The following is a 41,578-nucleotide window of genomic DNA, read 5'->3' as shown; positions in this document are numbered from 1 at the left end:
CACCCACCCGGCGCAGGCCCTGCAATCCCACCCGCAGACCCGCGCGCCGCACTGCTGCAGGACCCCAACTTCCGCTGGATGATTGGCGGCTCTGCCCTGTCCATGCTGGGCGACCAGTTCACGCTGATCGCACTGCCCTGGCTGGTGCTGCAGATGACCGGCGACACGCTGGTGCTGGGCACCGTGCTGGCCCTCATCAGCGTGCCGCGCGCCTTGTTCATCCTGATCGGCGGCGCGCTGGTAGACCGCCATTCGCCCAAACAGGTGCTGATGATCACCAAATACGTCAACCTGGTCCTGCTGGCCGCGCTGGCGGGGCTGGTGTTTGCGGGCACGCTGTCGTTGTGGATGGTGTACGCGCTGTCGCTGGGCATAGGGCTCGCCACGGCCTTCAGCATTCCGGCGGGCACGGCCATGATGCCGTCGGTGGTGGCACGCCCCCAGCTGCAGGCCGCCAACGGCATCAGCCTGGGCCTGCGGCAGCTGACGATGTTCCTGGGGCCCTTGCTCGCGGGGCTGTTGATTGCCCTGTTTGGCGCCGGTGGCGCGGGCCACACCGCTGCGGATGCGCCAGCACACGCCAACGCCACAGGCATCGGCATCGCCTTCGCGCTGGATGCGCTGAGCTTCGCCGTGTCGGCCTGGACGCTGTCCAAGGTGCAGACGCGTGCGGGCCTTGCGGATCTTTCCGCCCCGACGGCCGCGCCACAGGCGGTGCTCGCTTCGGTGGCGCAGGGCTTGGGTCATTTCTGGCGTGACAGCGAGTTGCGCACCTGCTTTTTGTACTGGAGCGCCATTGCCCTGTTCATCATGGGACCCATCCACATCGCCATTCCGGTGCTGGCCAGCAGCAGCCCGCAGCTCGGTGCCGCCGCCTTCGGCATCATCGTGGGCGCCCACGGCGCGGGCACGCTGCTGGGCATGGTGGTGTCGGGCATGGTGCCACGGCTGCGGTTCGGCAGCCTGGGCATGACCATTCTTGCGTTCGACGCCATCATTGGCGCGTTGTTCATGCCGCTGGGCCTGATCACCGCCGTGTGGCAAGGCGCAGTGCTGATGCTGGTCATCGGACTGCTCGGCGGCTTCATGCAGGTGAGCGTGTTCACATGGATCCAGCACCGGGTCCCCCCCGCCCTGCTGGGCCGCGCGATGAGCCTGTTCATGTTCATCTTCATGGGCCTTGCGCCAATCTCTGCCGCCGTGACGGGCTGGGTGATGAAGAGCATCACGCTCACCCAGCTGTTTGCCGCCAGCGGCGGAACGCTGGTGGTGCTGGCGGCACTGGCTTTTGTGCTCACACCCATGCGCCGCGTGACGGATGCAGCGCCCGCCGCGCGCTGAAGCTCCCCACGCAAAAAAGGCTGGACCACTGTCCAGCCTTTTTTGTGCCTGAGGAGGAGATCCTCAGACTTCGGTCACGAACTGCTCGCGGGGGCGACGCACCTTCTTCAGGTTCACCAGCCAGTCGCCTTCGTCGGCGCGGTAGCCCAGCGGCAAGATGGCGACGCTGCGCAGGCCGCGCGCACGCAGGCCCAGGATTTCATCCAGCGCGTTGGGGTCGAAGCCTTCCATGGGTGTCGAGTCCACTTCTTCAAAGGCCGCAGCGATCAGGGCTGCGCTCATGCCGATGTAGGCCTGGCGGGCTGCGTGCTGGAAGTTCACTTCGGCATCGCGCTGGGGGTAGCTGCTGAGCAGCATCTGGCGGTAGTTTTCCCAGCCTTCGTTCTTGAAGCCACGCTGGTCATTGGTCAGGTCGAACATCATGTTGATGCGGTCGGCCGTGTAGTTGTCCCATGCCGCAAACACCAGCAGGTGCGAGCCGTCGGTGATCTGGGCCTGGTTCCAGGCGATGGGCTGGATCTTGGCGCGCACAGCGGGGTCGGTCACCACGATGATCTCGAACGGCTGCAGGCCGCTGGAGGTGGGCGCCAGGCGGGCGGCTTCCAAAATGCGCTCCACCTTCTCTTGCGGCACCTTCTTGGCGGGGTTCATCTTCTTGGCGGCGTAGCGCCATTGCAGCTTGTTCAGCAGGGGTTGAGCGAGAGTGGTGTCTGTGGTCATGGCAGCGTCCTGAAAGAAGTTGTGGATCAAGGGATGTATCGATGGTGGAACTGTAGGCATGCCACGGTGGTTCGGTAAGCCCTGCCAAAGAAACGGATTGTTCGCAATTCATCAACAATCGACACACAAGCGCTTTGCAACCGCGCTCTGTTGGTGCATCCGCCATCGCGTGATGCCGGATGGGCGGGCGTACACTTGAGAAAGCCTGGGCGAGCGCCCGGGCACGCACCCGGCTGACCGCGCCCCTTCATGAGTGAACCCGACCTGTCTTTTCTGGACCCTGCAGGCCGCCAGCCCGCAGCCGCAGAGCACATGCCTCGCCCGCCTGTCCCCCACTCCCGCACGCCCGGCGCTTCGGCAGAGGGCCTGGTGGCCGAGCTGCGCGCCTACCAGGCCGAGCTGGAAAACCAGAACAAGGTGCTGCGCTACAGCCAGGCCGTGGCCGAGAGCGCGTACGAACGCTTTGAGACCCTGTTTGCCAGCGTGCCACTGGCCCTCATGGTGGTGGACGACCACGATATGGTGGTGCAGGCCAACTCCATGGCGCACCGCTCTTTCCAGCCCACCGAGCGCGACCGGCCACTGACCGCGCTGATGCCTTTTGTGTGCCCGCAAGACGCCGCGCGCGTGCGCGAAGCCTTTGCCCAGGCGCAGGACCTGGGGCACAGCGAGGTCAAGGAGGTGGTTTTCACCATCAGCAATGCCACGCGCATCACCGGCGACCTGCACATTGCCCACATCGATGCACCGCAGACCAGCGGCCCGCCGCTGTCGCAGTTTTTGTGCGCGGTGATCGACCAGGGCCCGCTGCTGGCCGAGCGCCAGGCCTTGCAGCACAGTGCCGAGACCCTGCAGCAGCGCAATGAGCAGATCCGCGCCAGCGAAAAGCGGCTGGAGGCCGTCATCAACTCCGCGCTGGACGCCATCATCTGCGTGGACCAGCACCAGCGCATCACCGTGTTCAACCCCACGGCGGCCGCGCTGTTCCAGTGCAGTGCCAGCGACGCGCTGGGCAGCACGCTCGACCGTTTTTTGCCCGACGCGGCGCAGGCGCTGGCATTTGCCCAGCTCACCACGCAGGCCCTGCTGGGCGAGATGACGGCCCTCACCGCCAGCGGCAAGGAGCTGGCGGTGGAGGTGAGCGTGTCGTTCGAGCGCCATGCCGACGGGGAAACCACCACCGTCTTCGCCCGCGACCTCACCGGCCGCAAGAAGGCCGAGGCGCACCGCAACGAGCTGGAAGCCCAGCTGCGCGAGTCGCACAAGATGCAGGCCGTGGGCACCATGGCCGGGGGCATCGCGCACGACTTCAACAACATCCTGGGCGCCATTCTGGGCAATGTGGAGCTGGCCAAGGCCGACTGCGCAGCAGGCTCGCCCGTGCTGGAGAGCCTGCTGGAGATCGACAAGGCCGGCCGCCGCGCGCGCGACCTGGTGCGCCAGATCCTCACCTTCAGCCGCAACGAGCCCCCGCAGCGCTCGGCCGTGTCGCTGGCCGAGGTGGTGCACGACACCGAGCGCCTGCTGCGCGTGACCTTGCCTCCGGCCATCGAGCTGCACATGCAACTGCAGGCGGGCCTGCCGCCCGTGCTGGCCGATGCCACGCAGGTCGAGCAGGCCCTGCTCAACCTGTGCACCAACGCCGTCCATGCCATTGGTACCGAGCGCGGCAGCATCCATGTGGAGGCCGCCACCGTGCAGCCTGACCAGCGCCTGACCGAGCGCCTGGGCCTCGCGCCCATCGACTACGTGGCCCTGACAGTGCGCGACACCGGCCCCGGCATGGACGCTGCCACGCTGGAGCGCATCTTCGAGCCCTTCTTCACCACCAAGCCCGTGGGCCAGGGCACCGGCCTGGGCCTCGCGGTGGTGCATGGCGTGATGCGCACACACGAAGGCGGCGTGGATGTGCAAAGCACGCCGGGCCAGGGCAGCCGGTTCACGCTGTACTTTCCGGTCGCCACCGGTGCGACTGCTGGTGCGCAGCCCAGCCCCGCCGCGCAGGCCTTGCCACTGGCCGCCACGACGTCTGGACCGGAGCCTGCAGAACCACCCGGCGGTGCGCCTGGCAAGAAGCACCATGTGATGTACGTGGACGACGACCAGGCCCTGGTCTTCCTGGTGCAGCGCCTGCTGCGCCGCCGGGGCTACGAGGTGAGCGGCTATACGGACCCGCACGAGGCCACGGCTGCGTTGCGGGCTGATCCGCAGGCCTACGACCTGCTGGTCACCGACTACAACATGCCCGGCTTCTGTGGCGTGGACCTGGTGCGCGAGGCCCGCCTCATCCGCCCCGACCTGCCCGTGGCACTGGCCTCGGGTTACGTCACGGCCGAGATCGAACAGGCCGCGCTGGCCGAAGGCGCGCAAGCCTTGATCCACAAACCCAATGACGTGGAAGAACTTTGCGCCACCGTGCAGCGGCTGATCGTGGGCCATGACCCTGCCTGAACCCGTGGCAGATGGCGTACAGGCGCTGTACGAAGACGACGACCTGCTGGTGCTGTGCAAACCCTCCGGGCTGCTGTGTGTGCCCGGCCGGGGGCCCGACAAGCAAGACTGCCTGAGCGCCCGCGCCCAGCAGCGCTGGCCCGGCGCGCTCATCGTGCACCGGCTGGACCAGGCGACCTCGGGCCTGGTGCTCATGGCGCGCCACATCGACGCACAGCGGCGCCTGGGCCACGCGTTTGCCGAGCGCCAGGTGCACAAGCGCTACCAGGCGGTGGTGCAAGGGCTGCTGGGCACAGCGGGCGGCGACTGGAGCGAGATCGACCTGCCCATTGCCGCCGACTGGGAGCGCCGCCCGCTGCGCGTCATCGACCACGCCGTGGGCAAACCCAGCCTGACCCACTGGCGCGCACTGGCGCAAGACGCTACGGCGCAGACCACGCGCATCGAGCTGGAGCCCATCACCGGCCGCACCCACCAGTTGCGCGTGCACCTGGCCGCCATCGGCCACGCCATCCTGGGCGACGGGCTGTATGCCGATGCCGCCACGCAGGCACAGGCCCCGCGCCTGCTGCTGCATGCCAGTCACCTGGCCTTTGCGCACCCCACCACCGGGGAGCAGGTAGCGCTGGAGTGGGCAGCCGATTTCTAGCCCAATGGCCCGACAGCGCTAGTGGAACATGCACCAACCGCTATCCATTCAATAGCAAACAGTAGGTGCTGATCAGCGCCCGCCCGGCGGCATGGCGCGCGACATGGCCCACTGCACGGCCAGGATGCTCGCCAGGACCACCAGCATGCCCACCAGCGATACCCCTGTCATGGCCTGCCCCAGCAGCGCCCAGCCCAGCAGCACCGCCGTGACCGGGCTCAGCAGCCCCAGCGACGACACCGCCACCGACGGCAGGCGCGCAATGCCACGGAACCACAGCGCATAGGCCACCAGCGCGCCTGCCAGGCTGAGGTACAGATAACCCGCGATGTGGGTGGGGGTGAGTGCGGGCAAAGGCGGGTCCACCGCCCAGGCCACCGGCGCCAGCATCACGCCGCCTGCCAACAGCTGCCAGCCGGTAAACGCCAGTACCGGCAAGTCAGACCGCCAGCGCCGCGACCAGAACGTGCCCGCTGCCATGCACAGCGTGCCCACCAGCGCGGCAGCCACGCCCACCATGTCCCAGCGCGCACCGGGTGACAGCAGCAGCGCCGCCATGCCCAGCACACCCAGCGCCCCGGCCGCCAGCGCCAGTGCGGGCGGGCGCCGGTGGTCCAGTGCCCAGGTCAGGCCCATCACCACCAGCGGGCCCACGGCACCCACCACCGCAGCCACGCCACCGGGCAACCGGTAGGCCGCCACAAACAGCAGCGCCTGGAACACGCCAATGTTCAGCGCCGCCAGCACCGTCAGGCGCCGCCACCCCACCCAGTCGCCCCAGGCCGGCCAGCGGCGGCACCACAGCACTAGCAGCAAGCCCGCGGGCAAGGTGCGCAGCAGTGCGGCGGTGAAAGGCCGGTCGGGCGGCAGCAGCTCGGTGGTGACGATGTAGGTCGAGCCCCAGATGACCGGTCCGAGCGCTGTGGTGAGCGCATCCAGCCAGGCGGAGGAACTTGCAGAAGCACGTGAAGCAGCCATATATTTATCTTCAAATCAAGACAAAAACTCTACCATACAATCTCGAATTCAAGACAAATCAACCACCACAAGCCCATGGCCACCCCACGCCAACCCGACGCCGTCGACGCCATCCTGGCCCAGTGGAAGCGCGAGCGCCCCGACCTGGACGCGAGCCCCATGGGCCCCATCGGGCGCATCAAGCGCTGCGCCGCGCTGCTGGAGCGGCGGCTGGATGAAACCTTTGCCGAATTCGGCCTGAGCCGCTGGGAGTTCGACATGCTGGCCACGCTGCGCCGCAGTGGCGCGCCCTACTGCCTGGCGCCGACCACGCTGTTCTCCACGCTCATGGTCACGTCGGGCACCATGACGCACCGCATGGCCAAGCTCGAAGCCCAGGGCTGGATCGAGCGCCTGCCCAACCCGGCCGATGCCCGCAGCTCGCTCGTGCAGCTCACGCCCCAGGGGCTGGAGCTGATCGACCGCGCCGTGGAAGCCCATGTGGCCAACGAACACCGCATCCTTTCCGACCTCAAGGCGGCCGATCTGGCCGCGCTGGATGCACGGCTGGCCCTGCTGCTGTCCGCTTTGGAGTCACGCAGAGGCCAGTGAAGACACCCGCCCCTGTGTACTGCGCAGTAACATGGCGGGATGCCTCAAAACCACCTCTACATCCTCACCGGCGCATCGCGCGGCATGGGCCTGGCCATGGCCCAGCAGCTTTTGCGCAGCGGCAACACCCTGATCTGCATTGCCCGCAGTGCCAACGACGACCTGGCCGCCGAGGCCCGGGCCGCAGGCGTCACCATTGAACAGTGGCAGCAAGACCTGTCGCAGGGCGAGCAGGCGGCCCATAAGCTGCAAGCCTGGCTGCAGGCCCAGGGCCCGCAGGCGTTTGCCAGCGCCACCCTCATCAACAACGCGGGCATGATCCCGCGCATTGCGCCGCTATCGGCCAGTGACGTGGACGACCTGGCCACCGCCCTGCGTGTGGGGCTGGAAGCGCCCATGCAGCTCACCGCCGCCTTCCTGGGCGCGACGGACACCTGGACGGTGCCGCGCAAGGTGCTCAACATCTCCTCGGGCCTGGGCCGCCGGGCCATGGCCTCGCAGGCAGCCTACTGCGCCGCCAAGGCGGGCATGGACCATTTCACCCGCTGCGTGGCGCTGGACGAGGCCCTCAAGCCCCATGGGGCCAAGGTATGCTCGCTGGCTCCCGGTGTGATCGACACCGACATGCAGGTCCAGCTGCGCGGCGCCGACCCGGCCGCCTTCCCGGACCGCCAGAATTTCGCCAACCTCAAGACGGGTGGCCAGCTCACATCGCCTGCCGACGCCGCCACCCGCGTGCTCGCCTGGCTGGAGCGCGCAGACTTCGGCACCAACCCGGTGGCCGACGTGCGCGAGGCGTGAACCCGATTACTCCTATTTTGATAGCTGCTACCGCATGATTCACTAGCGCTTGCAGCCGTTTTGACCTGAATTTCTCTGAAAGGACCTCCCCATGACCCGTGAAGTCGTCGTCGTCAGCGCAGTGCGCACCGCCATTGGCACCTTTGGCGGCAGCCTCAAGGACGTGCCCCCCACAGAACTGGGTGCAATCGTGGTGCGCGAATCGCTCGCACGCGCCAACGTGGAAGGCAAGGACGTGGGCCACGTGGTGTTCGGCCACGTAGTCAACACCGAGCCCAAGGACATGTACCTGTCGCGCGTGGCGGCCATCAACGGCGGCTGCGCCGAGGGCACGCCCGCATTCAACGTCAACCGCCTGTGCGGCTCGGGCCTGCAAGCTATCGTCAGCGCCAGCCAGTCCATCCTGCTGGGCGACACCGACGTGGCCATTGGCGCCGGAGCCGAGAACATGAGCCGCGTGCCTTTTGCCAGCCTGAACATGCGCTGGGGCGCCCGCATGGGCGACACCAAGATGGTGGACATGATGATCGGCGCGCTGCACGACCCCTTCCACAACATCCACATGGGTGTGACGGCCGAAAACATCGCCGCCAAGTGGGGCATCAGCCGCGAAGACCAGGACAAGCTGGCGGTCGAGAGCCACAACCGCGCCGAGCGCGCCACGCAGGCCGGTGTGTTCAAGGACCAGATCGTGCCCGTCACCTTGAAGAGCAAAAAGGGCGACGTGTTGTACGCCACCGACGAGCACTTCCGCCCCGGCGCCACGATGGACGACCTGGCCAAGCTCAAGCCCGTTTTCATCAAGGAAAACGGCACGGTGACGGCTGGCAACGCCTCGGGCATCAACGACGCCGCCGCCGCCGTGGTGCTGATGGAAGCCGGTGCTGCCAAGGCCCGTGGCGCCAAGCCCCTGGCCCGCCTGGTGGCCTACGCCCACGCTGGCGTGGACCCCAAGTACATGGGTATCGGCCCCGTGCCCGCCACGCAGCTGGCGCTGAAGAAGGCCGGGCTCACCGTGGCCGATCTGGATGTGATCGAAGCCAACGAGGCCTTCGCCGCCCAGGCCTGTGCCGTGACCAAGGACCTGGGCCTGGACCCGGCCAAGGTCAACCCCAACGGCTCGGGCATCTCGCTGGGTCACCCCATTGGCGCCACCGGTGCGCTCATCACCGTCAAGGCCCTCCACGAGCTGCAACGCATCCAGGGCCGCTATGCGCTGGTGACGATGTGCATTGGCGGCGGCCAGGGCATTGCGGCTATTTTTGAGCGCCTCTGACCTGCACGCGGGTGCGCACACTGCCATCGCCACCCGCGATGCTGCCACCTGCTATTGGCAACGCGAGCGCCACAGTCGATCAGCGATCATTGTCGCCCGCTGCCCCAGATCAGCCGGGCCACCGCAGCCGCACCCAGCGGCCTGGCGGCGACCCGCACACCACTGAACCGACGGAGACACCTCTCACCATGATGCGCACCCTGCTTTCCTTCACCGCCCTCGCCTTCGCGCTGGGCACCACGGCCCACGCCCAGGCGCCTGCGCCCGCTGCGGCATACCCCGCCAAGCCCATCCGCCTGATCGTGCCCTTCCCGCCCGGCGGCGGCACCGATATCCTGTCGCGCCTGGTGGCCACCAAGCTCACCGAAAGCGCCAAGTGGACCGTGGTGGCCGACAACCGCGCCGGCGCAGGCGGCACCATCGGCATTGGCGAGGCAGTCAAGGCTGCGCCCACCGGCTATGACCTGGTCATGGGCCAGAAAGACAACCTGGTGATCGGCCCCTGGCTGTACAAAAACCTGCCCTGGGACCCCACCAAGGACCTGACCGCCGTGGCCCATGTGGCCTACACGCCCGTGGTCATTGCCACCAGCGCGAACTCCAAGTTCAAAACGCTGGCCGACGTGGTGACTGCTGCCAAGGCAGCGCCCGGCACCATCACCTACGGGTCGCCCGGCAACGGCACCTCGATCCATCTGGCAGGCGACCTGTTCGAAAAGGCTGCGGGTATCAAGCTCAGCCACATCCCTTACAAGGGCTCCAACCCTGCGCTGATGGATGCGCTGTCGGGCAACGTGGACCTGCTCATGTCCTCGGTGCCATCGGCCATGGCCCAGATCAAGTCGGGCAAGCTGCGCCCGCTGGCTGTGACATCGGCCAAGCGCAGCTCGTCCATGCCCGAAGTACCCACCGTGTCCGAGTCGGGCTTCAAGGACTTTGATGTGAGCACCTGGTACGGCGTGTTTGCGCCCGCAGGTACACCGGCCACCGTGGTGAACGTCGTCAATTCAGAAATCAACAAGCTGCTGGCCACCCCCGAGATGAAGGCCGCCATCCACGCCCAGGGTGCCGAGCCGGAGGCCATGTCGTCCGCTCAGTTCAACACCCTGCTCAAGACCGACTACGCCAAGTGGAAGGGCATTGTGGAAGCCTCGGGCGCGAAGATTGAGTGACCCCCTGAGGCGCTTTGCGCCTTCCCCCTGAGGGGGACGCACCCGGTGGACTGGCAGAGCCAGCTCCACGGGTGCACTGGCCTGGAGAGCGCCTGGTCCGCGAACAACGGACAGCAGGTGATGCGCGACATCATCGAGAACTGAAATAAAAAACGGCTCCTTTCGGAGCCGTTCTTCATGGGGGAGCGTGTTCAGTCCCGCACAACCAGCACGGGGATGTGCACTACACCCAGCACACGCTGCGTGACGCTGCCCAGCACCAGCTTTTCCAGGCCACGGCGGCCATGCGAGCCCATCACGATAAGGTCGGCGCCGGTGCTCTCGAGCGCACGCAGGATGCCGTCGTGCACCGCATGGCCCTCCCCAACCACGGTGGTGACCTGCACACCCGTATCGGCCATGGCCTTCTTGGTGGCGTCCAGCGCGGCATTGGCCTCGGCTGTGGCGGCGCTGATGTATTGCGCCTGGCCGTAAGCAAAGTCGGCGCCAACGCCGGTGAAGGGATAGGGGTCGATCACGTACACCGCCGTGACGGCGCTGCCAAAGGTCTTGGCCAGGCCTGCGGCCTTGGACACGGCCAGCATGGAGGTCTTGGAACCGTCGACAGGAACCAGAATGTGTTTGAACATGGTGCTACTCCTTGAATGAGGGGTGGGACCAGGCTTGTGGCCTGACCATGGGTGACAGTGTGAACCGCCACCATACCCCGCATCTTGATTCGCATCAAATCGGATGCACTTCTGCCGCAGTGTTCAGGCCCTGGACGGCGCCAGCCCCACCACGTCCGCACCCTGGAAGTTGCCCCGCCGGCAGGTCACCACCAGGGTGTCGCGGTAGCCTCCGTCTGTGAGCGGCTGGATGGGCGTGGACTCGTGGATCATGCGCGCGTCGTCCAGCAGCAGCAGAGACCAGGGCTGCGTCAGCGTAAAGCGTTGTCCGGCAGGGCCGTTGGCCTCAAACACCCGCGTCTCGCCACCCTTGACGCCCTCGCGCCCCACCAGAAACACCGCCACCAGATCCACCCCGTCGCGGTGGGCACCTTCGGGTGTGGGGCGACCAATGCCGTCGGTGGTGTCGATGCGGAACTGGTGCGCCTCTACAAACCAGGGCACCGGTGCCTGCGGCCCGGCAAACACGGCGTCCGACACGCCCGCCAGCGCGGCCAGCAATTGCTGCCACACGGGCTGCGCCACGGTGGCGGGCTCCATGGGGGCAAACCAGCGCTCCATGCCGCCGTGCAGCGCGTTGTACTCCACGGGCTGCCAGTGGGCGCGGTGCGGCACCTGCTCCATCCGGCCCTCCTGCAGCACAAAGCAGGCGTGGCGACGGCGGCGGTAGCGGCCACCGTCCTTCAGGAATTCATCGGGCGGCAAGGCTGCCCAGTCGCTGTTGAGTGCCAGCAGCGCCGACAGGTCAGCGCCAACCCACTCGGCAACGGCCTCAGGGCTGAGCACGGCAAAGCCGCTGCTTTGCAGCTGGCTGGCGACGTCAGCCGGTGTAGTGAAAGGGGGAGAAAAGGAGACTTGGGCCATAGAGGCCCGAGCTTAACCGCAGCCGCCACCACGGGTTCTGCGATGGCGCAAACAGGGTGGGTGCAGTGTGGGGGCCGCATCCGAGTCCACGCAACCTGCCAGCCCCCGTGGTCGCAAGCCGCTCAGTCCCGGTTGCCATGACCCTTGCCACGGCCTTCACCCTTGCCATGCCCGCGGTCATGGTCACGGTCGTGTTTGCCGCCGCGTCCACGGTCGTCATCCCAGCGATGGTCATCGCGCCCGCGCGGACCCTGGTACGGGTTGCCACGGCGTGGGGGCGGCTCCTGCACAAAGTACACCGGCTGGCTGCAGGCGTTGTAACGAGCGCAGTGTTTGCCCCAGTTCTTGGCATGGCCGGGCGGCACATACAGGTAAATGGGCGCACGCGGCACCACCACAGCAGGGCGCTGGATGATGACGGGCTCTGCGTAAATCAGCGGCGGTGGCGGTGCATTGCCAATGTTGATGCGGCCATACACGCCGGGTGCCAGTTCGCCCCCCACGGTGGCATTGACGTAGGCCTGCGCATGCGCGCCGCCCGCCAGGCCGAGGAGCGCGGCCGCAGCCGCACCCGAAACAAGAAGACGGATCGTGGGAAACATGGTGTTTTTCATGGAAAGCTCCTGCTGACTGCCACACCGTGCACGCAAACAGTGTGTGCACAGGGAGGGCGGCCCTGTGTGAGTCACAAGGCTTCTTGTACCTTACACCTTTCAGACGCTACAAAATGTCAGCCAATGGCGACAGTTGTTGGCGCGAGAGGAGGTACCGCGAGGCCTTGGCTGCCGGCGCCCAAGCCCGATATACGTCCACCGGCATCACGACGCCGTTGCACTGGCAGCCGCCTGCTGCAGTGCCTCCGCCGGCCCGGGGCGCCCGAACAGGTAGCCCTGCCAGGTGTGGCAGCCCAGCCCCGCCAGCATGTCGCGTTGCTCCTGGGTTTCGACCCCCTCGGCAATCACCCCCAGGTCCAGGCTCTGGGCCAGGGTCACGATGGTGCGGGCAATGCTGGCGTCATTGGCGTCGGTGAGCAGGTCGCGCACAAAGCTTTGGTCGATCTTGAGCTGGTCCAGCGGCAAGCGCTTGAGGTAGCTCAGGCTCGAATAACCCGTGCCAAAGTCGTCCAGCGAGAAGCCCAGGCCCGATGCACGCAGGGTGTCCATGCGCTGGATGGTGTCCTCCACATCGTCCAGAAGCAAGGTCTCGGTCAACTCCAGCTTCAGCCGGTGCGGGTTGGCGCCGGTTTCTTCCAGCACGCCCAGCACTTCGTCCACAAAGTGGCTGTGGCGGAACTGCCGTGCGCTCACATTCACGGCCAAGGACCAGTGGGCAGTCTGCGGGTCGCGTGCCCACTCCACCAGTTGCAGGCAGGCCGTGCGCAGAATCCACACGCCCAGCGGCACGATGAGGCCCGAGGCTTCGGCCACTGGAATGAACTCGGCGGGCGACACCAGCCCGCGCTGCGGATGCTGCCAGCGCACCAACGCCTCGGCGCCCACAATGCCTCGCTGCTGGTGGATCTGCGCCTGGTAATGCAGCAAGAATTGCCCCTCGCGTAGCCCGTCGCGCAAGCCCGCCTCCAGCAGGGTGCGCGCGGTCACGTTGGCCTGGGTGCGCGGGTCAAAGAACCGCAAGGTGTTGCGGCCTGCGCCCTTGGCCTGGTACATCGCCATGTCACCGTGCTTGAGCAATTCGTCCACCGAGCCGCGTGCATCGGCATACAGCGCAATGCCTATGCTGCAAGAACTGTGGTGCGAATGGCCGTCGAGCTGGTAGCTCTGGCTGAGAGCCTGCAGTACCGTGCGCCCCACTGTTTCGGCCTGGGCGGCCGCTTCGTGCGCCTGCGGGCTGAGCCCCTCCAGCAGCACGACAAATTCGTCTCCACCCAAGCGCGCGACGGTGTCGCCCATGCGCACGCAGCCCCCCAGGCGTGCGGCGACCTGGCGCAGCAGCTGGTCGCCCAGCTCGTGGCCCTGGGTGTCGTTCAGGTCCTTGAAGTTGTCCAGATCCACAAACAGCAACGCACCGCCCGCGCCTGAGCGTGCGCTGGCGGCCAGGCTGTGTTGCAGGCGGTCATTCATCAACCGACGGTTGGGCAGACCCGTGAGCGGGTCGTAGAAGGCCAGCAGGCGGATTTCTTCTTCGGCAGCCTTGCGGCTGGAGATGTCCGTCTGCGTACCCACGTAATGGGTGATCTCGCCGCGCGGCGAACGCACGGTGGTGATGGTGATCCAAGCCGGATATTCGGTGCCGTCCTTGCGTCGGTTCCATACCTCGCCCTGCCACATGCCGCTGGAGTGCAAGGTGTTCTTCATGGCCGCGTAAAAAGACGCGTCCTGGCGGCCCGAGTGCAGCAGGCGCGGTGTCTGGCCCACCAGCTCGTCCACCGTGTAGCCGGTCAGCCGCGCGTAGGCCTGGTTGGCTTTGAGGATCCTCTGGTCGGGCCCTGTCACGATCATGCCCTCGAACGACTCAAACACCGTGGCAGCAATCTGCAGCGATTCTTCGGCCTTGCTGCGCTCTGTGATGTCGGTCGAGATGCCACACAGCGCATAAATGCTGCCATCCGCGTGGCGCAGCGGAATCTTGATCGACAAAAACGCGCGTGTCTCGCCCGTGGCGGCGGGCGTGTTCACCTCCTCCGCCTCCAGCGTCTCGCCGTCCTCCAGCACCCGACGGTCGTTGGCCCTCAGCCGTTGCGCCGTGGCTGCGTCGAAAAACGCCGCATCGTCATGGCCCAATACTTCGTGCGCCGGCCTGCCAAAGTAATGCAGCGTGTGGTGGTTGGCGTACTGGTAGCGGTAGTCCTTGCCCTTGATGTAAATGAACGCGCCAACACTGTCCAAAATGGTGGCGAGCTTTTGCTCGCTGTCCCGCAAGTGGCGCGTACGCTCTTGGACCTGGCGACGCAAGATCGCAACCATCAACGCAGCCAGCAAACTGAACGCCACCAAGCCCGCAAGCCCCCGCCACACCCAGGGGGAAATCTGTACGCCAAGGTCTTGCCCGCCCCAGTGGCGCATCACCTGGGCATAGGCCGGGTCAGCGCCACTGCGCCAGTTCTCGACGGATCGGTCAATGGCCACCAACACATCTGCATTGCGACCGGGGCCGGTCGCAAAGAACAGCGTAGCGGGCTGGAACACAATGCCCGTGTCCACCACGCCATAGCGGGCCGAATGGAAATTGCCGAACAGATGGTTGGAGATGACCGCATCGGCCTCGCCCCGCTGCACCATGGCAAACGCATCTATCAGGCTGGGCGCATCCACCAAAGTCACCTGGATGCCAAAGCTGTCCACCATGTTCAGGAATGTGGACCGCTGCACGGAGCCCTTGAGCACCGCGACCCGCTTGCCCTGCAGGTCAAACAACGAGTAGATGGGCGCGCCTGATGTCCGGTAGATCTGCGACCAGCTGTGCAGCACTGGCAGGCGGTGAAAGTCGTACAGGATCTCGCGCTCGGGCGAGCGAGCCACATCGGGCATCAGGTCGAGCCGGCCCTCGCGCAGCGCATCCAGGCAGTCCTGCCAGCTGCAGGGCACATATTTGATGGTCCACTGCTCGCGCGCAGCCACCAATTGCAGCAGATCCACAAAAATGCCTGCGGCCTTGCCATCGGCATCCACAAACACCTTGGGTTCGTTCGAGTACACGCCCACACGCAGCTCGCGGGGCGCCGCTGCAATGCTGGCGCTGGCCGTCAATACGGCCGCCCACACAATGCCTTTGAGCCACGCGGCACAGCGCCGCACCAGCCAGTTCACGCCAGGTTTCACACCGGACCCCCCAGGTGATGGAGAAACCATGTTAACGAATGCTTGCAAAAACCTCCAAAAATTAACTACCGTGTGCCGGTTGGGGTAGCATGTGCCCAACCCCCCGCCCCGCCCAGGAGACAGCGATGCCCCATGAACGCCGCCACTTCGTCCGCGTTGGTTTTGATGCGCCGGCCCTGCTGACCACGGCCACCGATGCGTTCAGCGTGCATGTGCTGGATTTGTCGCTCAAGGGCGCGTTGATCATGGTGCCCGCGCAGGCCACGCTGGGGCAAGGCACGTTGTGCCAACTGACCATCCCCCTGGCCGACACGGGCAACCACATCGCCATGTCCACCGAGGTGGCCCACGTGCAGGGCCTGCACACCGGGCTGCTGTGCAAGGGCATCGACCTGGACAGCGTCACCCACCTGCGCCGCCTGATCGAGCTGCAACTGGGCGACCCTGCCCTGCTGGAGCGGGACCTGGGCGAACTGACCATGGCGGGCGCAGCGCACTGACGGCCGCCGCAGGGCTCGTCACCGCCGCCGTAGCGGCATCTCTTTTCTTCTCGGCGCGTTTGTCAAACCGGCGGGTGCCAACCCTTCACTGCGCTTCCTGCTCCTGCAGCGCGCGCCACATCACCTTGCCGCTGCCGCTCTTGAGCAACGCCGGCACAAACTGCACGATGCGCGGCACCTTGTAGACGGCCATGTTCTCGCGGCACCAGTCGATGATCTGCTGCTCGGTCGTGTCCTTGTGGGTAGCGCGCAGCACCACCACCGCCTTGACTGTCTCGCCCCGGTAGCTGTCCTTGGCCGCGATGATGCAGGCCTCCTGGATCGCAGGGTGGCGGAACATCAACGCCTCGACCTCGGCCGGCCACACCTTGAAGCCGCTGGCATTGATCATGCGTTTGAGCCGGTCGGTCAGGAAGAAGTAACCGTCCTCGTCCATGCGCCCCAGGTCGCCCGAACGGAAGAACCGTTTGCCCTCGAACTCGATGAAGGCTGACGCCGTGGCATCGGGCCGCTTCCAGTAGCCCTCGAACACCTCGGGGCCATGGATGATGATCTCGCCCTGTTCGCCCACGGGCAGCTCCTGCAGCGTGTCGGGGTCGATCACCCGCGCATCGGTGCTCATGAACGGAATGCCCAGACACTGCTGCTTGGGGTGGTCCGGCGGGTTGGCGTGCGACGGAGCGGCCGTTTCGGTCAGGCCATAGCCCTCGGCATACCGCAGGCCATATTGCTCCAGAAGGCGCTGCGCCACGGCCTGCGGCATGGCCGCTCCCCCGCCACCGATATAGGCCAGGCTGGAGAGGTCATAGCTGGCAAAGTTCGGGCTGCCCAGCAGGTCGATGACCATGGTGGGAATATTGGTCCAGGTGGTGACCTGGTAGCGCGATATCAAGCGCCCGGCCAGGTCGCGGTCCCAGCGGGGCATGATGACCAGCGTGGCGCCGCAGTAGATCGACGTGTGCATCACGCTCACCATGCCGGTGATATGGAACATGGGGACCACCGCCAGCGTCACATTGTCGGCAGACCCATTGCCCCACAGGCAGGCGGCCACTGTGTTGTGCATGATGCTTTTGTGCAGGTGCATGCAGCCTTTGGGAAGGCCTGTGGTGCCACTGGTGTAGGGCAGCAGCGCCAGGTCGGCCGGGCCTACCAACAAAGCGGGGGGCGCATCAGTACAAGCCAGGGCATCTGCCCAGGCGTGGGCCTGCCCGCCCTCCAGTGCCGGCAAGGGGTGGCGCGTGCCCAGCCAGTCCATCCACGCCTCGGGCGGCGCATCCATGCCGGTCACTGCCACGTCAAACGCATCCGAGAACTGCGTGACCACCAGATGCGCCAGCCGCTCGCCAGGGGCCAACGCATTGCTGGCCTTCGCCATCTCGGGGGCCAGATCACCGGTGGTGATCGCCACCTTGGTGTCGGGATCGGTGATGTAGTGCTTGAGCTCTTCGGCCCGGTTCATCGGATTGACCGGCACCACCACCGCATTGGCCCGCAGGATGGCAAAGTGGGCCATTACCAGCTGCGGGCAGTTCTGCATGCACAGCACCACGCGGTCGCCCCGCTGCACGCCTAGCTGGGCCAGCCGCGCAGCCAGGCGCTCCGCGCCTTCCATCAGTTGCCGGTAGCTGACCGTGGTGCCGAAAAACACCAACGCCGCCTTGTCAGGGTAGCGGCGTGCATTGGTGGCCAGGTTGTCCCACAGCGAGGTGGCAGGCAGTGTGATGGCGTGTGGAAGGCGGCGGGGCCAGAACTTGTAGTGAGGGCGCATGGGGCAGACAGTCTCCTTTTGATCGCAAGCCTAGTTCGCAGCCCTCAGCACGACAATGGGGTGCCCCTCGGCAAGCGTCGCCAACGCGACCGCCCCCCTAGCCCATCGATTCTGCCTCGCCTCCGCCTTATCACACCTTTGGCAATCTAAGCGCGAGTGAGCTCTCGCATTTTGTGATGCGCGTAAGTCACATTAATTCCGCAGATTCGTTTTGGATACGAAGTGTCACATTAAACCCGCAGATTCGTTTTGAACATGAAGTTCATCGTTGCGTTCGATCCTTAGAATGGCCTTGCATACAGGTAATAACCCTCTCTCCTTAAAGTAGAAAATTGCATAAGACAAGCCATATCTCCCTTGCCTCCATTCACGCTAGGCCAGCCTACGTTGAAGCTGTACTGAATCAGCTGACACATCGGAAGATTCCGCTGTTTTTTCGAGATGAGAGACAAGTGGATAGTCGAGTTGTGCTCGAGGGCCTCACCCAAGGAACGCTGGGTTCTAGTGTTTTCTACGAAGTGTTGCTAAAGGAAGCAATAACCCGGGTCGTCGGAATCGTGGCGGTCCAAAAACCCGCGACGAAGGAATCGCCAGCCTATATTTCCTTCTTGCTCATTGATGCAGACTTTCGCGGTCGCGGTCTGGGGCACGACGTTGTTCTTCTTCTCGACAAGGAGCTAGCCCAGTTTTCTGACACGATCTTGCTCCATGTTTCACCTCCCAGCCCCAGCCTGATTGCATTTTGGAAACGCAACGGTTTCGTCACGGTGGACGGTCTCCAGGAGATTGTGGGTGTAGATCAAACGAAACATACCGGCGCACTGATGCAAAAACGGCTTCACACGACCGCTTCGCTCGAGCTACTGCACTAAATGGCGGTCCTTGTCGGTGAGACCAACCGTCTCACCGCCGGAGATAACTTCAGTCAACTATTGACCTGCGCCCACAACTTGTCCAGCCGCTTCACGCTGACCGGCTGGGGCGTGCGCAGCTCTTGCGCAAAGAAGCTCACGCGCAGTTCCTCCAGCAGCCAGCGCAGCTCTTGCATGCGGGCATCCACTGCACCCTTGCGCTCGGCGACCAGACGCCAGTAGCGCTGCTCTTGCGGGCGCAGCTCGGCCAGCTTGGCGGCGTCGCGGGCGGGGTCGGCGCGGTATTTGTCCAGGCGCAGGGTGATGGCCTTGAGGTAGCGGGCGTAGTGCGCCAGTTGCGCCCAGGGGGCCACAGCGATGAAGTTCTTGGGGACCAAGCGTTGTAGCTGCTGCAGGGCGTCCGCTGTCGCGTCGGGCGCGTTCTTCGTGTCTTTGATCTTGCGGGCGGCGGCTGCGTATTCGGTGAGGATGGTGGCGGCCAGGCGCGCGACCTCGTTGGCGATCAGCGTGAGGCGGCCCCGGCCTTCTTCCACGCGGCGCTTGAAAGCGTATTCGTCGGTGGGCAACGGGTCGAGCAAAAAGGCGCGATCCAGCGCCACGTCGATGATCTGGGTGCGCAGCTCTTCCTGCGTGCCCAGGGGCATATAGGCCACAGCCATCTTCTGCAGATCGGGGATGTTCTTTTCCAGGTACTTGAGGGCGTCCTTGATCTGCAGCGCAAACAGGCGGCGCAGGCCCGCGCGGTGCTTGGCGGCGGCCACCTCGGGTTCGTCGAAGACTTCGATGGTCACGGCGTCGCCACCGTCGATCAGGGCCGGAAAGCCGATCAGCGTCTGGCCGGCCTTCCTGATCTCCATGAGTTCGGGCAGCTCGCCGAATGTCCAGGTGGTGTAGCGCTGGCCCGCAGGGGTCGATGGTGCAACGGGTGCGGAAAGCGTTGTACTGCCTGGCTTGGCCGCGAGGCCTGGCCCGTTAACTCCTGATTTGATAGCACCCTGGGCATGTTTCTCTAGCGCTTGCGGCGCTTTTTGCTTCAAATCCGCCGTATCGGCGGCTGTACTGCCCAATTTGAGCCCCGCCAGCGCCTGGAACGCGCCCCGCGCCTTGGCGCCCCACTCGGCCTTGAGTGCGCCCAGGTTGCGGCCATGCCCCAGCTGGCGGCCGTGCTCGTCCACCACGCGGAAGTTCATGAACAAATGGGGGCTGAGCATGTCGAGCTTGAAGTCGGCGCGCTTCACGTCGAGCGAGGTTTCGTCGCGCACCTGCTTGAGCAGCACCTCGGTCAGGCTGCCCGTGCCAAAGCGCTCGGGCGCACCCAGCAGCTCGGCCAGGCGCGTGGCGCTGTCGGGCAGCGGCACAAAGCGGCTGCGCGGGCGCTGCGGCAGGCTTTTGAGCAGGGCCTGGATCTTGTCCTTGAGCATGCCGGGCACCAGCCACTCGCAGCGCTCGTCGCTCACCTGGTTGAGCACAAAGAGCGGGATGGTCACGGTGATGCCGTCGCGCGCATCGCCGGGCTCGTGCAGGTAGCTGGCTGCGCAGTCCACGCCGCCCAGGCGTACCGTCTTGGGAAAGGCGTTGGTGGTGATGCCGGCGGCCTCGTGGCGCATCAGCTCCTCGCGGGTGAGCTTCAGCAGGTCGGGCTGCTTCTTGGACTCGTCCCGATACCAGGCTTCAAAGCTGTGGCCGCTGCACACCTCGGGCGGCAGTTGCTGGTCGTAGAAGGCGTAGATGAGTTCGTCGTCCACCAGCACGTCCTGGCGGCGGGACTTGTGCTCCAGCTCTTCGACCTTGGCGATCATCTTCTGGTTGGCAGCCAGGAAGGGCAGGCGCGTCTCCCAGTTACCGCCCACCAGGGCTTCGCGGATGAACACCTCGCGCGCAGCGTGTGGGTCCACCTTGCCAAAGTTCACGCGGCGGTTGTTGTAGACCACGATGCCGTAGAGCGTGGCGCGCTCCAGCGCCACCACCTCGGCGGACTTCTTCTCCCAGTGCGGGTCCAGCAGCTGCTTTTTGAGCAAATGGCCGCCAATCTGCTCCAGCCACTGCGGCTCGATGGCGGCGATGCCCCGGCCAAACAGGCGCGTGGTCTCGACCAGTTCCGACGCGATGATCCAGCGGCCGGGCTTTTTGTTCAGGTGCGCGCCGGGGTGCTTGTAGAACTTGATGCCACGCGCGCCCAGGTACCAGTCTTCCTCGTCACTCTTGCAGCCTACGTTGCCCAGCAGCCCGGCAAGCATGGACAGGTGCAGCGGCTCGTAGCTCGCGGGTTGCATGTTGATCTGCCACTTGTGCTCGGTCACCACCGTGAGCAGCTGGGTGTGGATGTCGCGCCACTCGCGCAGGCGGCGGATGCTGATGAAGTTCTGACGCAGCAGCTGCTCGTACTGGCGGTTGCTGAGCTTGTGGGTGGGCGCGGGTGCCGCAGCGCTGGACACGGCAGGCAGGGGTGCAGCCGCAGCCACCGAACGCTGCGCCACCGGCAAAAAGGCCTGCGAAGGCGCGCGCTGCTGGGCCATGGCCTTTTGGGCACGGGCCGATGGCAGGCTGGGCGCCCCGCCCCGGGCCTCGTTGATCCACTTCCACAGCTTCAGATACCCGCTGAACTCGCTCTTGTCGTCGTCGAACTTGGCGTGCGCCTGGTCAGCCTGCTGTTGTGCCTCCATGGGGCGGTCGCGCACGTCCTGCACGCTCAGTGCGCTGGCGATGATGAGGACCTCGTCCAGCGCCTTGCGGTCGCGCGCCTCGATGATCATGCGGCCCACGCGCGGGTCCAGCGGCAGACGCGACAGCTCCACACCCATGGGGGTGAGTTCGTTCGCATCGTCCACCGCACCCAGCTCGGCCAGCAGCTGGTAACCGTCGGCAATCGCGCGACCCGAAGGCGCCTCGATGAACGGGAACTGCGTGACATCGCCCAGGTGCAGCGACTTCATGCGCAGGATGACGCCCGCCAGCGAGCTGCGCAAAATTTCGGGGTCGGTAAAGCGCGGGCGGCTGTTGAAGTCCGCCTCGTCGTACAGGCGGATGCAGATGCCGTTGGCCACGCGCCCGCAGCGGCCCGCGCGCTGGTTGGCTGCAGCCTGGCTGATGGGCTCCACCAGCAGCTGCTCCACCTTGCTGCGGAATGAATAGCGCTTGACGCGCGCTGTGCCTGCGTCAATCACGTAGCGGATACCCGGCACCGTGAGCGAGGTCTCGGCCACGTTGGTGGCCAGCACGATGCGGCGGCCCGTATGGCCGTCAAAGATGCGGTCCTGCTCGGCCTGACTGAGGCGCGCAAACAGCGGCAGCACCTCGGCGTTGCGCATCACGGGCTGGTGCGACAGGTGCTTGCGCAGGTGGTCAGCAGCCTCGCGGATCTCGCGTTCACCGGGCAAAAAGACCAGGATGTCACCCGCCGCATTCCCCTGCCACAGCTCGTCCACGCCATCGGCAATGGCCTCGTTCAGACCGTAGTCGCGGCTCTCTTCAAACGGGCGGTAGCGCTGCTCCACCGGAAACGTGCGGCCCGACACCATGATGACCGGGGCCGGACCCTTGGCGCTTTCAAAGTGTTTGGCAAACCGGTCCGCATCAATCGTGGCCGAGGTGACGATGACCTTCAGGTCCGGCCGGCGCGGCAGGATCTGGCGGATGTAGCCCAGCAGAAAGTCGATGTTGAGGCTGCGCTCGTGCGCCTCGTCGATGATGATGGTGTCGTAGGCCTTGAGCAGCGGATCGGTCTGCGTCTCGGCCAGCAAGATGCCGTCGGTCATGAGTTTGACGGACGCATCGCGCGAGAGGCGGTCCTGGAACCGCACCTTGAAGCCCACCACGTCGCCCAGAGGCGTGTTCAGCTCTTCGGCAATGCGCTTGGCCACGCTGCTGGCCGCAATGCGGCGTGGCTGGGTGTGGCCAATCAGCTGCCCTTTCTGTCCCGGCTTGGCATTGCACTTGCCACGGCCCAGCGCCAGCGCAATCTTGGGCAGCTGGGTGGTCTTGCCCGACCCCGTTTCACCGCACACGATGATCACCTGGTGCTTGGTGATAGCCTCCATGATCTCGTCGCGCTTGCCCGACACCGGCAACGACTCGGGGAACGTGATGCGCAGCGGCGCTGGCGGCGCGGCAGGTGCAGGTGCAGATACGGGTGCTGGAGCAGGAACGCGGGACGACGCAGGCAAATGCGGATCAGAAGAAGACATAGGCCCGCATTATCGATAGCAGCACCCTGCCCCCTGCGCTGCATCTGTGCTTTTGGTACGACATTTCGCCGCGTTTTCAGCGCTTTTCGTTGCCAAAGCCCGCCAGCGCCGCCAAAATCGCACCCATTCTTCGCAAGCCCCTGTTCAGCGCAACCCTCGGCGCACGGCCCGAACGAACCCCTGGAGGTCCCCGACATGTCTGCCTTTTACGCCGCACCCGTCTGACCACAGTCCACAGCCCCGGCTGGACTGTGCACACACAGTTCAGCCATGGCAAATGCACCCGCGCACTCTTTCACGCGCTCCGCAAGCCCTGGCTCCATCGCCGGGGTTTTTTGTTTGTGGAGTACGTGCACACCATGAGTGCCAAAAAACTGTCTCGGGCCTTCGCCCAGGGTGAAATCAAGAAGCTGCGTCGCATGAAGCAGCCCCTGGTGCTGAAGCTCGAAGCCTCGGGCCCGCCCCGAAACCCTGTGGCCGCAGCGCTGGCCCAACGCAGCCTGTCCAGCGCGGCAGGCAAGCACATCCGAACCCGTGGGGCCCAGCGCCGTGCGGACAACGTCGCCCTGCGCAAGGCGATCCAGAACCCTTTCTTGAACGATTGACATGAATCCCTTCAACAACCCACTGCCGCCACACCAGCGACATCCCACTCCGCATCCGGCGCTGGCCGGTGCGCCAACGCTGGCAGCGCATCCATCCCCGGTGCAGTCAGCGCACCCTGTGCGTGCCCAGGCCACCGCGCCCCTCACACCGGTTGCCAGCAGCGCAGAGCTGGCCCAGCGCCAGCAGGCTTTGGCCCACGCGGCGTTGCAACTGAAAGCCGATCTGCTCGGCATCGACGATGTGATCGACCGCGTGATCAATGCCATCCGCGCCTGGTACGTGCTGCCGCAGCTCATCACCCGGCCGGTCATCGTCTGCCTGTGGGGCCTGACCGGCACGGGCAAGACGCAGCTCACGCGGCGGCTGGCCCAGCTGCTGGGCTTTTACGACCGGTTTGTGGAAGTGCAGATGGACGGCTTCAGCCACGGCGCGAGCTACCGCAGCTCGTCCATCTCGGGCATGCTGGGCGACTCGGGCATTCACGAAGGCATGCCGGGCATCCTGGTGCTGGACGAGTTCCAGCGGTTTCGCACGGTGGACACCAAGGGCGCCGACGTGAAGGTGGAGCGCTACCAGGACGTGTGGACACTGCTGTCCGACGGGCGCCTGCCACCCGCGTTGAGCGCACTGTCCAACATCGAGCGCAAGCTGGCCGATGCGCACTACGAGGCTGAGCGCGCCGAAGATGGCGACGACGATCGCGCAGGCAAGAAGCCCTACCGCTTTCAACTGGACGCCTGGGATGCGCAAGAACTCAAGCGCATGCTGAAGCTGCAGGAGCCGCTGTCCGCCATCATGCAGTGGCCGCCCGCCAAGGTGCAGGCGCTGTTTGCCAACTTTCAGCAGTCCAGCCATGCATGGGAGACCGACTACAGCAAGCTGTTGGTGTTTGTGTGCGGCAACCTCGACGAGATGTACCACGAGACCGCGCAGCGCGTGGAAGACTGCGACACCGATGCCGACATCTTTCACCGCCTGACCCGCAAGCTCTCACTCATCGATGTGAAGAAGGCGCTGGGCGAACGCTTCAAGCCCGAGCAGATCGCGCGGCTGGGCAATGAACATGTGGTCTACCCGTCGTTCAGCAAGGCGACGTATGAGCGCCTCATCCATAACCTGTGCACACGCTATGTGGACGATATCGCCGCGCAGTGTGGCGTGCGATTTGCCATCGGGCAGGATGTGCTGAGCGAGCTGTATGCCAACGCCGTGTTCCCTGCGCAGGGCACGCGGCCATTGTTCTCGTCGGTGCACGCGATCCTGAGCGCCAACCTGGTCAACGCGGCGTTATGGGTGGTGCAGGAGCAGCTCTCAACGGACCAGGAGTTCGGCATTCACCTGGCGCCCGACAAGCGCCACCTGCTGGTGTCGGGCCAGGGGCCTGCGGGCACGGTGCAGGCTGCGTTTGCGGTGACGCTGGAGCTGAACCGGCTCAAGCAGCGGGCCAATGCAGACTTTCGGGCCCTGCTGGCGGTGCACGAGGCGGGTCACGGCCTGGCGTACTGCGTGTTGTTCGGCCACGCTCCGCAAGAGGTGAAGATCAACATTGCCTCGTTCGAGGGCGGCTACAACAGCTTCTCCAGCCTCAAGGCCACCACGCGCCAGAACGCGCTGGACATGATGTGCGTAGGCTTGGCAGGCCGCGTGGCGGAGGAACTGGTGTTTGGCGAAATGGCCTGCACCACCGGGGCCGAGCAGGACTTCAAGCAGGTGACGGCCGGGGCGGCGCGATACATCCGCCACCATGGCTTTGGCGTGCGGCTGGCCCGCACCGATGTCACCGTGGAGATGGACAACCACGTCAACACAGACATCGGCCCGAGCAACGAGGCCATCGAGGCGCTGATGCAGCAGCAATACCAGCGCGCCCAGGCGCTGTTGACCACGCACCGCGAAGCACTGGGGCGCACGGTGGACGCCTTGCTGGCACACGGCACCATCGCCCCTGCGGAGATGGTGGCGCTGCTCCAGGGCTGCGGCATTGCGCTGGAGGCCCCCTCGGACGCTGCAGGCACCTTGCCCGAAGAAGGTCTGGTGCTGGAGCCTTTTGGTGCCAAACTCAGCGCGTTTCGCGCACGCGGGGCGGCGTCCTCTGCACGCCAGCTGGCGTGACACTCAGCACGAAGGACCAAGGATCGACATGGCCAGCGGGTTTTCCGAGTCCGGTGACGGGCTGCACTACGCCGAGCACATCTCGGTGCCGATGCGCCTCTTTGTGGGCGCCATTGCGCTGGGCATGTTCCTGATTCCTGTTCCCTTTGTGATGCACGCCACGGCCCGGACGCCGTGGCTGCACCTGCTGTTGGCCGCCGCGTGTGTGGTGGCGGCCTGCGCCATGGGTGCGCTGTTTTTGGCGATTGCTCTGGGGCGGCTGCTGACGCTACATTTCGACCCAGCTAGGCGCCAGGTGCGGCGCACCTCGCGCTGGCCGCTGGTGGGCCGCACTGTGCACATTGCGTTTGATCGCTTTGCACCACCAGAGGTGGTGGAACGCACCTCAGAAGACGGCCCCTACCATGTGCTGCGCCTGACAGTGCGTGGCGAGCGCCCCATGCACCTGGGCGGGTTTGACCGGCGGGAAGATGCCGAACGCTGGCGCAGCCGCATCGCAGCGCTGTTCGTCGGTCACCCTGGCTGAGCGTGCAAATCCCAGCACCCGGTCGCTAAGGACACTTATCATTCGCTCCTCGCGCATTACCACCACTGCCCCAAACACCTTTCTCCATGTCCGCCGTCTTCAATTTCACCTTCGTCCCCTGGTTCCGCTCGGTGGCGCCCTACATCCACAAGTTCCGCAACCAGACGTTTGTGATCGGGCTGACGGGTGAGGCGATTGCGGCCGGCAAGCTGCACAGCATTGCGCAAGACCTGGCACTGATCCAGGCCATGGGCGTGAAGATCGTGCTGGTGCACGGCTTTCGCCCGCAAGTGAATGAGCAGCTGGCAGCCAAGGGGCATGCGGCCAAGTACTCCCATGGCATCCGCATCACTGACTCCGTGGCACTCGATTGCGCGCAGGAGGCCGCCGGGCAGCTGCGTTATGAGATCGAGGCGGCCTTCAGTCAGGGCCTGCCCAACACGCCGATGGCGGGCGCCACGGTGCGCGTGATCTCGGGCAACTTTCTCACGGCGCGGCCCGTGGGCATTGTGGATGGGGTGGATTTTCAGCATTCGGGCCTGGTTCGCAAGGTGGACGTGGCCGGCATCCAGCGCACGCTGGACATGGGCGCGCTGGTGCTGCTGTCGCCGTTTGGCTTTTCGCCCACGGGCGAGGCCTTCAACCTGAGCATGGAAGAAGTGGCCACGAGCGTGGCCATCGAGCTGCGGGCCGACAAACTCATCTTTTTGACCGAGGTGCAGGGCATCCGCATGTCGCCCACCGAGCCCGAGAGCGACGACAACCCCATCGACACCGAGTTGCCGCTGGCCGCCGCGCAGGCGCTGCTGGCCCAGTTGCCCCCGGCGCAGCAGCCCACCGATACGGGCTTTTACCTTCAGCACTGTGTGAAGGCCTGCAAGGCCGGCGTGGAGCGCAGCCACATCCTGCCGTTTGCGGTGGACGGCTCGCTGCTGCTGGAGGTCTATGTGCACGACGGCATCGGCACCATGGTCATCGACGAAAAGCTCGAAGAGCTGCGCGAGGCCACGATTGACGACGTGGGCGGCATCCTGCAGTTGATCGAGCCCTTCGAGAAGGACGGCACGCTGGTCAAGCGCGACCGCACCGAGATCGAGCGCGACATCGCCACCTACACCATCATCGAACACGACGGCGTGATTTTTGGCTGCGCGGCGCTCTACCCCTACCCCGAAGCCAAAACGGCCGAGATGGCCGCGGTGACGGTATCGCCGCAAAGCCAGGGAACTGGCGACGGCGAAAAGCTGCTCAAGCGCATCGAGCAGCGCGCGCGCCTGCTGGGGCTGGACAGCATCTTTGTGCTGACCACCCGCACCATGCACTGGTTCATCAAGCGGGGCTTCTCGCCGGTGGATCCGGACTGGCTGCCCGACGCCCGCAAGCGCAAGTACAACTGGGACCGCAAGAGCCAGGTGCTGGTCAAGAAGCTCTAAGAGCGGGTGAAAGTCTCGCGCGCGGCTGCCACGGCGCGCGCCAACTGCGCAATCGCCGCATCCCGCTGCTCCGGCGACGCCTTGGAGCGCGTGAGGTAGCAGGTCACCAGCACCGGCGCGCCGCCGTCCTGCGGCCACAACACGCCAATGTCGTTGGCCGTGCCGCTCTCGCCCGCCGTGCCCGTCTTGTCGCCCACCTTCCAGCCCGGCACACCGGCGCGCAGGCGCTTATCGCCCGTGCTGGTCTCCACCAGCCAGCGCTGCAGCCAGGCCCGGGACATGGGGCTGAGCGCGTTGCCCAGCAGCAGTTTCTGCATGGTCTGCAGCATGGCCAGCGGCGTGGTGGTGTCACGCGGGTCGCCCACGGCAGCCTCATTCAGCGTGGGCTCGGTGCGGTCCAGCCGCGTGACCTCGTCACCCAGCGAACGCACGAACGCGGTGAACCCGGCCGGGCCGCCATGGCGGGCCAGCAGCACATTGGCAGCGGTGTTGTCGCTCAGGCTGACGGTGGCAGAGCACAGCTCACCCACCGTCAGGCCGCCACCATCGCCCGCGCGCGGGCCGCTGACGGGCGAGTACGCCACCACGTCGGTGGCCGGGTAATGCACGCGCGCATCCAGCCGCTCCTTGCCCTGGTCCACCAGAGCCAGCATCCAGCCGGCCAACACCAGCTTGAAGGTGCTGGCCATGGCAAAACGCTCGTCCTGCCGCCAGCCCAACGCGAGGCCCGACCCGGTGTCCAGCATGGCCACCCCCAGGCGGCCCTGGGCGGCGCGTTCGATGCCGGCGAGGGCATCGCTCCATGCGCTGGCGGTCTGCTCGCGGCGGTCTGGGTTGCTGGCAGCTGCACAACCCCATAAAGACATGGCCGTGGCGGCCATCAAACCCAAGGAAAACTGTCTTCTTTGCATATCGATTGAAAGCGTAGTGGGGAACAAGGCCCGAACGATACGGAGGTTCAGCCCCCAGCACCATCGACAATAATTGCCAAAAGCCCCAAGAAAAACTTTGACCTTTTGGCGCCATGCACCTGCCACTCAATGCTCTGCGAGCCTTCGAGGCCTCGGCCCGCCACCTCAACCTCACGCGCGCCGCCCAGGAGCTGCACGTGACCCAGACCGCCGTGAGCCAGCACATCCGCAAGCTGGAGGACCGGCTGGGCAAACCGCTGTTTCGCCGCCTGCCACGCGGCCTGGCGCTGACGGACGAAGGCCAGGCCCTGCTGCCGGTGGTGGTGGAATCGTTTGGCAACCTGCAGCGCGCCCTGGAGAAGCTGGGCGACACCCGCCCGCGCGAGGTGCTGACCGTGGGCGCCGTGGGCACGTTTGCAGTGGGCTGGCTACTGCCCCGGCTGCGCGACTTTCAGCAGACCTGCCCCTTTGTGGACCTGCGCCTGCTCACGCACAACAACCGGGTGGACATGGCGGGCGAAGGGCTGGACTACGCCATCCGCTTTGGCGACGGTGCCTGGCACGGCACGCAGGCCGACCGCATCATGGATGCGCCCATGTCCGTGATGTGCTCGCCCGGCTTGGCCCATGGCCTGCGCACGATGGCCGACCTGGCGCGCCAGCCCTTGCTGCGCAGCTACCGCACCGACGAATGGACGGCCTGGTTCGAGGCTGCGGGTGCGCTCTGCCCCGTGGTGCGTGGCGCGGTGTTCGACTCGTCCCTGACGCTGGCCGAGGCGGCGGCGCAGGGCGCAGGCATGGCGCTGTTGCCAGTGAAGATGTTCGCGCGCGAGCTGCAGCAGGGCCGCCTGGCGCAGCCCTTTGCGCAAGAGCTGCACCGGGGCGCCTACTGGCTGACCCGCTTGCAATCGCGCACCACCACGGGGGCCATGGCAGCGTTCCGGGACTGGCTGATGGCACAGGCCAGCATTACAGTGGGTGCCGGGGCTGAAGAATTGGGATGATTTTGGCCGGCAGCGCTAGTGGATCATGCGCCAGAAGCTATCAATTACATAGCAAACGTACACCATGATGCGCTAGGGTGAGGCGATGTCAAAACCCCATCGCCGCCACATCCACCCCGTCCACCTGCTCCGCATCCAGAAACTGCTGGCCATAGCGCAGGTACACCCCTTCGCGCACAAACACCTCGAACAGGTCGGGGTCGATGTGCCCGTTGTCCCGCATCCTGCACATGATGGCCAGCGCCTGCGACAGGGTCATGCCACTCTTGTAGGGCCTGTCTGCGGCCGTCAGCGCCTCAAAGATGTCGGCAATGCCCATCATGCGGGCCTGCAGCGACATCTGCTGGCGCGTGAGGCCACGCGGATAGCCCTTGCCGTCCATGCGTTCGTGGTGGCCCCCAGCGTATTCGGGCACGTTTTGGAGGTGGCGCGGCCAGGGCAACGTCTCCAGCATCTTGATAGTGGCAACGATGTGGTAGTTGATGGTGTCGCGCTCGGCCTGGTTCAGCGTGCCGGAGCGGATGGTGAGGTTCTCCACCTCCTCCCCCGTCAAAAAGCTCGTTTGCACACCCTGCGGGTTGCGCCAGTGGCGCATGGCGGCAATATCGCGCACACGCTGCTGGTCTTCGGGGCGCATGGCCTCGGTGCCGGTGTTGCTGCGGCGCAGAAACTCGCGGTCTTCCTCCAGCGCATGGATCTCGTGCTGCAGGGCCTGCAGCTCCTGGCCTTCAGCCCGTGCATCCACCACCGGACGCAACGCCAGCTGGCGGCGCAGCGCGGCCAGTTCGGCATCGCGCTTGAGCACTTCAAACCGCGTGTCCACCAGGCCGATGCGGTCGTAGATGGTCTGCAGCTTGGTGGCCTTGTCCACCACGTGCACAGGCGTGGTGATCTTGCCGCAGTCGTGCAGCAGGCCCGCCATCTTGAGCTCGTAGCGGTCGCGGTCGCTCATCTTGAACGCGGCCAACGGCCCTTCGCGGGTGGCATCCACAGCCTCGGCCAGCATCATCGTGAGAGCGGGCACGCGCTGGCAGTGGCCGCCGGTGTAGGGCGATTTTTCGTCGATGGCCAGGTTGATCAGGTTCACGAACGACTCGAACAGGCGTTCGAGCTGCGTGATGAGCAGCCGGTTGGTGAGCGCAATGGCCGCCTGCGAGGCCAGCGACTCGGCCAGGCTCTGGTCGGCCTGCGAGAAGGTGATGACCTCGCCCGTGTCCGGGTCGCGCGCATTGATGAGCTGCAGCACACCGATGAGTTCGAGGTCGTGGTTCTTCATCGGCACCGTGAGGAACGACTGCGACCGGTAGCCCGTGCGCTGGTCAAACGCGCGTGTGCCCGAAAAATCAAACCCTGCCGCGCTGTAGGCGTCGGCAATGTTCACCGTGCGGTCGTGGATGGCCGCGTGGGCCGCCACCAGCGAATCATTGGGCCCGCCGTCGGCCGTGCGCAACGGTAACAGCGGCAGGTCGATGGGTTTGCCCGTGGTGCCCCCCAGGTTGATGCCCAGCGAGTCGGTGCGCAATATCTCGAACTTGAGGGCCGACTGGTCTTCCGTCACGCTGTAGAGCGTGCCGCCGTCGGCCCCGGTGATGGTCTTGGCGGCCTCCAGGATGTTCTCCAGCAGCCGGTCGATGTCCCGCTCGCGCGAGAGCGCAGCGCCAATGCCGTTGAGCTGCTCCAGCCGACGGAACAGATTGAGAGTGGATTCCTTGCTCATGCGACCACCTTGCAAGCAGCGTTGGTAACCCCGCATCGTAACGAAAGGTGACAGCTATCATCCCCCTTCCTGTTTCAAAAACGCCTTTTTCGTGGACTCGGTCACACCCCGCTATCTCACTGCCGCGCTTTATCAGTTCGTGGACCTGCCAGACTTTGCCGCCCTGCGCGAGCCCCTGCAGTCCCTGTGCGACGCGAACGGCGTGCGCGGCATGCTGTTGCTGGCGCCCGAGGGCATCAACGGCACCATTGCGGGCGAACCACAGGGCGTGCATGCGGTGTTGGCCTGGCTGCGCAGCGATGCGCGCTTTGCCGCCCTGCAGCACAAGGAGGCGCTGGCTGAGCGCATGCCCTTCTACCGCATGCGCGTGCGCCTCAAGCGCGAGATCGTCACCCTGGGCGTGCCAGGCCTGAACCCCGCGCGCAATGCAGGCACCTATGTGAAGCCCGAAGACTGGAACACCCTCATCGACGACCCGGGCGTGGTGGTGGTGGACACGCGCAATGACTACGAGGTGGGCATTGGCACGTTTGAGCGCGCCATCAACCCGCACACGCAGACCTTTGCAGAGTTTCCGGCCTGGGTGGCGCAGCAATCGCAGCCTGGCGGCGTATTGGCTGGCAAGCCCCGCGTGGCCATGTTCTGCACGGGCGGCATCCGCTGCGAAAAGTCCACCGCGTTCCTCAAGTCACAAGGCTTTGACGAGGTGTACCACCTGGAAGGCGGCATCCTCAAGTACCTGGAAACCGTGCCCGAAGAATCCAGCCGCTGGCACGGTGACTGCTTTGTGTTCGACGAACGTGTGTCCGTAGGCCATGGCCTCGCACCGGGCCACCACCAGTTGTGCCGATCCTGCCGCATGCCGCTGGGCGAGGCCGAACTGCAGTCGTCACAATACGTGCCCGGTGTGAGCTGTCCGTATTGCCACGGCACCCGCACACCCGAGCAGGAACGCGCCCTGGCCGAGCGCGAGCGGCAGATGCAGCTGGCCCGGCAGCGTGGGCAAGAGCACATCGGCGCGCAGCAACCCGGCCGCCCCACACGCGCTGTGGCCAAGCACGCGGAGGACGATGGCATGGATGGCACAACATGACCGCCCTGCCCGTCCTGTACTCGTTCCGCCGCTGCCCCTATGCCATGCGCGCCCGCCTGGCCCTGGCCGTGAGCGGCCAGGTTTGCGAACTGCGCGAGGTGGTGCTGAGGAACAAGCCCCAGGGTCTGCTACAAGCATCCCCCAAGGGCACGGTGCCCGTGCTGGTGTTGCCCAGCAGCCAGGTGCTGGAGCAGAGCCTGGACATCATGCTGTGGGCGCTGCGACACCACGACCCTGAAGGCTGGCTCACCCCCAGCCATGGCAGCCTGGAAGACATGCTCACGCTGATTGCCGAATGCGATGGCCCGTTCAAGCAGGCGCTGGACCGGTGCAAGTACCCCAGCAGATACCCGGACGCTGACATGGACGCGGAACACGCCCAAGCCGTGGCCTGGTTGGGTGCGCTGGAGGCGCGTCTCTCACCACATCAGCCTTACCTGTTCGGCACCCACGCGGCCCTGGCCGACATGGCGATTGCGCCTTTTGTGCGGCAGTTTGCAGGCATTGATGCCGACTGGTGGACCGCACAGCCGTGGCCCCGCCTGCAGGCCTGGCTGGCGCAATGGCAGGCCAGTCCGCTGTTTGGCCAGGTGATGCCCAAACTGCCCGCATGGGTTGACGGTACACAAGGCGTACCGTTCCCGCATGGCACCGGTATGCCAGGCTGAAGCTGTCGCACTGGCCCGCTTGAGATTGGTGCTTTGGGTACCATCTCTTCTACAAAACACCATGCTCCGTGACGCTAGAGGTTGTCACGGAGCAACCCCTCTTCGCTTCATGCAAAGCACAGCCTCCTCAGGGCTTTACCGCGCAGAGCCATCTCCAAGCCACCCCATCGACCCTGTAGCCCCTGCATGAAAATCATCGACGAAATGTTGAACCTGGACCTCCTCACCCACGAGCAGCACCTGCAAATCAGTGCATGGATCGCACGCTCTGCGTCGCCGGAAGAGATATTGCAAATGCCTGCGCCACTGTGGCAGGCCGTAGAACGCGCCAGCCAGACCATGGGCATCAACGAAGACCTTTTGCGTCCGCCATCGCTGGACGCAGGGGACGTGGTGCTTGGATAGCCAACCTTGTGCGCTTTCATGCGACCAGGTGGGACTGCGCTCGGAGCAGGAACACCGGCGCTGGAAGCCCTTCCCACAACGAAAAAGGCGCTCCCTGGAGCGCCTTTTTCATGCAAGCCCACGCCTCACAGGCATCAAGCCATCGAATAACCAGAGCCTCGCTTGTTGCCACCCTTCAGCGCCCGCACCAGCACAGCCAGCAGCACCAAGCCAAACCCCACGAAGCAGATGAACGACCAGTTGGCAATCGAGCCACCCAGGAAGGTCCAGTCGATCGCAGTGCAATCGCCCGAGCCCCGGAAGATCATGGGGATGGCGCGGCTGATGGGGTAGTTTTCGATCATGCCGTAGAAGTCGCGACCGCAGGTAGCGATCTCCGGCGGGTACCACTGCAGCCAGCTCTGGCGAGCCGCCACAAAGGCGCCAAACCCGGCAGTGATCACGGCCAGCACCGCCCAGGTCATCCACCAGCCCCGATTGCCTCGCGCACTAGCCAGGGCCGTGAATACAGCAACACCAATGAGCGCATACCGCTGCACGATGCACATGGGGCAAGGCTCCAGGCCCACCACATGCTGCAGGTACATGCCAAACGCCAGCATCGCCACACAGGCCACGCTGATCAGCGCCAGCACGCGACGCGGGGCCTGATCAATCCAGTTCAACACCATCATTCTTGTCCCTCGAAACCGCAGGTTACCCAGAGAGGCCTCGAAGGAGAAGCAACTCAGATACCGGCGGCGTGATCCAGAAAAACGCGGGCGCGGCGTGGTGTCACCACCAGCGTCTCACCCTCCTTGAAACCCATGTCCTTGAACTGCTGCGCAGGGATCTGCGCTTCGATCAGGGATTCTGGGGACGCATTGTCCGCTGGTTTGTGATCGTCGGTCGGAATAAGTTCCAGGCGCGCAATGGGGCCCACCACAATGGCGCGGCTCAGCTGGGCCACGATGCCACGGGGACGGCCTTCGGCGTCCAGGCCCGCGCCCGGGGAGTAGCGCTCCACGTCCAGGTCGTGCGGGCGCACATAGGCAAAGGCCTTGGCGTTCTGCGCCGCCTGGTGCTCGGGCGAGTCAAGCTGCATGCCGTCCAGGTGCACCAGGCCTTCATGGGCGCGGCCGTGGAACAGGTTCACGTCGCCCAAAAAGCCGTAGACAAACGGGCTGGCAGGCTGGTCCCACACCTGCTGGGGGGAGCCGCTTTGCTCGATCTTGCCCTGGTTGATCACCACCACGCGGTCCGCCACTTCCAGGGCTTCTTCCTGGTCGTGGGTCACGAAGATGCTGGTCACATGCAACTCGTCGTGCAGGCGGCGCAGCCAGCGACGCAGCTCCTTGCGCACCTTGGCGTCCAGCGCGCCAAAGGGTTCGTCGAGCAGCAGCACCTTGGGCTCCACCGCCAGCGCGCGAGCCAGCGCAATGCGTTGGCGCTGGCCGCCCGACAGCTGCGAGGGGTAGCGCTCGGCCAGCCAGTCCAGCTGCACCAGCTTGAGCAGGTCCATGACCTTTTTCTTGATCTGTGCTTCGCTGGGGCGCTCACTGCGGGGCTTCACGCGCAGGCCAAAAGCCACGTTCTCGAACACCGTCATGTGGCGGAACAATGCGTAGTGCTGGAAAACGAAGCCCACGTTGCGCTCGCGCACATGCACGTCGGTGGTGTCTTCGCCGCTGAAGTGGATGGTGCCCACGTCGGCCGTCTCCAGGCCCGCGATGATGCGCAGCAGCGTGGTCTTGCCGCAGCCCGAGGGGCCGAGCAGCGCAATGAGTTCGCCCGAGGCAATGTCCAGGCTCACATCGCGCAGGGCCTGGAAGTCTCCAAACTGCTTGCTGACGTTACGGATTTCGATGCTCATGTTCTGTTTCCTTCACACGCCAGCGGGCGCGGGGCGCTCGGGCGGCAATTCGGCGGCGGCCTTCAGGGCCTGTTCGTTGCGGTGCTCGGCAATGGTCTTGATGACCAGGGTGACCAGGGCCAGCAAAGCCAGCAGCGAGGCCGCAGCAAACGCAGCCACGGACTGGTACTCGTTGTAGAGAATTTCGACATGCAGCGGGATGGTGTTGGTCTGCCCACGGATGTGGCCCGACACCACCGACACGGCACCAAACTCGCCCATGGCCCGCGCGTTGCACAAGATCACGCCGTATAGCAGGCCCCACTTGATGTTGGGCAGCGTCACATACCAGAAGGTCTGCCAGCCGCTCGCGCCCAGCACGATGGCGGCCTGCTCCTCGTCATTGCCCTGTGCCTGCATCAGTGGGATGAGCTCGCGGGCGATGAACGGAAAGGTCACAAACACGGTGGCCAGCACGATGCCGGGCACGGCAAAGATGATCTTGATGTCATGCGCCTGCAGCCACGGACCAAACCAGCCTTGCGCGCCAAACATCAGCACATAGATCAGGCCCGCCACCACGGGCGACACAGAGAACGGCAGGTCCACCAGCGTGGTCAAGAAGGCCTTGCCCTTGAACTCGTACTTGGCAATGCACCACGCGGCTGCCACGCCGAACACGAGGTTCAGCGGTACAGCGATCAGCGCAGTGATCAGCGTGAGCTTGATGGCCGACCAGGCATCGGGCTCGCGCAGGCCTTCCAGGTACGCGCCAAAGCCCTTGCGCAGCGCCTCTGCAAACACGGCGGCCAGTGGCAGCACCAGGAACAGCAGCATGAAAGCCAAGGCGATGGCGATCAGCGTGTAGCGGACCCAGGGCGCTTCGGTCGTGCCCGCCTGAGCGCGGCGAATGGTTCGGGAGTTGTTGCCGCTCATGCTGGTGCCCCCGCGTGGCGGCGCTGCCAGGCTTGCAGCGCGTTGATGATGAGCAGCAGGATGAAGGAGATGACCAGCATCACCACAGCCACGGCGGTGGCGCCGGCGTAGTCATACTGCTCCAGCTTGCCGATGATGATGAGCGGAGTGATCTCCGACACCATGGGCATGTTGCCCGCGATGAAGATCACCGAGCCGTATTCCCCCACCGCCCGCGCAAACGCCATGGCAAAGCCGGTGAGCAGCGCAGGCGTGATGGAGGGCAGGATGACCTTGGTAAAGGTCTGCAGGCGCGTGGCGCCCAGGCAGGTGGCGGCTTCTTCCAGCTCCTTTTCGGCGTCTTCCAGCACGGGCTGCACGGTGCGCACCACAAATGGCAAGCCGATGAAGATCAGCGCAATCACAATGCCCGCAGGCTTGAACGCGAGCTGGATGCCCATGGGCTCCAGAATGCTGCCCACCCAGCCGTTGCCTGCCAGCAGGGCCGTGAGCGAGATACCTGCCACGGCGGTGGGCAGCGCAAACGGCAGGTCCACCAGCGCATCGACGATCTTCTTGCCCGGGAACTTGTAGCGCACCAGCACCCACGCGATCAGCAGGCCAAACACCAGATTGACCAGCGCCGCGAGAAACGATGCGCCAAAGGTCAGCCGGTACGACGCCATCACGCGCGGCGCGCTGATGGCCGCCCAGAACTGGTCCCAGGTGAGCGTGAAGGTCTTGAAGATCAGTGCCGACAGCGGGATCAGCACGATGATGCTCAAGTAGAAAAGGGTGTAGCCCAGTGACAGCCCAAAGCCAGGCAGCACGCGCTTGGGCGCGCGCCGTCCGGCCGGGGCTGCGGCCACAGCGGTCGCAGTGGTCATAGATGCAGTGGTGAGTCGGGAAAAGCGCTGGGCCTATTTACTTGGCGCCGGGCGTGTACAGCTTGTCGAACTGGCCGCCATCATTGAAATGCACCTTCTGCGCTTCGGTCAGCGAGCCGAAGTACTTGGCCACCGTGAACTGCTTGAGCGGCTTGAAGGTGTCGGCGTACTTCTTGAGCACGGTCTCCGAACGGGGGCGGATGGCGTGCTTGGCTGCGATCTCTTGCGCTTCTTCCGAGTACAGGTAGTCCAGGTAGGCCTTGGCCAGCTGGGCTGTGCCCTTCTTGGCTACGGTGCGTTCCACCACGGCCACGGGGTTTTCAGCCACCACGCTCACCGAGGGGTAGATGGCATCGACCTTGCCCGCGCCAAACTCGCGGTCGATGGAGACCACCTCGGATTCGAAAGTGATCAGCACATCGCCCTGGTTGCGCTGCAGGAAGGTGGCCGTGGCATCGCGGCCGCCCTTGGCCAGGATAGGCACGTTCTTGTACAGCTTGCCGACAAACTCGGCGGCCTGCGCCTCCGTGCCACCCTTTTCACGCACGGCGCCCCAGGCGGCCAGGTAGGCATAGCGACCGTTGCCGCCGGTCTTGGGGTTGACCACGATCACCTGCACGCCGGGCTTGATCAGGTCGTCCCAGTCCTTGATGTTCTTGGGGTTGCCGTTGCGCACCAGGAACAGCATGGTCGAGGTGGTGGGCGATGCGTCGTGCGGGAACTTCTTGGCCCAGTCCTTGGCAACCACGCCGTTGTCGGCCAGAAACTGTACGTCGGTGGTGGTGTTCATGGTGACCACGTCAGCAGCCAAACCGTCGTTCACGGCACGGGCCTGGGCGCTGGAGCCGGCGTGCGACTGGTCGATCTTCACGTCCTGGCCGGTGGTCTTCTTGTAGTGCGCAGCGAAGGCCACGTTGTAGTCCTTGTAGAACTCGCGGGCCACGTCATACGACACATTGAGCAGCGAATTTTGAGCGGCAGCCATGCCGCTCGCGGCCAGGGCCAGAGAGGCCAGGAGGGTCTTGAGTTTCAAAGAAGTCATGGTGAAGTCGCCCAAAAAATGCTGGAGATTCCGCATTGTGCGGACCACCTCTTAAAACTCAAAAGAATATATTCTTGTTAATTAATCGAGAATTGGCATATAAGCATCTCGAAGGGCGTGCCGGGGCCATGACCCCAAACCGCACATCAGCAGCCCGGGGCCGGACATCTCGGGTCCTGCAGGCTCCAAGCGCTGGTAACACATGCGCCGAAAGCTATCGATTAGATAGCAATCAGGCGGCGGCCGGAGAAACCTGCGAGTACCCTGCAGCTCGCTGGATGGTGCTGTGGTCGCCCTCCAAAGACTGCAGCAACGCCCAGCCCAGCGGCCATTCGCCATGGCCCGAGTCAATATTGATATGCCCTGCGTTCTGCATGCGCACAAACTCGCTGCCCCAGGCCCTGGCATAGGCGCCCGCCAGGCGAATGGGACAAAACGGGTCATTGCTGCTGGCCACCACGATGCTGCGGTAAGGCAACGCCGCGTAGGGCACGGGGGCAAAGTCGCTCAGGATGGCGCGGCGCTCGGGGTCGGCAGGAGCCACCAGCAAGGCGCCGCACACCTTGGCTGCAGCCTCCGGCCCCATGTGGGTGGTGGCAATACAGCCCAGGCTGTGTGCCACGATCACTACAGGGTGCGTTGCGGCCAGTACCGTCTTCTCCAACTGACTCACCCAGGCTGAACGCGTGGGCGTGATCCAGTCGTCCTGCACCACGCGGCGCGCGTGGGGCAGGCGCTCGGCCCACAGGCTTTGCCAGTGGCCGGGGCCCGAATCGCGCCAGCCGGGGACGATGATGATGGAGGTGGTGGTGGTCACAGGCAGGGATTCTGCGAGCCAGCCTTTAAAACCCAAACGACTTAATTCTTGTTATTTAATCGCCAAATCATCTAATCACAGACAATCTGGAGACAAAAAATCGCATGCGCTAGTGTCGTCCGCTGCCAGCCATCCCATCTAGTCGTCGGCCAGCAAGCGCTTCAGTCGCTGGGGATAGTTGTTGAGGAAGTCACGAGTTACCGCGTAGTGCTCCGTGTCCTCGAAGGCCACTTCGGACAGACCAGCGCCATCGAATTGGATGATCTTGGCGTTGGGATAGGACAGCAGGATGGGGGAGTGCGTGGCAATGATGAATTGAGATTTGTCTTCCACCAATTGGTGGATTGCATACAGCGCAGCGAGTTGGCGGTTGGGTGATAAGGCTGCCTCGGGCTCGTCCAGCAAGTACAACCCTTTGCCCTGGAACTTGTGCGTCAGCAGCGCCATAAACGCCTCGCCATGAGACCGAGCGTGTAGCGATTTTCCGCCGTAGTTATCCAGGTAGCCAACCTCATCCATGTAGGTGGCCACATTGAAGAAGCTCTCAGCCCGCAGGAAATAGCCATCTTGCGGCTTGCGGTAGCTCCGCGCCAACCGCAGCACCTCATGCAACGATGATTCTGAATCCGCCGTAGCCAGTCTGAAATTGCGAGTGCCACCCTCCGGGCTATAGCCCAGGGCCAACGCGATCCCCTCTAACAACGTTGATTTCCCAGAACCGTTCTCCCCCACAAAGAAGGTTACGTCCGGGTGAAACTGCAGCAGACCCAGTTCTCGGATCGAGGGTACGTTGTAGGGATAGGTTTCGTAGTCCACATCTGCATCTGGGCGGATGCAAGCGCTTTGGAGATACGGTTTGACGGCAAGCATGCGCTCATGCTAACGGGCCGCGCGGACTTTTAGCTCACTGGGCAAAAGGTCTATTCGATGGCCCCCAGTCCTCCCGCGAAATGGTCAAGTGGCCCGAAAGAGATAAGCCCTAAAGAACATTTTTAGATTTTTTGCATCCGCTCAACCCCATTTAGCTATCCCGTTCGTTTCACCCAGCACCACCACTTTTTTGATGGAGCTGCCATGAAACCCCGCCTTCTCACCCTGCCCGCCCTCGCGACACTGGCCGCGTTGCTGGGCCTGAGCCACCTGCCTGCCCATGCCATTGGCCGCCTAGCCGATGTCACCATCGTGGACCGCGACACAGGGGCCACGTTGCCGGTGCACTACGCCCAAGGCGAATACTGGGTGGCCGGCCGCCCGGGCGCGCGGTACGCCATCACCGTACGCAACCGGCTGGGCGAGCGGGTACTGGCCGTGCCTTCGGTGGACGGTGTGAATGTACTCAGCGGCGAAACCGCTGCGTGGGACCAGGGCGGGTATGTGTTCTCGCCCTATGAGCGTTACCAGATCACCGGCTGGCGCAAGAGCAACAGCGAAGTCGCTGCGTTCGAGTTCTCGCACATTGCCAACTCGTATGCCGCCCGCACGGGCCGCCCCGCTCACGTGGGCGTGATTGGCGTAGCGCTGTTCCGCGAACAGCCACCGGTGCCCTCGCCCGCTGTCGTCCCCGAACCATACAGCCAGCGCCGTGATGGCAGCAACGGGAGTGCCAACAGCCTGGGGCGCTTGCGCGAAGAGCCTGCACCTGCGCTGCCCTCGGCACAGTCGGCACCAGCACCAGCCGCCGCCGCACCGTCGCCAGCGTCAGAGGCCGAGTCCTCGGCGCGCTCGATGGCTGCCGACAGCGCGGCCAAGGCGGCGCCTATGCCATCGGCCAAGCTGGGAACGGCGCACGGCCAGCGCGAGACATCCGTTGTGTCGCACACCACCTTCAGCCGGCTGCAACTCCGCCCTAACGAAATCATCAGCATCCGCTACGACAGCCGCGAAAACCTGATGGCTGCGGGCGTGATCCGCGAGCCCATCGCGCGGCCCCCTGTGCCCCGCGCGTTTCCACAGTCCGACAACCTGTCGTACGTTCCCGACCCGAGGTAGGCCTTGGGAGCATCTACCGGTACGCTCCCGCTGGTGCATGCGGGCCTCGCATAATCCGCGGGTGCCATCCGCCACGCCCCACGACGATGCCGACGAGACGCTGATGCTGCGTTACGCCAGCGGCGACCTGGGTGCGTTCGACCAGCTCTACGCCCGGCACGAGCTGGCCGTGTGGCGGTTCGTGTTTCGCAGCGTGAAGGTGCAGGCCGTGGCCGACGACCTGCTGCAGGACGTGTGGTTTGCGGTGGCGCGCAACGCTGCCCGCTACGAGGTCAAGGCCAGGTTCCGCACCTGGCTGTTCACCTTGGCACACCACCGGCTGGTGGACCACCTGCGTACCGCCAAACACCATGCCAGCCTGGATGCCAGCGACGACGATGCGCGCAGCCTGGCAGACACGCTGGTGGCGGACTCGGGCTTCGGGCCCGTGCGCCAGCTGCAGTCGCGCGAGCAGGCCGCCGCGCTCATCGCCGCCGTGGAGCAGTTGCCGCCAGAGCAGCGCGAGGCCTTTTTGTTGCAAGCCGAAGGAGATCTGAGCGTGCAGGAGATTGCCGAGGCCACCGGCGTTAACTTTGAAACCGCCAAAAGCCGCCTGCGCTACGCGCGGGCCAGCCTGCGCCAGCACCTCAAGGAGTTTGTATGACCCGGCAGGATGACGAACTGGTCCGGCGCTACCACGAGGCCAGCGAACAGGAAGGCGCCCGCCCCGGCGTGCATGTGCATGATGCCGTGCGTGCGCATGCCCAGATGATGGCCACGGCTGCGGCATCGGCATCAGCGGCCCCAGTGGCCCCCCCTGCCGCCAACCAGGCCCGCTGGAAGATTTCGGCCCTGGCCACCTTGGCCGTGGTGGGGCTGACTGGCTTGCTGATGCTGCAGTTTGAGCGCGGCACGCCCGAAGAGCGGGACACCGCTTTCAGCCACCGCCGGACCGAGTCGCCTGCGCAGGCTCCCACGGCCCCTGCCCCTGCGGCCACACCAACGCTCCCCCCACCGGCAGAACCC

Annotated in this window: 36 protein-coding genes and 1 pseudogene; 20 read left to right on the top strand and 17 right to left on the bottom strand. The window is 65.1% G+C overall.

Annotated features, from left to right (window positions below; all coding sequences use genetic code 11):
• The first annotated feature begins 24 nt into the window (after window positions 1-24).
• Window positions 25-1,341, top strand: coding sequence for an MFS transporter (locus AC07X4_RS14805; RefSeq protein ID WP_494740503.1), 1,317 nt, complete (start codon window positions 25-27; stop codon window positions 1,339-1,341).
• A 63-nt stretch (window positions 1,342-1,404) separates the two neighbouring features.
• On the opposite strand, the gene AC07X4_RS14800 is transcribed toward AC07X4_RS14805, so the two are convergent.
• Window positions 1,405-2,061, bottom strand: a complete 657-nt coding sequence (locus tag AC07X4_RS14800) for an NAD(P)H-dependent oxidoreductase (RefSeq protein ID WP_056067837.1) — start codon at window positions 2,059-2,061, stop codon at window positions 1,405-1,407.
• A 249-nt stretch (window positions 2,062-2,310) separates the two neighbouring features.
• Between AC07X4_RS14800 and AC07X4_RS14795 the strand changes: the two genes are divergently transcribed.
• Both AC07X4_RS14795 and AC07X4_RS14790 read left to right on the top strand, forming a co-directional pair.
• Window positions 2,311-4,512, top strand: coding sequence for a PAS domain-containing hybrid sensor histidine kinase/response regulator (locus AC07X4_RS14795; protein ID WP_494740502.1), 2,202 nt, complete (start codon window positions 2,311-2,313; stop codon window positions 4,510-4,512).
• Window positions 4,499-5,161: an RluA family pseudouridine synthase gene (locus AC07X4_RS14790; protein ID WP_146871069.1), complete on the top strand. Its 663-nt coding sequence runs from the start codon at window positions 4,499-4,501 to the stop codon at window positions 5,159-5,161. The genes AC07X4_RS14795 and AC07X4_RS14790 overlap by 14 nt, the downstream gene beginning before the upstream one ends.
• Window positions 5,162-5,233: 72 nt before the next feature.
• Here the strand turns inward: AC07X4_RS14790 and AC07X4_RS14785 are convergent, their stop codons facing one another.
• Window positions 5,234-6,139 carry an EamA family transporter gene (locus tag AC07X4_RS14785; protein ID WP_494740501.1) on the bottom strand — a complete coding sequence of 302 codons (906 nt, stop codon included), beginning with the start codon at window positions 6,137-6,139 and terminating at the stop codon, window positions 5,234-5,236.
• A 75-nt stretch (window positions 6,140-6,214) separates the two neighbouring features.
• Here AC07X4_RS14785 and AC07X4_RS14780 point away from each other — a divergent pair, with 75 nt between their 5' ends.
• The 4 genes from AC07X4_RS14780 to AC07X4_RS14765 all read left to right on the top strand — a co-directional run bounded on the left by AC07X4_RS14780 (window position 6,215) and on the right by AC07X4_RS14765 (window position 9,979).
• The gene (locus AC07X4_RS14780) at window positions 6,215-6,730 is read left to right on the top strand and encodes a MarR family winged helix-turn-helix transcriptional regulator (protein ID WP_056746174.1); all 516 of its coding nucleotides are present in this window, start codon (window positions 6,215-6,217) and stop codon (window positions 6,728-6,730) included.
• Window positions 6,731-6,769: 39 nt separating this feature from the next.
• On the top strand, window positions 6,770-7,531 hold the full coding sequence (locus tag AC07X4_RS14775) for an SDR family NAD(P)-dependent oxidoreductase (RefSeq protein ID WP_056640525.1): 762 nt from the start codon (window positions 6,770-6,772) through the stop codon (window positions 7,529-7,531).
• Window positions 7,532-7,622: 91 nt separating this feature from the next.
• Complete coding sequence (bktB, locus tag AC07X4_RS14770; protein WP_494740500.1) at window positions 7,623-8,807, top strand: beta-ketothiolase BktB; 1,185 nt, start codon at window positions 7,623-7,625, stop codon at window positions 8,805-8,807.
• Window positions 8,808-8,995: 188 nt separating this feature from the next.
• Entirely contained in the window at window positions 8,996-9,979 is a 984-nt protein-coding gene (locus AC07X4_RS14765; protein ID WP_494740499.1) for a tripartite tricarboxylate transporter substrate binding protein, read from the top strand.
• A gap of 191 nt (window positions 9,980-10,170) precedes the next feature.
• Here the strand turns inward: AC07X4_RS14765 and AC07X4_RS14760 are convergent, their stop codons facing one another.
• The 4 genes from AC07X4_RS14760 to AC07X4_RS14745 form a co-directional block, all read right to left on the bottom strand.
• Window positions 10,171-10,608: a universal stress protein gene (locus tag AC07X4_RS14760; RefSeq protein ID WP_494740498.1), complete on the bottom strand. Its 438-nt coding sequence runs from the start codon at window positions 10,606-10,608 to the stop codon at window positions 10,171-10,173.
• A 123-nt stretch (window positions 10,609-10,731) separates the two neighbouring features.
• The gene (locus AC07X4_RS14755; RefSeq protein ID WP_494740497.1) at window positions 10,732-11,511 is read right to left on the bottom strand and encodes a 2OG-Fe dioxygenase family protein; all 780 of its coding nucleotides are present in this window, start codon (window positions 11,509-11,511) and stop codon (window positions 10,732-10,734) included.
• A gap of 122 nt (window positions 11,512-11,633) precedes the next feature.
• Window positions 11,634-12,125 (bottom strand): hypothetical protein, encoded by a 492-nt coding sequence (locus tag AC07X4_RS14750; protein WP_056067657.1) that lies wholly within the window; start codon window positions 12,123-12,125, stop codon window positions 11,634-11,636.
• A 204-nt stretch (window positions 12,126-12,329) separates the two neighbouring features.
• Entirely contained in the window at window positions 12,330-15,290 is a 2,961-nt protein-coding gene (locus AC07X4_RS14745; RefSeq protein WP_494740496.1) for an EAL domain-containing protein, read from the bottom strand.
• 125 nt (window positions 15,291-15,415) lie between these two features.
• Between AC07X4_RS14745 and AC07X4_RS14740 the strand changes: the two genes are divergently transcribed.
• A complete protein-coding gene (locus AC07X4_RS14740) occupies window positions 15,416-15,790 on the top strand; it encodes a PilZ domain-containing protein (protein WP_056067655.1) in 375 nt (124 codons plus the stop codon).
• 85 nt (window positions 15,791-15,875) lie between these two features.
• On the opposite strand, the gene AC07X4_RS14735 is transcribed toward AC07X4_RS14740, so the two are convergent.
• Window positions 15,876-17,561, bottom strand: a complete 1,686-nt coding sequence (locus AC07X4_RS14735; protein WP_494740495.1) for a long-chain fatty acid--CoA ligase — start codon at window positions 17,559-17,561, stop codon at window positions 15,876-15,878.
• A 452-nt stretch (window positions 17,562-18,013) separates the two neighbouring features.
• On the opposite strand from AC07X4_RS14735, the gene AC07X4_RS14730 reads away from it, so the two are divergent.
• Window positions 18,014-18,433: a GNAT family N-acetyltransferase gene (locus tag AC07X4_RS14730; protein WP_494740494.1), complete on the top strand. Its 420-nt coding sequence runs from the start codon at window positions 18,014-18,016 to the stop codon at window positions 18,431-18,433.
• Between the two features lie 53 nt (window positions 18,434-18,486).
• Here AC07X4_RS14730 and hrpA read toward each other — a convergent pair whose 3' ends face one another.
• Window positions 18,487-22,617, bottom strand: a complete 4,131-nt coding sequence (gene hrpA, locus AC07X4_RS14725; protein WP_494740493.1) for an ATP-dependent RNA helicase HrpA — start codon at window positions 22,615-22,617, stop codon at window positions 18,487-18,489.
• 359 nt (window positions 22,618-22,976) lie between these two features.
• On the opposite strand from hrpA, the gene AC07X4_RS14720 reads away from it, so the two are divergent.
• From AC07X4_RS14720 to argA, 4 genes are all read left to right on the top strand, one after another.
• Window positions 22,977-23,222 (top strand): hypothetical protein, encoded by a 246-nt coding sequence (locus AC07X4_RS14720; protein WP_015014345.1) that lies wholly within the window; start codon window positions 22,977-22,979, stop codon window positions 23,220-23,222.
• Window position 23,223: 1 nt separating this feature from the next.
• Complete coding sequence (locus AC07X4_RS14715) at window positions 23,224-25,335, top strand: AAA family ATPase (RefSeq protein WP_494740492.1); 2,112 nt, start codon at window positions 23,224-23,226, stop codon at window positions 25,333-25,335.
• Window positions 25,336-25,363: 28 nt separating this feature from the next.
• Complete coding sequence (locus tag AC07X4_RS14710) at window positions 25,364-25,861, top strand: hypothetical protein (RefSeq protein ID WP_494740491.1); 498 nt, start codon at window positions 25,364-25,366, stop codon at window positions 25,859-25,861.
• A gap of 86 nt (window positions 25,862-25,947) precedes the next feature.
• Complete coding sequence (argA, locus tag AC07X4_RS14705) at window positions 25,948-27,294, top strand: amino-acid N-acetyltransferase (protein WP_015014347.1); 1,347 nt, start codon at window positions 25,948-25,950, stop codon at window positions 27,292-27,294.
• Here argA and blaACA read toward each other — a convergent pair.
• A complete protein-coding gene (blaACA, locus tag AC07X4_RS14700) occupies window positions 27,291-28,205 on the bottom strand; it encodes an ACA family class A beta-lactamase (protein ID WP_494740490.1) in 915 nt (304 codons plus the stop codon). The two genes, argA and blaACA, sit on opposite strands and share 4 nt — an antisense overlap.
• A 113-nt stretch (window positions 28,206-28,318) precedes the next feature.
• Between blaACA and AC07X4_RS14695 the strand changes: the two genes are divergently transcribed.
• Window positions 28,319-29,209: a LysR substrate-binding domain-containing protein gene (locus AC07X4_RS14695; protein WP_494740489.1), complete on the top strand. Its 891-nt coding sequence runs from the start codon at window positions 28,319-28,321 to the stop codon at window positions 29,207-29,209.
• Window positions 29,210-29,297: 88 nt separating this feature from the next.
• Here AC07X4_RS14695 and AC07X4_RS14690 read toward each other — a convergent pair whose 3' ends face one another.
• Window positions 29,298-30,926 carry a GAF and HD-GYP domain-containing protein gene (locus AC07X4_RS14690; protein ID WP_494740488.1) on the bottom strand — a complete coding sequence of 543 codons (1,629 nt, stop codon included), beginning with the start codon at window positions 30,924-30,926 and terminating at the stop codon, window positions 29,298-29,300.
• A gap of 91 nt (window positions 30,927-31,017) precedes the next feature.
• On the opposite strand from AC07X4_RS14690, the gene trhO reads away from it, so the two are divergent.
• The 3 genes from trhO to AC07X4_RS14675 all read left to right on the top strand — a co-directional run bounded on the left by trhO (window position 31,018) and on the right by AC07X4_RS14675 (window position 33,092).
• Complete coding sequence (trhO, locus tag AC07X4_RS14685; protein ID WP_494740487.1) at window positions 31,018-32,019, top strand: oxygen-dependent tRNA uridine(34) hydroxylase TrhO; 1,002 nt, start codon at window positions 31,018-31,020, stop codon at window positions 32,017-32,019.
• Window positions 32,016-32,687 carry a glutathione S-transferase gene (locus AC07X4_RS14680; protein ID WP_494740486.1) on the top strand — a complete coding sequence of 224 codons (672 nt, stop codon included), beginning with the start codon at window positions 32,016-32,018 and terminating at the stop codon, window positions 32,685-32,687. Before trhO ends, AC07X4_RS14680 begins: the two co-directional genes overlap by 4 nt.
• A 186-nt stretch (window positions 32,688-32,873) precedes the next feature.
• Window positions 32,874-33,092, top strand: coding sequence for a hypothetical protein (locus AC07X4_RS14675; RefSeq protein ID WP_108497288.1), 219 nt, complete (start codon window positions 32,874-32,876; stop codon window positions 33,090-33,092).
• A 134-nt stretch (window positions 33,093-33,226) separates the two neighbouring features.
• Here the strand turns inward: AC07X4_RS14675 and AC07X4_RS14670 are convergent, their stop codons facing one another.
• From AC07X4_RS14670 to AC07X4_RS14640, 7 genes are all read right to left on the bottom strand, one after another.
• On the bottom strand, window positions 33,227-33,763 hold the full coding sequence (locus AC07X4_RS14670; protein ID WP_056746679.1) for a disulfide bond formation protein B: 537 nt from the start codon (window positions 33,761-33,763) through the stop codon (window positions 33,227-33,229).
• Window positions 33,764-33,819: 56 nt separating this feature from the next.
• A complete protein-coding gene (locus AC07X4_RS14665) occupies window positions 33,820-34,944 on the bottom strand; it encodes a sulfate/molybdate ABC transporter ATP-binding protein (RefSeq protein WP_056067633.1) in 1,125 nt (374 codons plus the stop codon).
• A gap of 12 nt (window positions 34,945-34,956) precedes the next feature.
• Window positions 34,957-35,859: a sulfate ABC transporter permease subunit CysW gene (gene cysW, locus AC07X4_RS14660; protein ID WP_056746212.1), complete on the bottom strand. Its 903-nt coding sequence runs from the start codon at window positions 35,857-35,859 to the stop codon at window positions 34,957-34,959.
• The gene (cysT, locus tag AC07X4_RS14655; protein WP_056746214.1) at window positions 35,856-36,725 is read right to left on the bottom strand and encodes a sulfate ABC transporter permease subunit CysT; all 870 of its coding nucleotides are present in this window, start codon (window positions 36,723-36,725) and stop codon (window positions 35,856-35,858) included. The genes cysW and cysT overlap by 4 nt, the downstream gene beginning before the upstream one ends.
• A 37-nt stretch (window positions 36,726-36,762) precedes the next feature.
• Window positions 36,763-37,767 carry a sulfate ABC transporter substrate-binding protein gene (locus AC07X4_RS14650; RefSeq protein ID WP_056067832.1) on the bottom strand — a complete coding sequence of 335 codons (1,005 nt, stop codon included), beginning with the start codon at window positions 37,765-37,767 and terminating at the stop codon, window positions 36,763-36,765.
• A gap of 232 nt (window positions 37,768-37,999) precedes the next feature.
• On the bottom strand, window positions 38,000-38,584 hold the full coding sequence (locus AC07X4_RS14645; RefSeq protein ID WP_494740485.1) for an RBBP9/YdeN family alpha/beta hydrolase: 585 nt from the start codon (window positions 38,582-38,584) through the stop codon (window positions 38,000-38,002).
• A 138-nt stretch (window positions 38,585-38,722) separates the two neighbouring features.
• Window positions 38,723-39,454, bottom strand: coding sequence for an AAA family ATPase (locus AC07X4_RS14640; RefSeq protein WP_494740484.1), 732 nt, complete (start codon window positions 39,452-39,454; stop codon window positions 38,723-38,725).
• A gap of 204 nt (window positions 39,455-39,658) precedes the next feature.
• On the opposite strand from AC07X4_RS14640, the gene AC07X4_RS14635 reads away from it, so the two are divergent.
• The 3 genes and pseudogenes from AC07X4_RS14635 to AC07X4_RS14625 all read left to right on the top strand — a co-directional run.
• Window positions 39,659-40,573 (top strand): hypothetical protein, encoded by a 915-nt coding sequence (locus AC07X4_RS14635; protein WP_494740483.1) that lies wholly within the window; start codon window positions 39,659-39,661, stop codon window positions 40,571-40,573.
• Between the two features lie 37 nt (window positions 40,574-40,610).
• The gene (locus tag AC07X4_RS14630; RefSeq protein ID WP_494740482.1) at window positions 40,611-41,216 is read left to right on the top strand and encodes a sigma-70 family RNA polymerase sigma factor; all 606 of its coding nucleotides are present in this window, start codon (window positions 40,611-40,613) and stop codon (window positions 41,214-41,216) included.
• Window positions 41,213-41,578, top strand: a pseudogene (locus AC07X4_RS14625) (hypothetical protein); the annotation flags it as partial. The gene AC07X4_RS14630 and the pseudogene AC07X4_RS14625, both read left to right, overlap by 4 nt.

It is taken from the genome of Acidovorax sp. GW460-11-11-14-LB4 (genome assembly GCF_059423685.1).
This window is presented reverse-complemented; position numbering and strand designations above follow the sequence as displayed.

Coding starts and splice junctions, on each gene's coding strand:
- AC07X4_RS14800 (WP_056067837.1), bottom strand. CDS start 2,061: ATGACCACAGACACCACTCTCGCTCAACCCCTGCTGAACAAGCTGCAA.
- AC07X4_RS14795 (WP_494740502.1), top strand. CDS start 2,311: ATGAGTGAACCCGACCTGTCTTTTCTGGACCCTGCAGGCCGCCAGCCC.
- AC07X4_RS14790 (WP_146871069.1), top strand. CDS start 4,499: ATGACCCTGCCTGAACCCGTGGCAGATGGCGTACAGGCGCTGTACGAA.
- AC07X4_RS14785 (WP_494740501.1), bottom strand. CDS start 6,139: ATGGCTGCTTCACGTGCTTCTGCAAGTTCCTCCGCCTGGCTGGATGCG.
- AC07X4_RS14780 (WP_056746174.1), top strand. CDS start 6,215: ATGGCCACCCCACGCCAACCCGACGCCGTCGACGCCATCCTGGCCCAG.
- AC07X4_RS14775 (WP_056640525.1), top strand. CDS start 6,770: ATGCCTCAAAACCACCTCTACATCCTCACCGGCGCATCGCGCGGCATG.
- bktB (WP_494740500.1), top strand. CDS start 7,623: ATGACCCGTGAAGTCGTCGTCGTCAGCGCAGTGCGCACCGCCATTGGC.
- AC07X4_RS14765 (WP_494740499.1), top strand. CDS start 8,996: ATGATGCGCACCCTGCTTTCCTTCACCGCCCTCGCCTTCGCGCTGGGC.
- AC07X4_RS14760 (WP_494740498.1), bottom strand. CDS start 10,608: ATGTTCAAACACATTCTGGTTCCTGTCGACGGTTCCAAGACCTCCATG.
- AC07X4_RS14755 (WP_494740497.1), bottom strand. CDS start 11,511: ATGGCCCAAGTCTCCTTTTCTCCCCCTTTCACTACACCGGCTGACGTC.
- AC07X4_RS14750 (WP_056067657.1), bottom strand. CDS start 12,125: ATGAAAAACACCATGTTTCCCACGATCCGTCTTCTTGTTTCGGGTGCG.
- AC07X4_RS14740 (WP_056067655.1), top strand. CDS start 15,416: ATGCCCCATGAACGCCGCCACTTCGTCCGCGTTGGTTTTGATGCGCCG.
- AC07X4_RS14735 (WP_494740495.1), bottom strand. CDS start 17,561: ATGCGCCCTCACTACAAGTTCTGGCCCCGCCGCCTTCCACACGCCATC.
- hrpA (WP_494740493.1), bottom strand. CDS start 22,617: ATGTCTTCTTCTGATCCGCATTTGCCTGCGTCGTCCCGCGTTCCTGCT.
- AC07X4_RS14720 (WP_015014345.1), top strand. CDS start 22,977: ATGAGTGCCAAAAAACTGTCTCGGGCCTTCGCCCAGGGTGAAATCAAG.
- AC07X4_RS14715 (WP_494740492.1), top strand. CDS start 23,224: ATGAATCCCTTCAACAACCCACTGCCGCCACACCAGCGACATCCCACT.
- AC07X4_RS14710 (WP_494740491.1), top strand. CDS start 25,364: ATGGCCAGCGGGTTTTCCGAGTCCGGTGACGGGCTGCACTACGCCGAG.
- argA (WP_015014347.1), top strand. CDS start 25,948: ATGTCCGCCGTCTTCAATTTCACCTTCGTCCCCTGGTTCCGCTCGGTG.
- blaACA (WP_494740490.1), bottom strand. CDS start 28,205: ATGCAAAGAAGACAGTTTTCCTTGGGTTTGATGGCCGCCACGGCCATG.
- AC07X4_RS14695 (WP_494740489.1), top strand. CDS start 28,319: ATGCACCTGCCACTCAATGCTCTGCGAGCCTTCGAGGCCTCGGCCCGC.
- AC07X4_RS14690 (WP_494740488.1), bottom strand. CDS start 30,926: ATGAGCAAGGAATCCACTCTCAATCTGTTCCGTCGGCTGGAGCAGCTC.
- AC07X4_RS14680 (WP_494740486.1), top strand. CDS start 32,016: ATGACCGCCCTGCCCGTCCTGTACTCGTTCCGCCGCTGCCCCTATGCC.
- AC07X4_RS14675 (WP_108497288.1), top strand. CDS start 32,874: ATGAAAATCATCGACGAAATGTTGAACCTGGACCTCCTCACCCACGAG.
- AC07X4_RS14670 (WP_056746679.1), bottom strand. CDS start 33,763: ATGGTGTTGAACTGGATTGATCAGGCCCCGCGTCGCGTGCTGGCGCTG.
- AC07X4_RS14665 (WP_056067633.1), bottom strand. CDS start 34,944: ATGAGCATCGAAATCCGTAACGTCAGCAAGCAGTTTGGAGACTTCCAG.
- cysW (WP_056746212.1), bottom strand. CDS start 35,859: ATGAGCGGCAACAACTCCCGAACCATTCGCCGCGCTCAGGCGGGCACG.
- cysT (WP_056746214.1), bottom strand. CDS start 36,725: ATGACCACTGCGACCGCTGTGGCCGCAGCCCCGGCCGGACGGCGCGCG.
- AC07X4_RS14650 (WP_056067832.1), bottom strand. CDS start 37,767: ATGACTTCTTTGAAACTCAAGACCCTCCTGGCCTCTCTGGCCCTGGCC.
- AC07X4_RS14640 (WP_494740484.1), bottom strand. CDS start 39,454: ATGCTTGCCGTCAAACCGTATCTCCAAAGCGCTTGCATCCGCCCAGAT.
- AC07X4_RS14635 (WP_494740483.1), top strand. CDS start 39,659: ATGAAACCCCGCCTTCTCACCCTGCCCGCCCTCGCGACACTGGCCGCG.
- AC07X4_RS14630 (WP_494740482.1), top strand. CDS start 40,611: ATGCGGGCCTCGCATAATCCGCGGGTGCCATCCGCCACGCCCCACGAC.